Here is a 57,671-nt window from a genome sequence, read left to right on the forward strand (position 1 = left end):
ATGACCGGAATACCCATACTCTCTGCATCGATACCAAAACGCCGGTTCCCCACACCGGCTCCCGGCGCAATTCCCGTATTTGTAATCTGAATCGTTTTATTTAACCGTTTTACGCTTCGGGCCGCCAGAGCATCAATTACAATGAGTACCTCCGGCTTTGTCTCCCGAATCGTACCCAGCAAAATCTCCCTGGTTTCTATCCCTGTCTGAGCCATTACCCCCGGCGCCAGAGCACTGACACACCCCATTCCCTTTGTAATCTCCGAATGCTTCCCATATTCCTGAATCAGATGCCTCGTGATAAACAGATGGTCCACCACCATAGGCCCGAGGGCATCCGGAGCCATCTCCCGGTTCCCCACACCAGCCACCAGGACCCTTTTATGTTTTATATCCGGAAGTAACCTGCGTATTTGTTCTGCTACTTCATTGGTAATCTCCCGGTGATAACTAACGTCTGTTGCATCCAGCATCGGAACTTCCAGAGTAACATAATCTCCAATGGCCTTTCCAAGTTTTTTTGCCCCCTGCTCATTTTCCACTGTAACCCAGGTCACCCGGATTCCTGATACCTGCCCTGTTTCTTCCTCAATCCGAATCCCCTGAAGTTCCTCCGTTTCCTGGAACATTTCCGCATTCTCAATCGCCAGATCCGTACGCACTGAACTATTCATAAATCTGCCCCTTTTCTCTGCTTTTTACTATGAATTTTTTCCAAAAGATTTCGGATTATGTATTGACAATTGCAAAAGATTCTCTTATTATATAAGGGTATGTTTACATTAGAACGTCCGTGTCCGGCTTTAATGAATATACACATGAAAAATATTCAGTAAAGGGAGGTGTCCAGATTGGCTAACATCAAATCTGCAAAAAAAAGAATCCTTGTAACTCAGACAAAGGCTTTAAGAAATAAGATGACAAAATCCGCTGTTAAGACTGCTGTCAAAAAAGTAGATGCAGCTATCGCAGCGAATGATAAAGAGCTGGCTAAAGCTGAATTATTAAAAGCTACCAGCGCTATAGATAAAGCAGCTTCCAAAGGCGTATACCATAAGAATACTGCTTCCAGAAAAATCAGCCGTTTGAACCTTGCTGTCAACAAAATGGCGTAAGCAATGAGCATTGCAAAAACAGAAGCTGACAAAATGGCTGTTTACAGACAATTTTGGCAGATTCAGTTTTTATAAGGCGAATGCCGTCAACGAAAAAAGCACAGCTTTTTGAGTGGGCGCAATGCGAATATTCAAACAAAGATTATAAAAACGAAAACGAAAGAACTGAGATATACACCCTCACATCTCAGTTCTTTTTTTATTTCAAAAACAGATAAGAAATCGAAAATATCCGCATATTTTCAAACAGCCTCATTGCATAGGAATGACAAATACATTATCCTTTTACAGCAGGAATTTTTGTTTCTATTGCGGCATGGGCGAGTTACCAGCGTTCCGAAGACGAAACGCCTTATTGGAGAACATTGAAAGCAAACGGAGAACTAAATGCTAAATATCCAAATGGTATTGAAGCACAGAAAGAGAAATCAGAAGCAGAGGGACACACTATTATTCAAAAAGGTCGTAAAAATATACGGTATTATGTAAAAGACTATGAAAATTCCCTCTTTGATTTGAAGCAGGTGAATACCAGTTTATAAATATGAAAAGATATGTTTCCTTGTAAGCCCCCTTTATTTAACAAGGGGGCTCAAAAAAACTGAAAACCTTATATCTCAATTCAAAGCAAAGCATCATCCTGCTATCTTCCTGTTCCGATAGTCCAGACCTGTCCATGTGGACGCTCAACGCTCCGCCCATCTCTTCCGCCAGAGATTTTGCCACCGTCAATCCCAGGCCTGTGCCTCCCTGATTTCGTGAATGATCCCCCATATAAAATCGGTCAAACAAATGAGAAATGTCTTCTTCGAACAATGACTTTGTATCATTCACAAAAAAAACGGATACATTTTCAGCATTTTCCTGAACACGGATATTTAAACAGGTGTCGGCATAGCGTCCGGCATTTTGCATCAGGTTAAGAAACACACGCTCCAAAGCCGCCGTTTCGCCCAAAATCCACACCGGATGTTCCGGTATATCTGCGCTCACATTTAAATCTGACTGCTGAAGGACCTGATAATTTCCTGCAAGGGACTCTCTTAAGATTCTGGAAATGTCCACCCTGTCCAGCTTCAATTTATAATCCCCCGCATTTAATCGTGAAAACTCATAAAACTGAGCGACAAGGTTCTTCATCGTCTCTGCTTTATACTCAATGACCTCTATTGTCTCTTTTAATTCCTTATCCTGTGTCATATGTGGTTTGTTCTTGATAAATTTTAAATATCCGAGAATCACCGTTAAAGGCGTCCGCAGATCATGGCTGATATTCTCTATCTGTTTCTGAAATTCTTTCTCTCTTTTTTCATATTTTTGCCGTTCTTTTTGTATACCTTCTAAAGTTATATTAAACGCGCGCACAACTTCTGCCAAATGCCGATCTGGCACTGGCATATGAAGCATCTGGTTTTGAGTGAGGTCTTTTTGTATGTCACACATTTCCTGTTTCATTTTACGAAAAGCATATAAAAGTGATATATAGCGAAATGCAAAATATATGCCCAAGATTGCCATAACAATCAAAATAAAATATATCATCTCGCACCTCCTCCAAAACCCGATTTCTAATTACAATTCTCTCTTTCTTAATAATAAAATGCCCGCGGCCAAAGAAACGATGGTTCCCAACGCTCCGGAAATGAGGCATTTTATCATTCCGCCAACAGTTTCCCATGCCGTGATACACTGGCTCATATTGACGGTCATCCCGCTCATTCCAAAGAAATTCGACGGCATCCACATCGCGATATCATAAAGCACATCGACACGAAGTCCCAGGTAAAAGAATATCTTTGGAAAAATAAACCAGATAACCGTCCAAATGATAATTCCCGTCGAACTTTTTCCGAAAGCCTCGATGCAGACAATCCCCGAAATCAGGCAGGCCACCGCAATTAAAAACACGGCCGGAACTTCTGTCAGCAAATCATTTAACTCCACCGGACCGGCCTGCTCCAAAAGCATCACCGCACTCCCGATGTAGACCGCCAGGATAATAACCATCGAAATCAAGGATATGATGGTCGTCACAATACATTCGGAAATAAAAATTTTTGTTCTTGAAATGCCGAAAGCTACCGTATTTTTGAGATTTCCGTTTCTTCGGTTTCCTTCATAAAGAATCATTCCGACAATAGCGCCCATCAGACCAAAGATCAATGGACTGGCGACTAAATTCGAATAAGAATGAGAGGTAATGCCATAGGGAAAATCATCCATTCTCCGAAACCATGCCAATACAGCATTAAATGAAAATGCCAAAAGAGCTAAAGTGATTATAAAACGATAAATTTCTCTGCCGTGAAAAATCCGGTAAAATTCACTTTTTATATAGTTCATCATTGTACGCCACCTCTTTTCTTTAATTCCATATAATAATCCTCTAAAGATGTCTGTATGGTTTTCATTCCTGTAATATAAATATCATTTTCAGAAGCAAGTTTACTATAAACCTCTGCCGGACGCTGAGGTTTATAAATGCGGATATTATTTTCCGGAAATATCTTATAAGTTTCTGCCGGAAAATTCTTTTCCATCAGGACCGCATATTTTTCCACATCAGAAAGTATGATCTCAATACAATCTGAACATTTTTCCTGCAAGGCACGGGCAGAAACTTCCTCAATCAGGATGCCCTTATTTAAAAATCCATACATTGTCGCAACCTGCTGCAATTCGTTCAATATGTGGCTTGAAAGCAAAATGGTAATATTCTTTTCCTCATTTAAACACTGAAGTAAATGGCGGAACTCCAGAATGCCGCTTGGATCCAGGCCGTTAATTGGCTCATCCAGCACCAGAACCTGGGGTTCCCCGATCATGGCAATGGCAAGACCAAGCCTCTGCTTCTGGCCCAACGAAAGCGTCTTGCATCTGCTCCTCCTCTTTTCATCAATGCCGGTCAGTTGCAGCATCTCATCCACTTTTCTTGAATCTGGAATTCCCTTTTGGATACAATAATAAGTTAACGTCTGTTCCACCGTCATATTCGGAAAAAATCCAGGCTGTTCAACCATAAAACCGATTTTCTTTCTGGAATTCTCCAACTCTTTCGCACCATATGTCCCAAAAAGCCGTATTTCACCCTCCGTCACATAACTGTGGCCGGCCAGCAATTTTAAGAGCGTACTCTTTCCTGCACCGTTATCACCGATCAGCCCATAAATTTCTCCCCGCTTCACATGAAGATTCACATGATTCAACGCAAGAAAAGAACCATAGGCTTTTACGACCTGTTTTGTCTCTATGACATATTCGTTCATCCATCTACCTCCATTTTAAAAATACGTCTGTCAATCTCTGGTTTTCCCCATTGACAAACGTATTCTAGCATTTCAGTCTTTAATAAGTCATAAAGAACTTTTAAAGAAGTTATAAAGTTTTTTACTGTAACTTAAATCCAATACCATAGACAGTCTGAATATACTCCTCTCCCGAATCTTTCTCTTTCAGTTTTTTTCTCAGATTACTGACATGCACATTCACCGTATTATTTTCCCCGTAATAACCCCCATGCCAGACCAGTTCATACAGAGCTTCTCTGGAATATACCTTCTCCGGGTTTTGCATGAGCAGATAAAGAATATCATATTCATGGGCTGTGAGTCCAATCTCACTTCCAGCCACCGTCACCTTCCGGGAATCCGTAAAGAGTTTTATATTTTTATAAACAAGATTCTTCCGGGCCGACGTATCCTTTCCGACACGTCTTAAAGCAGCCTGAATCCTTGCCAGAACCTCCTCCGGTTCAAAGGGCTTTGTCACATAGTCATCAGCGCCCTCTTTTAAAAGCGATACCTTGTCGCTCAGTGCGTCTTTTGCCGAAATAACCAAAACGGGAACATTGTTATGCTGATTTCCACGAATATCATGAAGTAATTCTTCCCCCGACATTCCCGGAAGCATCAAGTCGAGTAAAATCGCATCCGGAATCTCTCTTTCCATCAAAAGTTTCGCTTCGGTGCCTGAGAAAGCCTGTATCGTGTGATAATCAGCTTCTTTTAATATTTTAACCAATAACCCGTTAATATCCGGTTCATCTTCCACAACCAGGATTTTGTATGACATTCAATCATTCCCTTCAGAAAACTTTATACGTACGGACATCGCTGTCATCTTGACGCCCCGCTTTTTAAATGCTACACTTGTATCATATAGTTCAAGATTTTTACAAAGGAGAAATAGAAATGGATAAGCGAAAGGAAGCAAATCTTCATGTCAAAAACAGTATTGTCGGCGCACTTATTGATTTGATGCAGGAAAAAAATTTTGAGTCTATCACAGTCTCTGAGATTACAACCCGTGCCGGAGTTTCCCGTGTTTCCTACTACCGGAATTTTGACAGTAAAGAAGACATCCTGACCGGAAGTTTAAGAGATTTGATGGATTGTTTTTCTGAAAAAATCAGTGTTCTCCCCGGCCATACACCGACACGCCGTGTCATGACCGCTTTCTTCCATGTTGCCAGGGAAAATGCGGCCATTTTCAATCTTCTCCATCAGGCAGGTATGGACGATCAGATTCAGGAAAGCCTTGACCAGTTCATCCTCTCCTGCCCCCATTTTCCGTCTCTGGACCGCCGCCGGACCTATCCGGCCTATCTGTTTTCCGGCGCCCTCTTCCGTCTCCTGATTCGGTGGTATTCAAGGGGTATGACAGAAAATGACAGCGAACTTTCAAACATTTTCTGTCAATATATGGACGGCCTGCTTTGAATTTCAAACCCTTTCCGGCTCTACACCGAAAAACGTATGATCAGTAATTCCACGGCCATCCGGTCGTTCAAACGTCCTGTTTTCACATCTTCTTCCCGTTCCACACAGACTTCCACCGCCTGACGAAGCTCTGCCAGGGAAAAGTGCTGGCACAGGGCGTTATTTTTTCGCACGACAAAATCCCGGACCCCCATACGTTCAGCTATCACATGTTCCGGATATCCTTTGCTCTGCAGATCTTTCATCTGATAGAGCTGATTAAACTGACGTGTGATCCAGTAGAGAATCCGCATCGGCGCCTCCTTTTGTCCAATCAGCTCATAATAAAGCTGTAAGGCCTTTGCCTGCTGCTTTTCTGCTACTGCTTTTACCATATCAAACACCTGGCTCTCTGTGTAGACCGTGCAGACCGCGTCAATATCCTCCCGGACAATCTCTTCCCTGCCGTCCGTATAGACGACCAGCTTATCCAACTCCTGGCGTATGTTTTCCATATCCGTGTCAATCCGTTCCAGAAAATAACGCAGGGTACTCTCCGACATCTGACGGTGTTCGCCCTTTAAAAGTCCGGCGATCCACCGCATCAGTGTCCGCTCATCGGGCGGCGTCATATTGGCCGCATATCCAAGGGAAGAAACCGTTTTAAACAGTTTATTTCGTTTATCCACATCCTTCTCAACAAAAATAAAACAGGTTGTCTCCGGCAATTCCTTTAGATAAGCCGCCAGTTCATCCTGGGCTGATGAAAAAAATCCGCTGTTTTCCACCAGGATCAGGCGCCGTTCGCTGAAAAAAGGCAGGGTTTCCCCCAGATCGATCAGTTCTTTAACAGAGATTCCCTTCCCCTCAAAATAGCTGTAATTCATTGTATTATCGCCGACAATGGCCTGCCTCATTTTATCCCGATATTGTTTTCGCAGATAATCCTCGGTCCCGTAAATCAGATATACCGATTTGAATTTTCCTGATTTTATATGCTGACTAAGTATTTTCACATCCTGCTCTCCTTTTCACCGCTTTACAGAAAGGATCTTGCAAATTCTCTTGCATGCTTTTCTTTTTCTTCATTCATAAATGGCTCTTTTAAATTTCTCTGTCTTTCCGCCAGCATTCCGGTGTATGTAAGACCGCAGTGCTTACAGTAACGTTTCATCATTTCTTCATAAAGGTCAGCGCCCTTCTCCACCGGATAGCCGCAGGTCGTGAGCAATGCAAAACGTTTCCCCTTAAACAAAGCCGGACCATACGGATCGTCCCCATAATACTTACAGGATGCATAAATAGCTCGGTCAATCACCGCTTTTACAGGTGCCGGAGCAGACCAGGCATAAACAGGCGCCGCAATAATGATCAAATCCGACTCGGCCATAGAATTTAAGACCGGCTGCATATCATCCTGAATCACACAACAAACTTTTTCAGAATCTTTTTGACACCCAAGACAGGCTCTGCATCCGGCAATTTTCTTTTCATAGACATCAAAGTAATCAAGTATTACACCATTTTTTTGTAATTCATCCATAAAAGGTGCTAACAATGCTGCCGTATTTCCTCTTTTTCTTGGACTCCCATAAATAATCGTAGCTTTCATAAATATTCCCCTTCTTTCCCGTCATGGATTTCTATAGATTCAATCATCCTATAGGCAGTATACCATACCTTAAAGTCTCATGCTAATATTTTCTTTTTTTCTTCCAGGCCATCACCTGGTAATCTCCGGAAAAAATGCGAAGAATCAAAGCCCCTTGCCTGGCTGTTGTCAGATATTGGCACCCTGCTTTGTCCAGCCGTTCCAAAGTTTGGGCATGGGGATGACCATAACGATTATCTGTCCCACAGGATATAAAAGTCCATTCTGGCATGACCGCTTTCAGAAAATGCATGGAAGTCGCCCTGGATGAACCATGATGCCCAACCTTAAGTACATCACAGTCCGGTAGCCCTTTCTTTTCAAGGAGTAAAGCTTCTCCCTCACTCTCCAGATCTCCCATAAACAGCATCCTGAAATCCTTTTCACCCATTTTTCGTGACAACACCAAAACGAGAGAATTATTATTTTTATCCATCAGCCCCCATTCAACTTTTGGATAAAGACACGTCAGCCTGAAATTTCCGGACGTTAGTTGATCTTCCGGACGGATAATCCGAACCGGAATATTTTTTTCAATGGCAGACCTTCGGATTTCATCCAATGTCTCGTCTTCAGCAATATCCGGTAAAATCACCTGTCTGACAGGAATCTCACAACTGCTTAATGCTTCTTCAATACCGGACACATGATCAGAATCACCATGGGTCAAAAACCAGGCGTCTATTTTTCTTACTCCGTAATATTTAAGCAGGGGTTCAATCCGGTACTGATAAACTTTTTTCACATCCGAACTTCCTCCGTCCACTAATATGGCCTCTCCATCTTCCCCAAGGATACAAATGCCATCTCCCTGCCCCACATCCATACATAAAATCTGATCCGATCTTTCACGGACAAACATTAAAATAAAGCAGCCCACAACCAGTATCCCGGCAAAAAGCAAGCATTTGACAAACTTTTTACATCCTATTTGTTTTCGACTTAAAATCCATAGGGCGATGAACATAAAGATGCAGAACAGGAATATCTGCCGCCATTGAGGCTTTCCGCAGATCAAAACACAGGAAGGAAGCTTGTGAATCCACTTTAAAAGCCAATCAATTCCCCACATCACCTTCATAGCCGCTCCAGCCAGTATTGGTATATGACTGATTCCGATCAATCCAGCCGCAAAGACAGCCGGGACAATCACAGAAACCAGAGGAATCATAAAAAAGTTATAAAAGAATCCCATCAGCGGGACTTCATACATATGCCACAGCAGTACAGGCAGGGTAACAAGGAATATCCCTATCTGTACCCAAAGAATCTCCGAAATCTTTTTTAAATAGTACTCCTTAAAAATATCTGCATTTTCGTTCTTTTGTTTCTTCTCCCCATTCCGCCAGTATTTTATAATATATTTTCCCACTTCCATTCCGGCCACAGCGCCAAAGGACAATTGGAAACCAGCCAAAAAGAGACGCTCTGGCCGGAGAAGCAGTAAAACATCGGCCGTCAGTACAAGAGCGGTCGGAACATCCATTTTCCTTCCCAGCAGTCGGCCTACAAGCAGAAACACCATCATTCCCATAGCTCTTAACATCGAATCTCCAAAGTCCGTCATATATCCATAGGCCATCATCAGTAACAACGCCGTCACTGTTGACGGCAGGACAGGCACCGTTGACTTTCTCAGTCTCCGATAAAGGCCCATGGCAATAAAGGACAAATGAAGCCCTGACGTCGTGACCAGATGCATCCAGCCATTTTGCTGATAATACCGACGTAAATCCTCCTGAAATCCGGACCGGTCACCAAGTACGGCTGCCTGTACTACCCCGGCACCATCCTCACTCATCGTCAAACTATAAAAATTAAAGAGAGCACCTTTCAGTTTCTCCAGAAACCGAAGCTTGCGCCATATCCATGAGCCTTCACAAATTATGGAAATCTCATCTGCTCTTAGACGATACATGATTCCCTGAGATCCGTAATACTGCATTGCATCAAACTGGCCCGGATTTGACGGAGTATCCAAAGCCTCCGCTCTGCCCACGACCTGAATCACCTGACCCTTGTAATATTCCTGCTGTCTTTTTTCTTCATTTTCCCGACAGGCAACTGTGACTAATACAGAAAATTTTTCATCTGTCTTAACATAAATGTATGTGCTTTTAGTTTTTTGCTGCACCCGCCATATTTCTCCTCTGATATGTTCTTCCATGTGGAAATTTTCGTACACCTCCGTCGTGCTTGACATACCTCGACAAAATCCGACAAACAAAAAGACAGAGAGTCCTAAAATATAAATTAAAGAACACTCTGTCCATTTCATCAAACACACGACACCCACAGCCGCTATTATAGCCACCCATAAACCGGGAACGTCAAATAAGGCTGCTGCTGTTCCTGCCACCAAGGCGATACCTGCACCCATCAGTGGACGTTTCATGTATTATTCTCCTGTATTTTCTCCGTTTGCTTCCGGTATCGGCTCTGTCGGAGCTTCAGCTTCCACCGGCATTTCACTTGATTCTGCTTCGTCAGCCACTGTTTCAACCGAATTTGTGTTTTCAGAAGTCACCGTATTATCTTTCAACTGCTGTTCAATGTCTCTTTTGAGAGCATCTCCGTCTTCCGGCGGCTTTGGCGTCGGATCCGCATTTTGCCCTTCCTTTTCCGGACGATAGACAAGGGACATATTCTTTTCAAACATCCCATCAATATGTATGCCTTCTACTGAACCATTGAAAATCACTCCATCAATCAAAAACTGAACACGGCTCACACCTGTCATCTGTGTCAATGTATTTACCACAGAATAAATATTTAACTCGAATCTCTGCCCGTTCACCCGTTCAAGAAAGGTTTTATCCACATCTACATAGCATATTCCTTCCCGAATATTGACTTTATTAACTACCGTATCCGGGGATAATGAAGGTTTCAGCCCTTTCGTGATCGGCCCGGATACCAGACTGTTTACCAGCGCTGTCTCCAGATTAATTTTGCTCAAATATTTCAGCACAACATCTTCGGCCTGAAGTTTGGTTCCGTCCTCACTGACAAAATACATGGTGACATAGTCCTCCCGGACATATTCCATATTACCGCTGATATTATCAACAAAATCTTTTCCCCGCATCATCATTACGGAACCATCAGCCGTCGTCATCGGCTGATTACCAATAACAAAGGAAACATACTGGATCTCATCGCTGAACTGGGTGAGCGTTTTTACAATTCCGGCCCGGGTCAGTATCTCTCTGGATGCCGTCAGCTTACTATATGCCGAATCAAAATACAATGTGACCAGCCGGCTATTACTGTCATAGGTATAATCCGTCACCTGAACATCTCCGTAAATGAGGCATTTATAAGCATTATCTGACGGCGTCTGCTTCATACCCTCGATACACGCCTTAATCAATTCCTCCGTCGAATCTGTTGTTATCCCATAAGCAGTTTTGATCAGCCGGGTTTCGCCCAGATTCATCTGATAAATCCCATGGGATGCCTCCGTCGTTGTCACCTCTGCATTTTCTTTATGTCCCAATTTATTCCAAATATTTCTGACTGAACTGCATCCGGCCGTTGACAACATCAGACATAAGCTCAGAAACAGAACGGCAAAAAATTTATTTTTTCTCATTTTTCACCCCTCCATTCAATCCTTCCTGAATATGCCTCAAAGGAATACGAACAACAAAAGTAGAACCTTCATCTTCCTTACTTAACACCTTAATGGCTCCATTGTGCATCAATATAATATTTTTCGTAATCGCCAGTCCCAGTCCCGTACCACCGGTTTCCCTGGAACGCGCCTTGTCCACCCGGTAAAAACGTTCAAAAATCTGATCCTGATATTCCTTCGGAATACCAATGCCCGAATCCGTGACTTTCACATAAAAATATTTATGATCTGCATCCAGCGATACCTTCACCCATCCTCCAGCCACGTTATATTTAATACCGTTTTCCACCAGATTCGTAAATGCCAGATTTAATTTTACTTCATCACACTCTGCCGTCACCTGTCGAAAGCTCTCGAAAACAAGCTCTATATTCCGTTTCGCCGCGATCGGACGCAGCCGTTTTAAAATCATTTCCAGCATATCATTGACATTGACCGCAGATATATTCAGTTCAGCCACCGATTTATCCATTTTAACAAGTGCAAGCAAATCATTGATAATCTGATTTTCTCGATCGATCTCCACAACAATATCCTGCATAAACTCCTTATAGACTTCATTCGGAACATTTTCCTGCATATTCAGAGAATCTGCCAATACCTTAATGGATGTGATCGGTGTCTTCAGCTCATGGGATACATTGGAAACGAACTCCTGTCGGGAATTCTCCACCTTCTGCATTTTTCCGAGCATTGTATTAAAGGAATCGGAAATCAGCCTTATCTCTGAAAATCCTCTCAGATGAATCTCTTCATCAAAATGTCCTTCAGCCATCCGGTCGATGGAATTCGCCACCCGTTTCAACGGTTTTGTAAATAAATTGGCAATAATCAGAGAAAGTAAAATGCAGAGTCCGACCAGAGCCGTCGTAATACCATTAAAGGAGCGTCCGATGGAATCACAGGTTTTTTGGATATCCAAAACCGATGAATAAAAGAGGATCACTCCGAGAACTTCCTTTTTATCTTCCGTTGTGATCGGCACGGCCAGTTCCAACATTCCGTCCTCTTTGTTATATTTTTTGATACTCTCACCATTCATAGCCTGTACCGTTTCCTGGGAAATTGATGTCAGACCGTCCAGTGTAGAATAGGTATCTTTTACAATATTGTATTGTTTGTCGATAATCAATATACGGCCATTATACATGGAGGCGCTTTGATTCATATCCGCATGGACGATCTCCTTATTTTCGCCTTTCAAATAATTGCTCCGAACAATCTGATTTGAAAGGATCAACGCATAGTTGGAAAGTTCATTCCCCCGCCGAGTACGGAGCTGAACTTCGATATTATTCAGAGCAACCAGCCGCATAATAAATAAAGGGCTGATAGTTACCGCTATCAGGGCAACTACCAACCATAAACGCATGCTGTATAAAAAACTGTTTTTCTTTTTTTTAGTCTTTTTAATTCTGGAAGAAATAACCAACACCCCATTTTGTATGTATATACCGTGGCTCACTCGGATTTGCTTCCACTTTTTCTCTGAGACGACGCACATGGACATCTACTGTCCGCACATCCCCCGGATAATCATAACCCCAAACAAGATTCAGCAGATTCTCCCGATTATAAACCTTATTCGGGTTTGTGATCAACAATTCAAGCAGATCGAACTCTTTTGCTGTCAGATTCACTTCCTTATCCGAGATAAATACCCGCCGGCTATCCAGATCAATCCGCATATCTCCGGATGTGATCATCCGCGGATTCACTACTTCCGGCTCCTTAACACGGGTCCGGCGCATAATTGCCTTAATCCGCGCCTTTACCTCTAAAATATTAAACGGCTTGGTAATATAATCGTCAGCACCATATTCCAGTCCGAGAATCTTATCCATATCATCGCCCTTGGCTGTCAACATAATAATCGGAACATCTGAAAAATCCCGAATCATCTGACATACTTCAAATCCATTCAGCTCCGGAAGCATCACATCCAGAAGAATCACATCATAGGCATTATTCTGTGCCAACTCCAGTGCCTGACGCCCATCATAGGCCACTTCAACAGTCATGCCATCCTGCTCCAGACTATAGCGGATTCCCTTAACAATCAACTTTTCATCATCAACCACAAGTACCTTTTTAGCCATCTTCCTCACCTCAATCTATCGAAATCCGGTCTTTAATCTTTGAAAAAACGCCTTCTTTGATACCCGGGACCTGCATCAGATCTTCCGTATTCTTAAAGGCGCCCACAGTCTGCCTGTAGGCCAGAATCGCATCAGCTTTTGCCTCTCCGATTCCCGGAAGCGTCATCAAAGCCTCTTTTGAAGCCTGGTTGATATTTACTCGCCCATCAGAAATACCATAGGCCGTATCCTCTGATGTATCCGGAGTTTTTTCCATTTCCAGCATCGTCTCTGCCTCTTCCTGGGATGGAATATAAATCTTTTGACCATCTTCCAAGGGCGCAGCCAGATTAATTCTGGTCATGTCTCCCTCCGGAAGAATTCCCCCGGCCATATCCACCGCCTGATAAAGCCGGCTTCCCTCCGACAACAGATACACTCCCGGCGCCCTTACATGGCCACAGACATATACGTAGATTAAATCCTCTAATTTCTCTTCAACCGTCTGAATTTCTATACTCCCGGTTGTTTCAACTGTCTCGCAGGAAGTGTCTATCCTGACCGTTCCGGGGCCTTCCCCCGTCTCAAACATCACTTCTGACTTATTGCAGCCGCTCATCAATCCTAAAAACAACCATAGAATTCCAGTCATTAATATTTTACTCATTGACATTCCCATTCTCCTTTTCGAACAGGACGCCAATAAAAACCGTACATATTCATTTTATCGAAAACCTAAAAGTATTACAATATCTTTTTGAAATATTTACGATCTTTTTAAGCGACAATTTTCCTGCTTTTACGACAATCAGGATTGCCACTTAAAAATAAAGATTCCAACGACTGCAACGATCATTCCTAAAAGCTTCGACCACTGAAAATCCACCTTTTCCATACCGAAAAGCCCAAAAAGTTCAATCAGATAAGCCACTGCCAACTGGGAAACAACAATGATCAGCGCAGCCTTCGCCGGTCCAAGCTGGTCCATACTCAGAATCACCGTCAACGTAATAAACGCCCCTATCACACCGCCAAGAAGCATGTATTTTGAATCCACCTGAAACAATGTGCCAAAGGACTGGCGCTCCTTAATAAGCCATGCACCCAGACAGACCACCAGTGCTGTTCCCTGTACCCAACTGTTGGCCACCCAAAGACTTGTCTGCTTCGTCAAACCCGTATTAAATACTCCTTGTACACTCATTAATGCACCTGAAATCAGAGCAATCATCCATCCCCACATTAATCCATCTCTCCCATTCTTTTTTTAATTAGTATATACAAGAAACCCTGTTTTATACCTGAATATAACTTGATAAGAAAAAAGCAGCTCTTTTTTGAATATCGGTTCAACACGATTTCAAAAAAGTACTGCTTTTACGCTTTAGCTGTTCAATTCATCATAAATCTGTTTATCATCCATTGTCGGATAATTTTGAATCAGATTCATAATACGTTCAATCATCTCAGGGCTTTCCTCCAGCATATCCGCCGCCACTTCCGAAGATATCCCTTTCTCTGATTTTTTTCTTACTTGAGAAATCAGCCTTCGCATATCTCCTTCTGCACGACCTTCTGCGAGTCCTTCCTCTCGACCTTCTGCGAGTCCTTCTACACGACCTTCTGCGAGTCCTTCCTCTCGACCTTCCTCCATCATTTCCTGGAATTTAATATACAGCGTCATATATTCCCGCCTCCATTCCAAATTTGCCTTTGCTTTCTTTACTTCCCTGTCCAGCATCGTAATGAAGTCATTTTCTGATTCTTTTTTATGATTCATATACTCTAAAAAGGCTTTAAGATTTGAATTCAGATGTGTACTGTCTCCCCGGGAATTCAAAAACACCTTCACTGTTTCATCACCCAGAGATATCTCGCTGTCTTCAATACAACGATTTTCAAAAGTATACACACACCTGTTCTTTCCGAACAAATCAAAACTGCATATAAAGATAACATAGCTTCGATTTAGTTTTGAATAGTGCTCTCCCTTCTCAATAAGCGCCAGATCAATCATCCCCTGATAATATCGGCTTCGTTTCGGAAGATTATCTCTTTTCACCGGCTGCATTTCAATATTGTAGACCGTATTAGCCCCATCCTTTACATACACATCCAATCGAATGCTTTTTGCATCCAGAGACATATCGATTGTCTTTTGCTCTTCCAGATAGTCGATACGATCTATTTCAATGCCTAAAATGACCTCTATCGTCCGCTTGCACAGTTCAGGATTTCTCATTACCTTTCCAAAGAGAAAATCATCTGTGATTTCCAGTTCCTCCCATGTTTTTGTACCCATGTATTTCTCTCCTTTTTATACGTTCGTATTTTCCATCATTTGTATATTGGGAGTATCTCTTTGGTTATTTATCCGATTTATCTTTTGAATAATTTTATTATATTCGATACTCTGTACAAAGTAAATAAAAAACAGCTCTGAATCAAAAGCCTTTTTGCTTTTGATTCAGAGCCGCTGTCTGTTTATTCAACTTCCTGAAGAGACGCCTCCAGAATCTGAATCATTTCATCTACATTTTCTTTTGTAATAACCAGAGGCGGTACAAACCGGATAATATGGGTTCCGGCTGAAATGATGAGCAGGCCCCTTTCCAACGCTTTGTTGATATATGGTCCCACCGGAACATTAAATTCCAGACCGCGCATCAAACCAAGTCCCCGGGTTTCTTTTAAAACGTCGTATTTTCCCACCAGTTCCCGGAGTTTTCCATCCAGATAAGCCCCAACGTTATTCACATTGTCCAATATATTCCGGCTTTCAAACATGTCAAATACCTTGCTCACAGCCGCTGTCACAAATGGATTGCCGCCGTAGGTAGAGCCATGATCACCCGGTTCCAGAGCATTTTCCGCTTTTTCACCAACGACAAAGGCTCCTACCGGCACGCCGCAGCCCAGAGCTTTGGCCGAAGTGATAACATCCGGCAGAATGCCGTAATGCTGATAGGCAAACATTTTACCTGTCCGTCCCATCCCGCACTGAACCTCATCTAAAATGAGAAGAATATCTTTTTCATCGCAGATTTTGCGAATTCCCTGAATAAATTCTTTTTCCGCCGGATAAATACCGCCCTCGCCCTGAACAGCCTCAAAAATAATGGCACAGGTCTTATCCGTGATCTTTGATTTAACGTCCTCCAGGTCATTAAAATCAGCAAAGACCACATTACCGATACCTGGCTGGAAGGCTTCACGATAATGGGCGTTTCCCGTCACCGAAAGGGCGCCCATGCTTCGTCCATGAAAAGAATGTTCCATGGCAATAATTTCGTGATCTGTCGTTCCATCCTTTTTAAAGGCATACTTACGAGCCACCTTGATAGCCCCTTCAATGGCTTCCGTACCACTGTTGGTAAAAAAAACCCGTTTAAGGCCGCTGGCTTTTGCCAGCTTATGCGCCGCATCCGCCATTGGCTCCGTATAATAAAGATTGGAAATATGCATTAACTTATCTATCTGATTTTTTAAAGTTTCTTTATATTCTTCCACATTATAACCAAAGGCATTGACCGCAATACCCGCGGCAAAATCCAGATATTTTTTACCGTTGGTATCATAAAGATACACGCCATCGCCATGGTCAAATACCACCGGGAACCGATTATATGTATGGATGATCGCACTTTCCGCATATTCTTTAAATTCATTCGTTATCATCGTAATACCGTCCTTCCCCTTCACTCAGAATTGCCGTACCGATACCGCGATTCGTAAAGATTTCCAACAGCAGACAATGCGGAATCCGGCCATCCATAATATGGACGCGGGAAACGCCATTATCAATAGCATCAATACAGTTATTTAACTTCGGAAGCATACCGCCACCAATGAAACCTTCATCGATCAAGGCATGGGCATCATCGATGGTCAATTCGGAAATAAGTGTGGATTTATCTTCCGGGTCTTTATAAACACCTTCGATATCGGTCAGGAAAGCCAGTTTCTCCGCATTGACCGCTTTGGCAATAGCACAGGCCGCATCATCCGCATTAATATTATAAGTATTAAACTCTTTATCCAGACCAATCGGGCAGACAATAGGAAGGAAATCTTTTTCCAATAAGTCATAAAGAACTTTTGGATTTACATCTGTGATTTCACCAACGAAGCCGATATCCTGACCATCCGAATATTTTTTCTCTACGGTTAAGAGTCCGCCATCTTTACCACTGATACCAACGGCTTTGACCCCCAGTTCCTGAACCATCTGAACAAGACTCTTATTCACCTTATTCAAAACCATTTCGGCAATTTCCATTGTATCTTCATCTGTTACACGCAGGCCATTGATAAAGTGAGGCTCCATGCCGACTTTTCCGACCCAACGGCTGATCTCCTTACCTCCGCCATGGACAATGATCGGTTTAAAACCAACCAGCTTTAACAGGGTCACGTCCTGAATGACCCGTTTTTTCAACGTTTCATCTACCATAGCACTACCGCCGTATTTGACAACAATAATTCGCCGGTTAAACCGCTGTATGTATGGAAGGGCTTCAATCAGCACCTCCGCTTTTTCAAGATATTTATCCATATCCGTACCCATTTTTTCACTCCTTACTGTGCTCAAAGACATCCATTTCTTTAACTGCGGTAATCCGCATTAATTTTTACATAATCATAGGTCAAATCACATCCCCAGGCCGTTGCCGCTGCATTGCCCATCTTCACATCGGCAATGGCTGTCACTTCCGGCTCTGAGAGAATTTTAGTTGCCTCTTCTTCACTGTATCCCGTAGATACACCGTTTTCCATAATCTTAATCTTACCGGCAGCACTTTCAAAGTACAGATCCACCACTTCCGGGTCAAACTGAACACCTGAATAACCCATGGCGCATAAAATCCGTCCCCAGTTGGCATCATGGCCATAAATAGCCGCCTTTGTCAGACTGGAAGTTACCACGGATTTACTCAAAGTCACCGCATCTGCCTTTGTTTTAGCCCCGATGATCTTCACCTCAAAAAGCGCTGTTGCCCCTTCGCCGTCTCCTGCAATCTTTCGACAGAGATAGGTATTGACCGTATTCAAAGCCTTTTTAAAGGTTTCAAAGTCTTCACCCTTTTCTGTAATTTTCGGATTTTCCGCCATACCATTAGCCAGTAAAAGTACTGTATCATTAGTGGATGTATCGCCATCCACAGAAACCATATTGTATGTATCTTTAATATCTTCACTTAAGGCTTCCTGAAGCAACTCTTTGGAAATGGCTGCATCGGTCGTGATAAAACCGAGCATGGTACACATATTCGGATGAATCATACCTGAGCCTTTACACATACCACCCATAGTAACCGTCTTTCCGCCCAATGTAAATTCCACGGCGATTTCCTTAGGCACTGTATCTGTCGTCATGATGGCTCTGGCAGCCTCATGCCCTGCTTCAATCGTGTCCTTTTTAATTTCTGCCAGTTTTGCAGAACCAGCTTTAATCCGGTCAATTGGCAGCTGCATGCCGATGACGCCGGTAGATGCCACTAAAACGCTTGTCTCCGGAAGATTTAAAACCACTGCAGCACCGCTGGCTGTCTCTTTACAATAACCGTAACCTTCCGCACCGGTGCAGGCGTTTGCAATACCCGAGTTGATAACTACTGCCTGGGCAAAAGGAGAATTCTTTACAATCTCCTGGTCCCATTTCACAGGAGCTGCTTTGACCACATTGGTCGTAAACGTTCCTGCTGCCATACATGGCTTCTGACTGTAAACAAGCGCCATATCTGTCCGGCCTTTATATTTAATTTCCGCTGCTGTCGCAGCCGCTTCAAATCCCTTTGCTGCGGTTACACCGCCCTCGATTGTTTTCATATTTAACCTCCTTATGGGAACATCGGCACCAGATTCAGGCCCTCGGCTTCATCCAGTCCGAAAATAAGATTCATGTTCTGAACCGCCTGTCCGGCTGCACCTTTTACCAGATTATCCAGAGCTCCCATCATGATCACACGATGGGTTCTCGGATCCACCTTAAAGTTAATATCCGTATAGTTACTGCCTTCTACCCAACGAGTCTCCGGACATATTCCCGGTTCCAGTACACGAACAAATTTTTCATCTTTATAGTATTTATCATAAGCAGCACGGATGTCCGCCTCCGTTACCCCTTCTTTTAAATTTGCATAGGCCGTTACAAGAATCCCCCGGTTCATCGGCACCAAATGGGGCGTAAAGTTCAGAAGCAGCGGCTCACCGGCTGCATAACCGAGCTGTTCTTCAATCTCCGGTGTATGGCGGTGTGTTGTCACACCATAGGCCTTGATGTTCTCATTCACTTCACAGAAGAGATTATCCACTTTTGCGCCACGACCCGCACCGGAAGTTCCGGATTTTGCGTCAATGATGATCGACCGGGCGTCGATCAGCCCTTCTTTCACTAAAGGATAGGCTGTCAAAATCGAACACGTCGTATAACATCCCGGATTGGCGATCAGCCGCGCGCCCTTGATATCTTCCCGGTTGATCTCACAAAGTCCATAAACAGCCTCCGGGATAAATTCCGGCGACGCATGTTTAATGCCATACCATTTTTCATAAACAGTCACATCCTTAATTCGAAAATCTGCACTCAGATCAATAATCTTTACTTTATTAAGAATTTCTTCACTGACAAGAGATGCACAGAGTCCCTGGGGTGTTGCCGTAAAGATCACATCAACAGCCTCCGCCAGTTCATCCAGATGATCGTCCTTACAAACGTCTTCCACAATCTGAAACATATTTCGGAACACATCATAGTATTTCTTATCTATATAACTTCTGGAACCATACCAGACAATTTCCACATCCTTATGGCCATGAAGCAATCGCACAAGTTCCTGTCCGGCGTATCCTGTCGAACCAATAATCCCCGCTTTAATCATAGGTATTTCCCCTTCTTTCTGAAATGTCTTTTCCTATAATAATACAATTTGGGAAAGCTGTAAAGACATAATCTTAATAAATATTTATGTTTTATCAAAAATATACATTATTAGTGCATATTTCTGCTTATAAACTTATAAAAATACAAAATTTTGAAAAAAGATATTGATTTTTATAAAGAAGTGTTGTATATTATGTGAGGACTACAAAAAACATGAAGATAAAATAGAATTTCAGGAGGTTGTTATTATGAAAGAAAAAGTCATTTTGGCCTATTCCGGTGGTTTAGATACCACAGCGATCATTCCATGGCTGAAAGAGAATTTTGATTACGAAGTCATCTGCTGCTGCATCGACTGCGGTCAGGGCGAGGAATTGGATGGTCTTGAAGAACGTGCCAAACTGTCCGGCGCTTCCAAATTATATATTGAAAACATTATCGATGAATTTTGTGACGAATATATCGTTCCATGCGTACAGGCCGGCGCTGTTTACGAGAATAAATATCTTCTCGGTACATCGATGGCCCGCCCGGTCATTGCAAAACGACTTGTAGAAATTGCGCGAAAGGAAAACGCTTCTGCTATCTGTCACGGTGCTACAGGAAAGGGCAACGACCAGATTCGTTTCGAACTGGGTATCAAAGCTCTGGCTCCTGATCTGAAGATTATCGCTCCATGGCGTATGACCGACGTATGGACCATGCAGTCCCGTGAAGACGAAATTGAATACTGCAAGCAGCACGGTATCGATCTTCCTTTTGATGCAAGTCACAGCTACAGCCGCGATCGTAACTTATGGCATATCAGCCATGAAGGTCTGGAACTGGAAGACCCGGCCAACGAACCAAACTATGACGATCTTTTAGTTCTCGGCGTAACACCTGAAAAAGCTCCGGATGAGGCCGAATATGTAACAATGACTTTTGAGGCCGGCGTTCCTAAAACATTAAACGGAAAGGCTATGAAGGTTTCTGAAATCATTACCGAATTAAATAAACTCGGTGGCAAACACGGTATTGGTATTGTTGACATCGTAGAAAACCGTGTTGTAGGTATGAAATCCAGAGGTGTATACGAAACACCAGGCGGAACCATCCTTATGGAAGCTCATGATCAGCTGGAAGAACTGGTTCTCGACCGGGCTACTATGGAAGTAAAAAAGGATATGGGCAATAAAATGGCTCAGATCGTTTATGAAGGAAAATGGTTCACTCCCCTGCGTGAAGCTGTTCAGGCCTTTGTGGAATCTACACAGAAATATGTGACCGGTGAAGTAAAATTCAAACTTTACAAAGGTAATATCATCAAAGCAGGAACCACTTCCCCATATTCTCTGTACAGTGAATCTTTGGCTTCCTTCACCACCGGTGAATTATACGACCACCATGACGCTTCCGGCTTTATCACCCTCTTCGGACTTCCATTAAAAGTTCGTGCCATGATGCTGGCTGAAAACGAAAAAAACAACTAATCTTTTGATAAAATCTTGACAACAAAAAACGCTCTGCCTTACAATACAAGGTAGAGCATTTTTTGTTGTTACAGTATCGAAAGGAAATCATATGCGTTTTACAACTAACATCCCATTTACAAAAGAAATACATAAAGACCCCAAGCCATTACCTCGAAACACCCAATATCTTCTGGTCGCACTGGCCCCTGCCTATTTTTTGTTTTTAGGCCTTATCCTCCAGCCTATTCCGGAAGTCATTCAGGGTCTGATCTCTATCGTTCTCGAACCAGACTTTTTGATCACGGACTATGTTGTGGTCGGCGGCGTGGGGGCTGCTCTCGTCAATGCCAGCCTGACCACACTCATGTGCCTTGGTCTCATGTATATTCTCAAGATGAACATTGACGGGACATCCATTGCCGCCCTTTCACTGATGATGGGCTTTGCTTTGTTCGGAAAAAACATCGTCAATGTCTGGAGTATTATTTTTGGTGTTTTTATTTACGCCAAATATCATAAAACCCATTTATCCAATTATCTTTACATTGGATTTTATGGAACAAGCTTATCTCCGATCATTACCCAGACAGCCCAACTGGGAAATTTTCCTCTGCCAATCCGTCTCCTGCTCAGTCTTCTTGTAGGCACTCTGATTGGTTTTGCCATGCCGCCGCTGTGTGCCCATCTTTACAATACCCATAAAGGTTTTTCTCTTTACAACGGTGGATTTGCCGCAGGTATCATTGCTACGATCATCATTTCTGTATTCAAGTCCTTCGGTGTTGAATTGGAAAGCCGTAAGCTTTGGGCCACTGGTTATAATACTCTTTTCGCAGAAGTTTTAATATCTTTCTTTGTTATACTCATCATAGCAGGCGCATTGTCCAGTCGAAATACTTTTCGAAAATATATGAATATCCAAAAATATCCCGGTATCGGCGGAACGGATTTCACTTTCAGCGAAGGCTTCGGACCGACACTGGTGAATATGGGCGTCAACGGTATTTTTACAACCCTTTATCTGCTTGTCATCGGCGCAGATTTAAACGGTGCCAGTATCGGCGGCATTTTTACGATCGTCGGCTTCTCTGCCACCGGTAAGACCCTCCGGAACATCACGCCGGTCATGCTTGGCATTACACTGTGCAGTCTGCCAAGTTCCTGGTCTATTACCGATCCATCAGCAGTCCTGGCCCTTCTCTTCGGCACAACAGTTGCACCAATTGCCGGTCAATTTGGCTTTTTTGCCGGGATTCTCGCCGGATTTATCCATGCAGCCGTTGCTACCAATATCGGTATCGTCTACGGTGGCATGAATCTGTATAACAACGGTTTTGCCGGAGGTGTCGTTGCCTCCTTCCTCGTACCGATTTTTAAATCTATTCAAAACCGTCAAGCCAAAGTTAAAGGTATTCTATAAACTTACGAGGAATACCAACGGATGTCTTTAAAAAATTAACCGCTCGTAAACCTCCACCGCATCGAGGATATTATACTGTTCTGTCTGGTGAGAACCGCCGGCCCCGGCTGTTACCAGAATGTATTCCTGCCCATGAATATAGGCCAGGCTTGCAAGGCACAGCCCGGCTTCATCCGTATAGCCTGTCTTTCCTCCAAGAATAATCTCCTCTCCAAACGTTCTGTCTTTCAGAGCAATTTGTTCCAATCCCTTCGACAATGTACTCTGAAAAAAGAATCCCTCCGGATGAATGTTTGTTGGTTTCACTTCATAAGTCCAACTTGTAAAGGCCTCTCTGAAAATCCGATTCGACAAAGCATATTTTAACAAAATTGCCATGTCTTCCGCCGTTGTATAATGATTTTCCGAATGAAGTCCGGTAACATTTGAAAAATGGGTATGTTCCATACCAAGCTCTTCCGCTTTTCGATTCATCAAATGTACAAAATCTGATTCCGTTCCTGACACATATCGGGCATAGGCCAGACAACACTCCGCTCCCGAAGGCAGCAAAATGCCATATAACAAATCCTTAAGACTTACTTTCTCTCCAGGCTGAAATCCGGCCATGGACGCATCCATTCCATATAAATCCTCAAATATAATTTTATCCAATACAACCTGTTCATCCAGATCTTTCGTATGCTCCACAGCTACGATTGCTGTCATTATTTTTGTCAATGAGGCCGGATATATCTGCTCTCCGCCGTCTGTATCCATCAATATTTCCCCGGTGTCCGCATTGATCAGCACTGCATAGGGACTGTAAATCTGACCTGAACGGCCGTTGACAACCTGAACATTATGATCCGGCAGCTTCACCGAAGCTGTCCGAATCCACTGCCCTGATACCATACATATCGAAAAAACGGCGAAGATTCCTGCCATCATAACCAACTTTTGTTTTATATGCATCCTTTATTCCTCCTATTGCTCTTATTTTTCATTTTTCCCAAAATATTTATTTATAGAACAAAAAAATCTCTGTTCCGTAGTTATTCTACCGAACAGAGACCTTCTGTTTTTCACTTCATTATTTAATTTTGAGAAAAATTACTAAGCCGGAAGGGTTACACGGAATGTGGTCACTTCGCGGTCGCTCTCCGCCGTAATCGTCCCGCCATGAAGATCCACAATCTCCTTTGCTATGGCAAGTCCAAGCCCGGCGCCGCCCGTATTTGACCGCCGAGCCTCGTCAAGACGGAAGAATTTTTCAAAAATGGTTTCCAGCTTATGGGCCGGAATGGTTTTTCCATGATTTCTGACAGCAACAACCACCTGTTCATGGACCTCCTGGGCCGTTACATCAATTTCTGTCCCCGGATAACTGTAAGCGATCGCATTTTTGAGAATATTATTAAATACCCGGGCCAGCTTTTCCGAATCCCCATAAACAGATAACGGTTCATCCACATGAAGCTCTATACGGTTATCATTGGCAGCCAACAGCGGATAAAACTCGTCCGTCATCTGGACAAGCATATAAGACAGGTCAATTGTCTCTTTTTCGAGAACCATCTGCTGTAAATTATACCGGGTAATCTCAAAAAATTCGTTAATCAGCTTTTCCAGACGCAGCGCTTTTTCCAACGTAATATGAACATATTTTGCTTTCTGCTCCGCCGGCATGTCCGGCGCTTCATCTAAAAGACTCAGGTATCCAATGACCGATGTCAGCGGCGTCTTTAAGTCATGGGCCAGATAGGTGATCAGATCATTCTTCCTTTGGGCTTCATCTTTAAGGGCCTGCTCATTTCGCTGCATCCGGTTCTTGATCGCCGCTATCTGAACCGAGACTTCCGAATATTTCTCCAGAAAAACATCAGAAACATCTATATCCTTTGACATATACTTCTGAACTCCATTACCTATTTCCGTCATCGCCGCCTTCAACTGTTTACCGGCTTTATAACGCGATACCAAATAGAGCATGACGAGCCATATACATGCCACAAACACCATGACCCAAAACAAAAATATCTTAAATCCTCCGATATCCAGGTCCCGGACATAAACGCTCTCCTTTGTATAGGGTTCAACCATCAATCTTGTTGTCAGTAAATGCCCTTCAAACCAATCCATGAAAAAGCCATTAAGCGCCACATCAAAAAGCATATACAGCAGCTGACAGCCGAGATATGCTGCCATAATGAGCAAAATAAGTTTTATAACCGAGAAAATTCTATCTTTCAATTTTATAACCACACCCCCAGACCGTTTTAATATACTTCGGATTCTCGAAGGAATCCCCCATCTTTTCCCTTAAATGACGGATATGGACGGTGATCGTATTATTTTTTTTGCTGAAATATTCATCTCCCCAGATTTCGTGAAACAGCTCCTCCGAACTGACCACATTTCCCTTTTTTTCCACCAGAATCCGAAGAATTGAAAACTCTGTCGGCGTCAAAGACAGGGGCTTTTCATTCAATGTACATTCATGATTTTTTACATTGATGACCAGACCGGAATGTATCAAAACATCCGACGTTTCCTCTTTGCCTGTATTATACCGTTTATACCGCCGCAGCTGGGCCTTGACCCGGGCTACCAGTTCCAGAGGCAGAAAGGGTTTGGTAATATAGTCATCTGCCCCAAGTGTCAGGCCGGTAACCTTATCCACTTCCTCGCCCTTGGCTGTAAGCATAATCACCGGATAATTATATTTTTCCCGTATTTTCCGACAAATGTCAAAACCATTCATATCCGGAAGCATAACATCTAAAATGGCCATATCCAGTGTTTCATTATCGATACAACGGAGCGCATCCTTTGCCGAATAAAATTTAAATACCTGAAAATTCTCATTTTCCAGATACAGGGCAACCAAATCCGCTATCTCCTGTTCGTCATCCACAATTAAAATTTTTTCACTCATGGTCTATCCCCCTCGTCTCAAGACCATTATACAGGAAACTGTTTCAAAAATCTTTAATATTTTCCTAAGTTTTTAGCAGCCCCTCCAAAACCTTTTGCCAGCGAAATCCTACTCGCCGTCTTCTGCCATTTTTCTTGCCTGTTCTTTCTGAACCTCCGGCAAACCGGAAAGCATTGGTGTCAGATTTGGATCCGTTTTTGAGATTTTCCGCCCAATATAATTCTTCGTAATGGCAAATACCGTACCGGAAAGGGTCAGTACGCCGATTAAGTTCGGAATAGCCATCAGACCATTTAATGTATCGGCAATATCCCATGCCAGATCAAAACTCATCGTTGCTCCAAAAACGATACAGATGACAAAAATCACTTTATAAGCAATCGTAGCCTTCGTCCCAAAAAGGAATTCACAGGCCTTTGTTCCATAAAATGACCAGCCAAGAACTGTGGAGAACGCAAATAAGGCTACGGCAACCGCCACAAAAATTCCTGCGGCTGAACCAAATCTTAAGGCCATCGCTTCACTGACAAGGGAAGCGCCTGTTGATTCACTTAAAACTTCACCGGTCTGAAGATCAATAAGGCCTGAATTTAACACGGTAAATGCAGTCAGTGTACATACGATGATCGTATCAAAGAATACTTCAAAGATTCCCCACATTCCCTGAACGACCGGTTCTTTAACGTTGGATGCGGAATGAACCATAACAGACGAACCAAGACCGGCCTCATTAGAGAACACACCCCGTTTAAATCCCATGGTTATCGCATTTTTAATCAAAGTTCCCACAGCCGCTCCGGCCACAGCCTGAAGTCCGAAAGCGCCCCTGAAAATAGCGCCGAAAACCGCCGGAACCGAACCGATATTCATAATCAGTGTTGTCACCGTACCGATAATATAAATGAGTGCCATGAAAGGTACGATTTTTTCTGTCACACTACCGATGGCTTTGATACCGCCCAGAATGACCAGGGCCGCTAAAAGAGCTAACAAAACACCGATAATAATCTGAGGTGTAATGCTTCCGATGACCGTTTCAGGCAGACGGAAGGCATCCACGATGGAACTGGTAATCTCATGTACCTGGGTCATATTGCCGATACCAAAACTGGCAAACATACAAAACAGTGAAAAAAGTACAGCAAGAAACTTGCCAAGGCTTTTACAGCCCTTTTTAGAACCAAGGCCGTCCAACAGATAATACATGGCTCCGCCGGACCATTCACCCTTGCTGTTTTTTCTACGGTAATAGATACCAAGAACATTCTCCGAATAATTGGTCATCATACCAAAAAAGGCAGAAACCCACATCCAGAATACCGCGCCGGCGCCGCCGACTACAATAGCACTGCTGACCCCGGCAATATTACCCACACCAATGGTAGCCGCCAAAGCTGTCGATAAGGCCTGAAACTGGGAAATAGACTTCTCATGCTTGGCCGTGTGAGCACGGACATCTTTCTTCTTGAAAATGGCAAGGAAAGTGGTATCCATCCACTCCTTAAAATGAACTAACTGGAAAAATTTCATTCCTACCGTCATAATAATGCCTGTTGAGATAATAAGGACAAGCATCGGGATTCCCCATACGACGCCATTGATCGCACTGTTGATTTTTGTAATTTGTTCAATCATAACATTTTCCTCCTGAGTTTTTGGCTTTAAGGATTTCGGTATCAAAAGCCTTTACGCATAAAAAATGGAGTATTCCCGTTTTTTAGGAATACTCCGTCGTATTAAGTTGATTATAATCAAAAATCAGATAGGCGTCAATCCCTTTTTTGTCAAGATCAGGAAACCCGATTATAGTTGATGAGACAGCCTTTAAGAATGATTTCCCTCTCTTCATCGGTCAGCTCGCCCAAAGTCATGATAAATGGTGTCAGCTCATCTCCAACTTTGTAAGCTGTGATTTCATCTGCTTTTTCCTCTACGGCCTTGCGGATATCCGGCAGGAAGAGATAATCACCATTCGTAAATGGCAGTTCGCCTTCCGGAATGATAAACGGCAGCATGCCCCAGTTGATCAGATTGGATCGATACCGTTTTGTCGCATATTCGTTGGCGATATTGGCCCATCCGCCGAGAACCTTCTGGCAGGAAGCAGCCTGTTCGCGGGCCGAACCGTCACCCGGTTTTACCGCAAAAATCGTGCTTCCAACCCCCAGATTGCCTTCGCCGGCTTCCGGGAATCTGGTATGGACTTTTTCCATGACCGGTTTCATCTCCGGCAGAACTTCCAATGGGCAGGTATTGGCTTCGATAGCCTTCTGAGCTTTCTGAACCTCTTTCGCACGTCCTACATAAGCCGGGTCTTTTCTGGACAGGGTAAATTCTGCCAGTCCCAGTGGATTGGAACGGAAGGAAGAAGTCTCACCGGATGGGATCAACTCATCCGTTGTTGTCACCGGATCATGTATCTCAGATACAACCTTTAACAGCATATTCTGAGGAAGAGCCGACATGGCCGGCCAGTCCTTAATGTTCGGTCCCAGTTTGATCTCCACATCCGGGTCTGCCACACCATGACTGTCGAATACACGGTTCTTATAAATTGTTTCATCAAAGAAATATTTTGGTTTTGTATAATTGGCATCAATATCCGTAGCTGCCGTCAGATAACCCTTATTTGCTGCAGTAGCGGCGATGGAACGGGCATCCATCAGAGCAACGGAAGAAATCTGTCCATTCTGAATCTTAGAACCTTCACGATTCGGGAAGTTTCTTGTAGAGTGACGGATACTTAATGCGTTGTTCGCCGGTGTATCGCCAGCTCCGAAACAAGGTCCGCAGAAAGCCGTCTTAACAATAGCGCCGGTAGCCATCAACGCTGCAACCGCTCCATTCTTCACCAGTTCCATGTAGATCGGCGTACTGGCCGGATAAACGCTCAATGTAAATTCGTCTGGTCCGATACTGGCTCCTTTCAGAATATCGGCCGCATCACAGATATTTTCAAAGCCGCCGCCGGCACAGCCAGCGATAATTCCCTGTTCCACATAGAGACGTCCGTTACGGACTTTATCTTTCAACTTAAAGTTCACTTGTCCGTCAAGACTCACAAGGGCACGCTTTTCACAATCATCAAGAATATCCATCAGATTGGCGTTTAACTCGTCAATCGTATAGGTATTGCTTGGATGGAACGGCATAGCGATCATCGGTCGGATTTCACTTAAATCAATTTCAATCATACCGTCATAATAAGCCACTGCTCCCGGATTTAATTCTTTATAATCTTCCGGACGTTTGTGAATCTCATAGAAATCCTTGATTTCATTGTCGGTCCGCCAGATGGAAGACAGACAGGTTGTCTCTGTCGTCATAACGTCCACACCGATACGGAAGTCGGCGCTTAAGTTGGATACGCCAGGTCCGACAAATTCCATCACCTTATTTTTTACATAGCCATTGTCAAATACAGCACCGATAATGGCCAGAGCCACGTCCTGCGGACCAACGCCCGGAATCGGTTTACCCTTTAAGTATACGCCGATAACTCCCGGCATGTTGATATCATAAGTCTGATTCAAAAGCTGTTTTACGAGTTCCGGTCCGCCTTCGCCCATGGCCATCGTACCAAGAGCGCCATAACGGGTATGGCTGTCCGAACCGAGAATCATACGACCGCCGCCGGCCAGCATTTCTCTGGCAAACTGGTGAATCACGGCCTGATGCGGCGGTACATAGACTCCGCCGTATTTTTTCGCACAGGACAGACCAAACATATGATCATCTTCATTTATGGTACCGCCCACCGCACACAGGCTGTTATGGCAATTGGTAAGTACATAAGGCACCGGAAACTTCTCAAGGCCTGACGCTCTGGCTGTCTGAATAATACCAACAAAGGTAATATCATGAGATGTCAGTTTGTCAAATTTAATTTTCAGTTTTTCCATATTTCCGGAAGTATTGTGGGCTTCCAGAATCTCATAAGCAATCGTATTCTTTGCCGCTTCTTTTTTGGAAACATCTTTCCCGGTCTTTGCCAAAAGAATCTGTTTCACATCTCCGGCATCCTCCACGATATCCACACCGTTTAAGAGATATGCGCCGTTTTCGTATAATTTCATACGCTTTGTCCTCCTATTCTACAGCCACATGGCTCATAAATACCTCATATAATTCCAGATATTCCCGTTTCATACGAACCGGTTTATAATCACCATTCAAAAAACAATGGGTCGTTTCTCCGGTGCATCGAAGCTCTCCAGTCTCTGAATCCAGCACCCGATATCCAATCGTCATCCTGACACCACTGAATCTGGTAATCTTTGTGTAAATATCCACAATGTCATCATAGCGAACCATGGATTTATACTGGCAGTCCACGGAGAGTACCGGAATGATGATTCCCATCGCCTCAACCTTTGTAAATGGCCACCCCATCTCTTCCATATAGTGAAGTCTGGCTTCTTCAAACCATCGAATATAGTTGGAATGATGGATAATGCCCATCTTATCCGTTTCATAGTAATTGGCCCGACGCACATAAAGGCTCTCCAGGCCTTCTTTATCATCCTGCTCTTCAATGATGATCTCTCTCATGATTCTCACTCCTGACATTTACTTATATTAGCATACTTTTTTACTCTGTCAAAGTAAAATTGAATAATTATCCGATAAAAATGTATTGCACAAGCACCATGTAGAGTAAAGTACCTCCGGCAATACTCAAAAGTACATTTTTCTTCCATGTGTGTACAATGACGATAAAGACCACTGCAATCAGCTCGGGTATTCCATGACTGCCGCCAAGGAAATTTACATCTTTCAAACAATAGACGATCAAAAGCCCAATGACCGCATAGGGCAGTACTCTGCCAAGCTCCCGGATATATTTGGGTGTCTCTCTATTCTCAGGAAATAGAATAAATGGGAGAAACCGGGTCAGCATCGTTCCAAACACGCAAAGCCCGATCGTCATCAACGCCTGCAAAGCTGTCACCCTACTTCCCTCCTCTGTTTCTCTGCCAGGGAAAGGCAGATCAAAATACCGATCATCGCCGGAATTAAAAAAGAACCGGTGCCGAAAAATATCCGGCAAAGCAATGTTACGACCACACCAATGGCAGCCGGTATATGATTGTCCGTTTCCTGCCATTGTCCGACAAAAATAACGACAAAAAGGGCTGTCAGCACAAAATCCAACCCCTTTGTATTAAAAGATAACACCGAGCCAAGCAGGGAACCAACAGCGCTCCCTGCCACCCAGTAAAACTGGTCTAACAGGGTTACCCAGAACATATACCAGGGTCTGGATACATCTGCCGCCGGTTCGGTCCCGCAGAGAATGGAAAAGGTCTCGTCTGTCAGTCCAAAAATCAAATAAGGCTTTAATTTCCCGGTGTTTTTAAATTTATCCAGCATGGATAAACCATAAAATAAATGTCTTGCATTGACCATTAATGTTATCATAAAAGCCGCGATGGGGTTAAAGGCCGAGGCCAGAAGCGATATGACCACGTACTGCATGGAGCCGGCATATATAAAAAGGCTCATGAGCAACGCCCAGAAGATACCATAGCCCTTCGCATTCAATAAAATTCCGAAAGCCATTCCCAGAAAAATATATCCGGTCATGACCGGAATTGTTCCCGGAAAAGCTGCTTTCAAAGCCTTTATCTTTTCGTCACTCGTGTTACTCATCCTGTCCATCCTTTTCCGCCGCCGCATTTGCTTTTTGTTTTTCCCTTTTTTTATCCCGTTCAATGCTGACATTTTTATAGCTGCCGTACCGTTCACGACGCTCTTTCCGTGTCTCGGCTGCATTATCACTATAGATCAGTTCTTCCGTTTCTATGTCGTAGCCGTCGGCCCGGATATATTTCTGAGTTTCCAGCGGCATCCGCTTTTTATACAGTGCATACTCAACAAAGGTTTTGATCAGATAATAAATGACAGCAAATACCGGCACCCCGAGAAGCATGCCTGGGAAACCAAAGACGCCGCCGCCGACCAGAATGGCGAAAACAACCCAGAAAGGTGAAAGTCCTGTAGAATTTCCCAAAATCTTCGGTCCGAGAATATTACCATCAATCTGTTGGAGAATAATAATAAACACAAGAAAAATGATTCCCTGCCTGAAATTGGTCAGACCGATCAGAATCACACTCGGTATTGCGCCGATATAAGGTCCGAAAAATGGAATGACATTGGTCACGCCGACGATCACACTGACCAGCATGGCATACGGCATATGGATCAGATTCAACACAATGAAACATACCACACCGATAATGGCCGAATCAATCAGCTTACCCGTTATAAAACCGCCGAAAATCTGATTACAGTGCCGAACCACTTCAATCAATGAATTGGCTATATCCGGCTTTAATACGGCATAGGCAATCTTTTTGGCCTGACCGGTAAAGGTATTCGTACTCATCATCACGTAAATCGATATGATCGCACCAATAACAATGTTATATAAAAACTGGAGAACATTCATAATGCTCAGGGTGAATGTATTGATTCCCGCCCGAAGCTGAGGATAGAAATCATCTTTCATCCATGTCTGCAAATAATTCATTGTCTGATTGATTATATCCTGAAGGTCTTGAGAAAACTGGCCGTCATACTGCAAACTTTCAAACCAATCCGTCACCTGCCGCGTATAAGACGGAAAACGCATGATAATCTGTGCAATACTGGCTGCTAATTGGGGCAGGACCATGTAACCTAAGATAAAGATGATCCCAAGGGCAAAAGCCATGGCACAGGCCACAGAAATTCCCCGAACTATTTTTTTCATCCGATTCGGAGTTTTCCCATGCATGGCCCATTCGATTTTTAACAGCCGCCGTTCCACAAAATCAACGACCGGAAGAAGAATATAGGCGATGACCAATCCGGCAATGACCGGTGCTAAAATCTTTATTAATCCCCCGAAAGCCTTATGGATTTCCGACCATTTAAAAAGAATAAATATAAAAATAATACTTACAGCAAGAACAAACAGATAAACTGTCGCCTGTCGAATCATGCCCCGAATTGACAGCTTTTCAACATTTTCTTTTTTTTCTTCTGTGTTTTTTTCAGCCATTTTCACCATCTTCTTTCACGCTGCTATTCTCAATTCCTACAGGATGTCTGTCCGATATCTTTTTGATAATCTGCCAGACTGTCCAGCCGCTGAATATACCGATCATCACCCCACACAGAACATCCGTTGGAAAATGTACCCCCACATAGAGTCTTGACCAGGCAATCAACACGGCCAGTATTAGGGACAATACCCCGACCAGCCGTTTTTTTTGTTCCGATGTCCAGTAAAGAGCACAGGCCGCCGCAAAAGAACTGCAGGCATGCCCTGAAGGAAAGGAAAAATCTTTCTGCCGCTCTAATAACAGAATAATGTCAGGAAACTGCTCATAGGGACGTATCCTGGCAATCATATTTTTCAATGCCACATTGGTGATCAGCGCTCCGATCAGCAGGGCCAGAAGACCGCAAATTCCCATCTTCCGGGTCTGTTTAAAAACGAGAAGAATCAGACACAGCAAAATCCAGAACAACCCGGAATTTCCAAGATGACTGATAAACACTGTCGGCCCGGTCAGCCAGTCAAACCGCAGATGTTCCTGTATAAACATTAAAATCAAATAATCGATTTGCGTAATATATTCTGCCATACAGCCTCCTTTTTCTAAACACCTTCACCATCAAAGTCCGGGATAAAACTCTCCTTCGCCGTATCGCCTTCCTGTATGAAAGCGTTTTCTACGCCTTTTCGGATCGTATATTGAATCAGCCGTTCATAAACCTGACGTTTTACTCGTTTTTTCAGTTCAGGATACTTTTCAAGAGATCCCGACGGCGTGTACTGATTCATCAGACTGAGATAAATTTCATCCCCGTAATTTTCATAAAGATAATCAATGATCTGCCTGGAATCCATCGACTGTCCTGGAAGTACCATATGCCGGACAATGATTCCCTTCGTCATCATTCCATTCTCGTCAAAAGCCGACGGCCCGGTCTGTCGATACATTTCTTCCAGGGCCTTTGCAGCATAAAAGGAATACCCCTCCTCATGGGCATATCGCTTTGACAAGTGCACATCCATAAATTTAAAATCTGTCAGATAAACGTCCACCCATCCGTCCAGCAATTCCAGTGTATCCACTTTTTCAAAACCACCTGTATTGTAGACGACAGGAAGCACAAGCCCCATTTTTTTACTGATGCGAAGCGCTTCGATAATCTGCGGTACAAAATGAGTGGGTGTCACCAGATTAATATTGTGAGCACCTTTTTCCTGCAATTCCATAAAAATATGGGCCAGTCGTATGATCGATATTTCTTTTCCGGCACCGCCTCTGGAAATCTGTCCATTCTGGCAAAAAACACAGCCCAGATGACAGCCCGTAAAAAAGACAGTTCCCGAACCTCTCGTTCCGGAAATGCAAGGCTCTTCCCACATATGAAGAGCTGCTCTGGCAACTTTCAGTCCCGCCGTCTGTCCGCAAAAGCCCCTCCGGCCTTCCAGACGATTCACACCACACTCTCTGGGACACAATGCACATTCCCGATACCATTTTTTCCAATTCATTTGCCTTCCGCCATCCTCTTTTCCCCAATTTTCAGGGATATTTTTAAAAGTCTAAGGATTTCAAAACTTTGCGCAAAAAAACGCTGCTTAGTGAAATCGCCATAATTTCTGCCAGCGGAAATGCCAGCCATACCAGATTTAAATTGCCCGTTTTTGAAAGCAGATAAGCCACCGGAATCAAAACGATCAGCTGACGGCCAACCGAAATAAGCATACTATAAATACCATGGCCCAAAGCCTGGAGCATAGAAATACTAATAATACTGAACGCAGCAAAAAGAAAGCTAATACTGATGATCCGCAGTGCCGGGACCCCGATAGAAAGCATAGCATCTGAAGCATTAAACATCTCCAGAAGCATGGATGAACAAAGCTGGAATATAACCAGACCGATCAGCATCATTCCAAAAGCATACATCATAGCCAGCTTCATCGTTTTCATAATACGCTGCTTCTGCTTTGCACCATAATTAAATGCAATAATTGGCACCATTCCGTTATTTAATCCAAATACAGGCATAAATACAAAACTCTGTAATTTAAAGTAAACACCAAATACGGCTGTCGCTGTCGACGAAAAGGACATGAGTATCTTATTCATACAGAAAGTCATGACCGATGCAATACTGCTCATGACAATCGATGGCAGACCCACAGAATAAATTCGTCCGAAAACCTCTTTATCCGGCCGCATCGTTTTAAATTTCAACTGAATATCCGCATTCTTAGTCACATTCATGACCGCACTGATTATCATGGCAATAATCTGGCCGATGACCGTTGCCAGAGCCGCACCGGTCACTTCCATCCTCGGAAAGCCAAACCAGCCAAAAATCAGAATCGGATCCAGAATAATATTGATGATCGCCCCGGACCCCTGGGTAAACATGGTATAAAATGTCCGTCCTGTCGCCTGAAGCAGCCGATCAAAGGCCACCTGCAAAAACAGACCAAAAGACAAAACACAGACAAAGAATACATACTCTCTTCCATAGTTGATGATCTCCGGAATGTCCGTCTGAAGCCTGTAAAAAAGTTCCGAACTGGTCAAACCTAAAATAAGGAAAATAACATAACTGGCACAGGCCAGAAACACACTGTTATTGGCGGCCTTATTGGCCATGTCCTGATTTTTCTCACCGAGACTCCGGGACAGGAGTGCGTTCGTACCGACTCCCGTACCGACTGCCACGGCTATCATTAAATTTTGGATAGGAAAGGCCATTGAAACGGCCGTTAAAGCATTTTCATTAATCTGAGATACAAATACGCTGTCCACCACATTGTATAATGCCTGCACGAGCATAGATATGATCATTGGTATCGACATGGTGATCAACAATCGGTTGACCGGCATGGTCCCCATTTTATTTTCCTGTATCGTTTCCTCTCCTTGCTGCATCTTCCGCTCCTCCAAAAACTCCTCTGATCGTGTTCTCTAAAATATCTGTTGTTAAGTCCAGACCGACACTTGTATTCATACAGGCGTCAAAGTTATGGTAATCACCAAAACGATTCATCGTAAAGTGATTGTAGTAGTCACTCCTCTGTTTATCCCGCTTCTTCACGTAGTTCGGCATATTATCCGGATTCTCCCCGTAAACTGTACGCACCCGTTCCATACGTTCTTCAAGCGGTGCATATATAAAAAAGCTCAGCACATCATCCCTGTCCCTCAAAATGTAATCACCGCAGTTACCCACAATGACACAGGAACTTTTATCCGCCAATTGGTTAACCACCTTGGTCTTTGCCAGATAAATCTGGTCGGAAAGGGGCCGCTCCTGTGTGGACATATAGAGATTGTAGAGAAAACTGGATGTTTTCTTCTCCTGCCATTCCTCCACCGTTTCCCGGGTAAATCCACTCTCTTCCATTAACATATTGATAATTTCCTTATCATAAAAATCAATCCCCAGACGTTCTGCCAGTGCCTGACCGATCAAACGTCCTCCTGAACCATATTCCCTGCTGATCGTAATTACAAAATGTTTCATAACAATTGCCTCCTCTTTAAATCACAGGAGCCATGATTTTTTAACCACGGCCCCAAATTTTCTGTTTTTAAATATTATATGCCTAGATAATATCCCTGAGCCAGTATGGATTCGGTACGTGACAGTACCTCTTTGGCTTCATCATAATTTTGTTTTGCCAGCGCTGCGATCAAATAATTGGTCAGACACAGTGGTGCTGCAAAGGAATTCTTATAAGTCACACTAGAGATGGCACAAGGCAGAATCACATCACCATAACTGCTCACCGCGCCATAATTCATACTGGTAATGAGTACAACCCTGGCACCATGTTCCCGCAGCCACGAAATCATGGTTGCCGCAACCTTAGAATACCTTGGAAATAAATAGGCAATACACACATCGTCTTCTCCGGCCCCGACAATCTCCTCCGGATAGATCATTCCTATAGACTGAATCAGATTGACATGCTTTTTAATCTCTCCAAGCTGAGACGCCATATAATGGGCCACTGCAAAGGAACTGCGCATGCCGAGAACATAAATATTATTTGCACTGGAAATAATCTCGATTGCTTTCTTTAAATCGGCATCATTCTGGACTTCCAGCGTCTTACGGATATTTTTCATATCATTTTCAAAGGATTCACTCAATAAATGATTATCTGAAATCGACGGCATGTCGGCCAGCCGTCCCGGCAGGGATTCTTTTTGTTTTAATTCCGCCTGAATATCTCTCTGCATTTCAGAAAAGCCTTTATATCCCAATACTCTGGAGAAACGGATAATCGTCGTCGTACTGACATTTATTTTTTCCGAAAGCCCTTCCAGCGTGCTAAAAGCAAACTCTGTCATATGATCCGTTAAATAATTGGCCGTCAGTTTTTGGGAATGGGTAAAAGAATCGAAATGCTGATTGAGATTTGTTAAAAAACCCGACATTCCAAATGTCCCCCTCTCAGATATACGATTAAATTGTATCATTTAATACATAGGGTGTCAATTTGGCGTTTATGAATTTACTTTGAAAACACTACAGAAAAAGGGATGGCCGACGACTCTGCCGAGGTCATCGAACATCCCTGCTCTGTAACTCAATTTTCTTTGACGTTTTTATGGTAAATATACCACAGGCCCTTTAAAAGCAAATCCGGATCGTAAATAATCTTCTTCCGGCAATGGGGCACGATCACTCCGGCAATGCCGCCGGTTGCCAGCACCGTGATCTCGCAGCCAAGCTCATCCTCAATCCGCTCGATCAAGCCATCTACCATCGCTGCATTTCCATAGATTAATCCGCTCTGCATACTTTCTATCGTATTCTTTCCGATCATATGCTTTGGTTTTTCAAAACGGATATAAGGCAATTGGGACGTCCGCTCTGTCAGAGCATCCTGAGAAATCTTGACTCCCGGCATAATGAGGGTCCCCAGATAAGACCGCCGTCCATCCACCACCGAACAGGTCGTCGCTGTTCCCATATCAAATATAGCGATGGTCCCCGGATACTCCTCAGTGGCCGCTACCGCGTCCACTACCAGATCGGACCCCAGACTAGCCGGATGATCCGTCGCAATCCGAATACCGGTGCGTATACCGTGTCCGACAACCAATGGCGTTAATCCGGTCATAAGGCTCAGACCTTCCCGGACCACATCGGTCAGACCAGGAACGACCGAAGATATGATGATCCCCTGAACTCCCTCCAGGGTCACATGATAGATTTCCAGGAGGGTCTTTAACTCGATCATAAATTCCTCTTTCGTCTTTTGGCGGTCGCTTCGTATCCTTCCGGAAAAGCAGACCTGTCTTGCTTCATCCATCAGGCCGATCACAATATTGGAATTTCCGATATCTACTGCTGCGATCACTGGTCGTCTCCTCCTTTCCCGGTCTTTCTATCTTCCAGCAAAATTTTCAATGCATCCAGAAGCCTGTCCGCCGCTGCCTCTTTCGACAACATCGGCAGATCCTCAATCCCATTTCTACTGATAAGACTGAGATGATTTGTATCTGTTCCAAATCCGGCGCCGTTTTCTTTCAAACAGTTTGCCGCGATCATATCTGCATTTTTCTTTTCCAGTTTTGCAGCGGAATTCTCCAGCACATCCCGGGTCTCCATTGAAAAGCCGCAAAGCACCTGATGTTCTTTTTTATGTTGTCCAAGCCATGCAAGAATATCCCGGGTTCTTTCCAAGGTCAGCGTCATATCACTGTCTTTTTTCTTAATCTTATCCTCCGCCGTCTGCACCGGCGTATAATCTGCCACCGCTGCCGCCTTGATAATTATATCCTGACTCTCCCACCGTTCCTTTACGGCCTCAAACATATCTGCCGCGCGAATGACCGGGACCACCCTGACAAAAGGCGGCGGTGTAAGCTCTGTCGGACCGCTGACCAACGTCACCTCGGCGCCCCGCAGCATGGCCTGTCGGGCAATGGCATATCCCATCTTTCCTGTAGAATGATTGGTAAGAAAACGCACCGGGTCCAACGGTTCCCGGGTCGGTCCCGCAGTGACCAGAATCTTTCGTCCTGCCAAATCCTTTTCGCAGGCAATCTGACGGACAATATATTCAAAAAGTACATCTTCCGAAGGCATTTTCCCGTCTCCTGTCGTACCACAGGCCAAATACCCATTTTCCGGCGGGATGATGATTTTTCCATAACGAGACAGACGGATCAGATTATCCTGAACGACCGGATTGTGGAACATATTGACATTCATAGCCGGCGAAACGATCACCGGACAGGTCATGGCCAATGCTGTCGTACTCAGCATATCATCGGCAATACCGAAAGCCATCTTTGCGATAATATTGGCAGAAGCCGGAGCCACGAGCATGACATCCGCCCGGCTTGCCAGAGACACATGGGCAATATTAAACTGAAAATTCCGGTCAAAAGTATCCACCATACATTTGTTGCCTGTTAAAGACTCAAATGTGGTCGGATGGATAAAATTTGTCGCATTTTTGCTCATGATCACATGTACGTCCGCATGCTGCTTTACGAGACGGCTGGCCAGTCCCGCAATCTTATAGGCTGCAATACTTCCGGTCACACCGAGTACGACTGTCTTTCCCTCCAGCATTTATTTCACCTCATCCATTTCGGACAAAAGTCCGTGCTTTTCATAACAGGTAATTCGTTTTACCTTATTCTCATCGTCTACAAACACAACTTTCGGTGCATATCCGTTCATCTCTTCCGATGACATGCCCGCATAGCACATAATAATAATCTTATCGCCTACCTGAACCATACGGGCGGCCGCACCATTCAGACAAATCATTCCGCTGTTCCGCTCTCCGGCAATGACATAGGTCTCAAACCGCTGTCCGTTATTAATATCTACAATCTGTACCTGTTCATACTCACAAATGCCCGAAGCTTCCATCAGCGATTCATCGATCGTAATACTTCCCACATAATCCAGTTCTGCCTGAACCACCGTTGCCCGGTGAATCTTTCCTTTTAACATTGTCATTATCATATCTGTCTACTCCTGTATAAAATTATCGATCAACCGTGTCTTTCCAATAAATACGGCAATGGCTACCAGTATCGGGCCGTCTACCCTGTGATGAATTTCGATGGTATCCCATTTGACCATTTCCACATAATCAATCCGGGCCAGCGGCTCCTGGGAAATGATGCGTTTCATTTCATCAAGCACCTTCTCACCGTCTTTTTCACCGGATTGAACCATGGCTTTTCCTACTTTGATGGCCCGACTCAGAACCAAGGCTGCCTGCCGCTCTTCCGGAGACAGATAAGTATTTCTGGAACTCTTTGCCAGTCCGTCGGTCTCACGTATGATCGGACAGCCGACAATCTCCACATTCATATTTAAATCCCGGACCATCCGTCGGATGACCGCCAGCTGCTGTGCATCCTTCTCGCCAAAATAGGCTCTGTCCGGTGTGGCAATATTAAAAAGTTTATTAACGACCGTACACACGCCTCGAAAATGAATCGGACGGCTTTTTCCACAAAGCTCCGCCGTCACACCGCTTGTGTTCACATAGGTCGTAAAATTCTCCGCATACATTTCCGAAGCTTCCGGTGCAAAAATAAGCGCTGCCCCCGCCTCTTCACAGAGAATACGATCGGCATTTAAGTCTCTCGGATAGCTCTCCAGATCCTCTGTCGGTCCAAACTGGGTTGGATTAACAAAAACGCTGACAACCACCTTATCATTTTCCTTTACCGCACGTTCGATCAGACTTTTATGACCTTCGTGAAGATATCCCATCGTCGGTACCAGGCCGACGCTCAAGCCTTCTTTTTTCCATGCTCTGACCTGCGCTTTCACGCCGACCACTGTTTTTTCTATCTGCATCACAGCTGCCTCCTAGTATAACTTCTGAATGACTTCATTTGAAATGCCATATCCATGTTCCGCCGTTGGGAAAGCGCCTTCGCCGACTTCATCGATATAGCCTTTAAAGGCGGCTTTCATAGCTTCGCCGATATTGGCATAACGTTTAACAAATTTCGGTGTAAAATCAGAGAACATACCAAGCATATCCTGATATACGAGAATCTGTCCGTCGCAGTCTGCCCCTGCACCGATACCAATGGTCGGCACCGGAACAGCTTCTGTCACTTTTTTCGCCAGGGCAGACGGTACACATTCCAGAACAATGGCAAATACACCGGCTTCGGCAATCGCTTTTGCATCATCCAAAAGTTTCTGGGCCGCCGCTTCATCTTTTCCCTGAACTTTATATCCGCCAAAGGCATTGATTGACTGAGGTGTCAGTCCCAGATGGCCCATCACCGGAATTCCCGCCTGAACGATGGCTTCAATCTGAGGCACGACCTCAACGCCGCCTTCCAGTTTCACTGCATTGGCACGCCCCTCTTTCATCAGACGTCCTGCATTTTTCAACGCATCGTAGACGGAGCCCTGATAAGACATAAAAGGCATATCCACAACAACGAGGGCATTCTTTGCGCCTCTGGCGACTGCCGCGCCATGATGAATCATATCCTCCATAGTCACAGAAATCGTATCCTCGTAACCAAGAATCACATTTCCCAATGAGTCGCCAACAAGAATGCCGTTAATTCCGGCCGCATCCAACAGACTTGCCGTTGAATAATCATAGGCTGTCAGCATGGACAGCTTCTTTCCATCTTCCTTTGCCTTTCTAAAAGTTGCAACTGTGTTTTTCATCTTACTTCTCCATTCCTTTCAAATATTTGGGATAAACTGCTGTAATCCCGTTCCGGATGTTTCCGTTTTGCGATATCTGTCAACACTTCCGACAATCGTATATAAATTTCTTTTTCTTCCGGAGGCAGTACATTTAAATGCTTTCGGATGGTCTTTTCATCCGCCCGCTCCACCGGTCCTGTCAGAGCGGCCGCCGTCCCTACGCGGGCTACCGACTGACAATTGTGGAGAAATAACGGCTTGAGCGCCGCTTCCCCGCTCTCTCTGTCAAATCCACAGTCCATCAATAAATTGACCCCTGTTTCAAACAGACCTGTGACCAGATTACTCGCAAAGACAGCGGCTCCGTGATAAAGTGCCTTCTGCTCTGCCTGAATGATGCGCACAGGATTCCCCAGATTTTCAAAAAAATCTTTCCAGAAACCGATATGTGCTTCCGGTCCTTCAATTGTAAAATAAGCTTGAGAAATTTCCTGATACGATTGCGATCTGCTGTGAATCGCAAACAAAGGATGGATAGAATAACCAAATGCTCCCATCTGGTTAATCTCAGAAAATACGGCGCTCGTCATCACGCCGCTACAGTGACAAATAAACTTGCCTGTCAAAGAATATCGTTTTATAGAATTCCATACATCTTCAATGGCCCCGTCAGGAACCGTCAAAAAGAGAGCATCACTCGACCCAATCAAATCTTCAAGTGTCTCGTAATACTTTGTATGTGTAAAAACAGATGCCTGTCTGGCTGACTCTTCACTTCTGCTATAGTATCCGGATACACACACGTTGCGTTCCGACATGTATTTTCCCAGAGTAAAGCCAACTTTTCCTGCACCAACAAATCCTATTCTCATCCTGACCACCTTCTTTCCAAGGTGATGCTCCCACGGAATCCCATTCGCTCACGATATAAGTTCCATTACGGATTCAAAGACTTAAATCCAGGATTTGCAAACAAGCTTTCAATCACGTTATACCCACAGGGCCCCCCTCATGTCATATGCTTCGCATGGGGCACGCTCCGTCAGGCTCCGCGTGTCACGGTATAGTTTCCTGAGGAATACTATCCGCAACCATTATACCATATTTTAACTCTGTGTAAAGTTAAAAAAACCACTACAAATATCAATTATTTTCTACGCTGTCAATGGTCTGCTGAATAATGCTCCGCACCATATCTTCGCTGAGACCGCCCGGCGCATATCCATAAACATTTCCATTTTTATCAATCATAAATGTGGTTGGAAAAGCCTGAATGCCATAGGCAGCAAAAACGCTTCCGTCCAAATCCATGGCTACCGGATAGGTATAGCCGTTCTCGGTCAAAAAGCTTTCTATTTCTTCCTGAGTTCCATCGCTGTTGTTCGGATGGGCCTCTGTTTTCGGATTGGCTACGCCAAGGATGATTATATCCCCTCTGTTGCCTCCGTAATCTTCATAAACTTTCTGGATATATGGCATTTCCATCCGACATGGTCCGCACCATGTGGCCCAGAAATTCAGGAATATAGTCTTCCCTTTATATTCGGACAGGGTATGGACATTTCCAAACTGGTCCGTCAGTGTAAAATCCGGTGCCGCCACCGTCTCTTTTCCGGCAGCTTTCGTTTCATGGACTGTATCCGCCGGTGCCTCTGTCTCCTCTGCCGCTTCGCCCGTTTCCGCAGCCGCTGCTCTCTTCGGACGGTCCGTTCCAAAGCCGGACAAATATCCCGTGAGACCATTCATCCACCCGGTCATCGTCATCACCCCCATAAGGATGAGAAGAATGCCGCCGATTTTAACCGTATATTGAATTGCCTGACGTTTCCGGTTAAAGAAATCCAGCGCCGTTCCCGCAAAGATGCCCACAGCAAGAAAAGGCAGAACGAAGCCTGCCATATAGACGCCAATCAATGCAAATCCGGACACCGCTGTTCCCGCGGAAGAAGCCATGAGCAGCACACTGGCCAGCACCGGACCGACACAAGGCGTCCATGCGAAACTGAAGGTAAAACCGAGAAGCAGCGCCATAAGCGGTCCAAAAGTCTTTCCTTCCATAGTAAAAGGCAGACGACGGGTCTGTTCCATCGACCGGGACTTTCCAAAAACCCCCAACTGATACAAACCAAGGCCAATCATGATGAGACCGCCGATTCGAGTGAACCAGACCTTATTGCCGCTGAAAAATCTTCCGATGGCTGTGAAGCCAAGGCCCAACAGAATAAAAGCAAAACCGATGCCCAAAATGAAAAACAAGGTATGAATCAGTACCTTTTTTCTTGGATAGTAAACTTTCCCATGCTCATCGGTCCGGTACATACCGCCGGCCAGATAACTGATATATAACGGCACCAACGGTAAGATGCACGGTGAAAAAAAGCTGAGTAAGCCCTGTATAAATACTGTGATAAAAGGTATTCCTGTTTCAATATTCATAAACAATTTTCCCGTCACAAATCGTAAATTTAACCTTACCCTGGAGCCTTTCCCCGATAAATGGCGAATTGGACGCTTTCGATGCAAAATGCTCACCGACGGTCCAGGTTTCATTTTCATCAAAAATGACCAGATCGGCTTTGCCTCCCACAGCCACGTAGCCCGCATCCAGGTGATAAAGATTCGCCGGGTTTGTGGTCAGCTTCTCAAGGAAATGAGAAAGACTTAAATACCCCGGTTTCACCAAATGGGTAATACCAAGAGCCAGCGCTGTTTCCAGACCGATCATTCCACTTGGCGCATTCTTCATATCCCGTGCCTTCTCCTCCCCACTGTGAGGCGCATGATCCGTCGCAATAAAATCAATGGTATCGTCCATCAATCCATGAATAATCTCCTGACGGTCTTCCTCGGTACGAATCGGAGGATTGACTTTGGCAAGGGTCCCCTTAGCCAAAACTGCCTCTTCCGTCAACGAAAAATGTTGAGGTGTCGCTTCGGCATGAATATTTTTTCCAAGAGCTTTCATGGCACGGACAATAGCCACAGACGTACCGCTGCTGATATGTTGAATATCAATAGAAGCACCCGTACTTAAAGCCAATGCACAATCTCTGGCAACGAGTACATCCTCAGCGACTGCCGGCGCACCTTCCACGCCGACTGCTGTCGATACCGGTCCCTGATTGACGCCAAAGCTTCCGATGAGCGCCGGGTCCTCCTCATGAAAACTCAGAGGTACATCCAGCGCCTTCGCCATCTTCATTGCCTCCATAACGATCGACGTATCTTTGATCGGTACCCCATCATCAGTAAATCCAACAGCCCCCAACGCTTTTAAACTGATCATATCGGTCAGCTCCGTACCGCCAAAGCCTTTCGTGATGGCCGCCGTATTTAATACATGGATTGGCATTCCGGCCGCCCGCTCCCGAAGATAAGTCAGGGTTTCTTCATTGTCCACCACTGGTTTTGTGTTGGCCATACAGATGACCGTCGTATAGCCGCCGGCAGCCGCAGCCGCCGCTCCTGTTGCCACATCCTCTTTATAGGTAAATCCCGGTTCTCTGAAATGTACATGCACATCGATCAAACCCGGAGCTACGATCAGGCCCGCCGCATCGATGATTTCATCCGCTTCCCGATGCTTTTGCTCGGCACTGCCCGGCGGTATAATTCCCGCGATCCGGTCCCTTTCGATACAAATATCACATATTTTATCTGTCTGGCTTTTTGGATCTACCAAACGCCCGTTTTTAATCCATAACATCCCTGCTCCTCCTGCATTTCTTTTAATATTCTTCCCATTTATCAAGACAATCTTTCATATCTTTAAATTTCCTGTTTCGAATTTTTACAGCTTCTTCGCCCTTTCCATTACTATAATCATAGAAACCCCGTCCATTTTTTACGCCATAAAAGCCCTGCTCATATAGATTGCGAATGATCCCTTGGGGCTCTTTAACATCACACAAATCCGCATTTAAATATTCGGATATATGATAAAAGGTATCCAGACCGCCAAAATCTGCCACCTCAAAAGGCCCATAAGCTGCATATCGAAAACCAAGACCATATTTCATCACTGCATCCACATCCTCCGCCGTCGCTATTCCCTTTTCGACAATATCCATACATTCTCTTAAAACAGCGAACTGAACCCGGTTGGCAATGAATCCGGGAACATCCTGACGGCAAATAACCGGCTTCTTATCAATGGCTTTGGCCAGTGCATAAACCTCATCCACATATTTCTGCTCTGTTTTATCGTTACAGATAATCTCTATCAAAGGGATCAGGTTCGATGGGTTAAACCAGTGCATTCCGAGAAACCGCTCCTTCCCATGAACCCGCTCACCGATTCGATTTATAGACAGACCAGACGTATTCGTTGCCAGAATCGTTTCCGCCCCGACAATTTTCGATAAGCGCTCAAAAAATTCCTGCTTCACCGCCAGATTTTCCACAATAGATTCGATAATGATATCACATTTTCCCAAATCTTCCAACCGGGTCGTATAATACAGCGGCACTCCCTCGTCCAAAGTGATTATCTTTTTCCCCCGTTCCAGAGATGCTTCTGTCCGCCCGTAAATTCGTGTTTCATACCCTTTTTCTGCAAATATCTGAGCCATGGTGGCCCCCATCAGACCCGTGCCGCAGATTCCAATTCTCTTCATTGCATATCCTCCCATTCATGTTTCTCTCCCGTACTGATTCAGTATCTCACATAAAAATTCCTGATACTCTTCAGCCACATTTTCCGGTGATAAAATTTTCGCCCCGGCACCAAGTCCGGAAAGCCAGCCAAAAAAGGGATGGCTTACAACAATCCGGACTCGAATATCAAAATGACTTTCTCCAACCGGACGAATAGTAACATCCTTTCCGAAACGGTCGATGACTACTCCAATCAATCGATTCTCAAACCGTATCTTTACATCCTGCTCTTCGCCGCCAAACATCCCGAAAATTTTTTTGGAAAATACAGCCGTATCAAAATCATCAAAATGCTCCCGGCCAAGTCTGGACTCCTTTGTCATCTCGATACCCAACATCTTATCTACCCGGTAATGTTTGACCATTCCTGCTTCCTCGTCAAAACCCAACAGGTAATAATTTTCATCATCCCAGGTCAGTACCCAGGGACTAATACAATAAAAAGCCCCGTCCCTCCGCAGCTTCATCCCCTTCGGCACGGTCCACTCATAATATTGAAACCGAATCTTTACATTCTCCGAAATGGCATTATGAATTTTATCTACATTATAATAGATACTTTCATTCATCGTCTTAATCCGATTTGCCACATAGACCTGACGCTGGAGTTGACGGGCTTCATAGTGGCTTGCCAGCCCTTCAAGTTTTTGAATCAGCTCACCGGATTTCTTTGCCGTAATAAATTTTGATGCCTGCACCGTATCGACCAATAACTTTAGTTCCGGCAGTTCAAAATCCCTTTTTCCCAGATAGTATCCGGCCGGAGCATCCTTCCGGAGAATAATATCCATCCCGAAAGTTCTCAGCGTCTCAATATCGGCATAGATACTTTTTCTTTCCGCCTGAATACCATTACGCCCCAATTCTGCCATCAAATCTGCCATGGTCAACGGATGTTTTTCATCACTGCGCTCAAGAAAAAACCGCATCAGATATAAAATCTTTATCTTCTGATTCTGTAACTTTGCCATATCGTCTCTAACCTCTCCATTCCAGACAATTATATCAATGTCCTATAAAAAGGACAATGCTTTTATAAATCATTTAAAAGCCAAAAGGTCTTAAAAGAACATCTCATTCTTTTAAGACCTTTAATTATCACGTCATAATACCATGAAGCACCCGTTCCGCTTCCTCTACACGTGCTTCGAACAATTCATAAAAATCCCCGTTCGCCGGAAAGGCTTTCATATAAAAATTCTGTAAGATATAGAGACTTACCTGGCGGCGCAAGCTATCATCATTTTTTGCATCCAGTCGTTGCTCAATATCTTTCAGGAAATAATGCCAACGGCTGATATAAGCTTCCTGCCGTTTGAGTTCCGGTTCCTCCAGCCATTTTTTAATCTTCACTTTCGTTGGATGAGAATTTTTACATTCATGAACCTGAAGAAAATATGTAAAGCTATCCTGTTCATAGTATCGTCCCAGTGGAAACAGCCGACAGATTCCCGGCCGGATATCATGGATCTCACAGCGATTTTGTTCGTCCAAAAACGCGCAGCAGTCGGATGTTTCCGTCATTTTCAGATTCGGCAGAATAATACCATCCGCCACATTCAGTTCAATCTTATCCTTCAACAGTTCTTCAAAGGTAGAGCCAAGCCGGGTCACCAGCCGAACTATATCCAGAGGGTCAAGGAGAATACTCCTGCCCATTCCCCGGCAACAGCTTCCGCAACCGATGCACCCGGCTTTTATCATATCCCCGGAACTGTAATATCTTCCATCGGAAATATCCGCCATATTCACATATCTTTTCATATCTCGTCCCTCGTTTAACCAACATTTTCGGAAATATCACAATACCTTATAGAATCCGATACCTCTGGCCTCCGGTCCGGTATGAGAAGCAATACTACATCCCAGATTACCATACACCACGTCAAATCCCGGAAAAGCATCAGCCACTTCCTGACGCCAGGCTTCTGCATCCTCTGCTCTCCGGAAGGACCCAGCAGTTCCCACCCGAACCTTCGACATATCGGCTCCATCCAGACGTTCTTTAAAATCATTTTTCAGAGCTTCGATCAGCTTAGCCCGACAGCGTTTTATCCCGCGAGCCTTTGCGTAAGCATCCAATCGATCACCCTGAATCGAAAGAATCGGTTTTATATTGAGGACACTGCCGATGGCCGCCGCCGCCGGAGTGATTCGTCCGCCCTTTCTTAAAAATTCCAGTGTATCCACTGCTATATAAATACTTGCATCATAAGCCGCTTCCTCTAAAGCTTTTTTTATCTCAAGCGCATTTTTCCCCTCATTGGCCAGCTTTATGGCATCTAACACAGACGCATACTGAGTAACAGAAATGCGATGATTATCAACGACCTGAACCTTACCATCATAATCCTCAGCTAATATCATGGCACTGGCACAGGAATTACTCAGACCACTCGACATCGGAATATAGACAAGCTCATCATAGCCATCCGCCAGGACCTGCCCCCACAGATCCATCACATCTCCCGGTGACGGCTGAGATGTGGTAATATCACCGCCGCTCATCTGACTTTGAAAAAATGCTTCCTGGGTCAGATTCACACCTTCATAATATGTTTTTCCATCAATCATCACTGGCATAGGCACAACAAATGCGCCAATTTTTTTACCCATTCCTGCCGTGATACCGCTGTTGCTGTCTGTCACAACCGCTGTTTTCATTCCCCATCCCTCCTAATTATACTGCTGCCGGCTGAACTCGTTTTCCAATCCGCCTTCTGGCCCATATAAAGCATATGACATGGGCAACAAATGTGACGATCCATGTGACCGGATAAGAATAATACACCATCTGTATATTATGAAACTCCGGCATTTGAAAAATGGTTGCCAACCAAAGAATACGAAGACCGCAGGCTCCGATCGTCGACACGATCATCGGCATAATGGAATAGCCAATTCCCCGCAGACTTCCAACCATGACATCCATCATCCCACAAAGTGCATAGGTTGCAGCTATAACTCTCAGCCGGACAAGGCCGGCCTGAATGACTTCCGGACTGGATGAATATACACCAAGTAATGGATTTCCAAAAATAACACAGGCATTGCCTAAAACGAGCCCTGCCACAATGGCACAGATCTGTCCGCAAAAAAGAATACGATTGACTCGTTCGTACCTGCCTGCACCCATGTTCTGGCTCGTAAACGAAATCGTTGCCTGATGAAAAGCATTCATGGACACATAAACAAAACCTTCAATATTCGCTGCTGCCGAATTCCCGGCAACGATCGTTGCACCAAAAATATTGACAGATGATTGAATCAATACATTGGACAACGCAAACACAACCCCCTGAAACCCGGCCGGCAAACCGATTCTTAAAATTTTCTGCAGCTTATCTTTATAAATATGAAGTTTTGAAGGAACGAGATGAATACCACCCTTTTCCTTCATAAGACATCGAAACACAAGACCTCCGGACACTGTCTCAGAGATTACCGTAGCCAGAGCAACTCCCGCCACATCCAGACGACAGACAACAACAAAAAACAGATTTAGAATTACATTAATAATTCCTGCTCCGGTCAGATAAAACAACGGCCGACGCGTATCTCCCACTGCTCTCAAAATCGCACTGCCAAAGTTATAGACCATAACTGCCGGCATTCCGACAAAATAAATTCGAAGATAGAGCGTTGCCAGACCGATGACCTCCTGAGGCGCCTGCATCCAATTTAAAAGTACATGAGCGCTGATAATTCCGCCCACCATCAGAAACAGACCACTGAACAAGCTCAAAAGCATGGCCGTATGTACCGTTTCTGTCAGATCCTTTTCCTGTTTTGCTCCATAACAGAGGCCGGTCAAAACATTGACGCCAACCGATAAACCGATAAATAAATTTGTCAGCAAATTGATCAAAGCCGTATTCGAACCTACCGCTGCCAGTGAATTATCTCCTGCAAAACGGCCTACGACAACTATATCTGCCGCATTAAATAACAGCTGAAGAACACTGGAACAGACCAGCGGTATGGCAAACATCAGCATCTTTTTCATGATCGGACCGCTGCACATATCCATCTCAAATCTTTTTTCCTGTTTTTCTTCCACAATAGATCATCTTCCTACTTTCATTTAATGCCCGATTAAAGGCTACAGTCTCTATGATAGCACTTTTAATTCAACCTGTCATCCGCTTATTTTAAAAAATGAGAACCGGTTCTCAGTGACATTCCGGTTCTCATTCTGCTTTTTATTTCTTTTTAATCTCTTACTTTAATATGGGCTTCCCGGAGCTGCTTTTCCGTCACCTCATTCGGTGCACTGCACATTAAATCCTGGGCATTGCTGTTCATCGGGAAGGCAATGACCTCGCGAATATTTTCTTCGTTACGGAGCAGCATGATCATTCGGTCAACCCCCGGAGCCATTCCTGCATGCGGCGGAGCACCGAACTGGAAGGCATTGTAAAGAGCACCAAATTTTTCTTTCAGGGTTTCTTCATCATAACCCGCAATTTCAAAAGCTTTTACCATAATTTCAATGTCGTGATTCCGCACAGCGCCAGAGGACAATTCCACGCCATTGCAGACAATATCATATTGGTAAGCCAGAATATCCAGAGGATCTTTTGTCTTCAAAGCTTCCAGCCCTCCCTGAGGCATAGAAAATGGATTATGCGTAAAACCGATTTCCTTCGTCTCCTCATTGACTTCATACATTGGAAAATCATTAATGTAACAGAAACGATAGGCATTTTCCTCCAACAGATTCATCCGCCTGCCAAGCTCATCCCGAATCTGTCCCGCATATTTGCAGGCCAGCTTTTCCGCTGCCGCAATAAAGAAAATCGTATCACCGGCAGACAGACCGGCAATTTCAGCCAGTTCTTTTTTCATTTTCTCCGGAATAAACTTATCAATCGGTCCTTTATAACTCAAATCTTCAAGAACTTCCAGATATCCGAGACCGCTCATACCCATTTCCTGAGCAAACTTCAAAAGCTTTTCATGGAAGCCTTTCGACAAATCCCCATGAACCCGAATAGCCCGAACTGTTTTTTTATGAAACGGCTTGAAAGTACATCTCTGGAAAAATTCTGTTACATCGATAATCCGCAGCGGATTGCGAAGGTCCGGTTTATCCGTACCAAATTCCAGCATGGCCTGCTTATAACTAATGACCGGAAACGGCGCTTCTGTCACCGCACACCCTTCCGGTGCAAAGGTTTTGAAAGTCTCAGCAAGAACTTCTTCGCCAACCTTAAATACATCCTCCTGCGTAGCAAAACTCATCTCAAAATCTAATTGGTAAAATTCTCCCGGAGAACGGTCAGCCCGGGCATCCTCGTCACGAAAACAGGGCGCAATCTGATAATATTTATCAAATCCGGCCGTCATCAAAAGCTGTTTATACTGCTGTGGTGCCTGAGGCAGAGCGTAAAATTTCCCTTTATGGACACGGGACGGAACAATATAGTCTCTGGCACCTTCCGGAGAAGATGCACAGAGAATCGGCGTCTGAATTTCTGTAAAGCCCATATCCTCCATCTTGTTCCTAAGGAAACGGATGACTTTGGATCGGAATAAAATATTCTCCTTCACTTTCTGATTTCTTAAATCAAGATAACGATATTTCAAGCGGACATCTTCCCGAATATCCTTCGATGTCGTAATTTCAAAGGGTAAATCCCGGTAAACCTTACCCAGAATATCCACCTTGTGAACTTCCAGTTCGATTGTTCCCGTTGCGATCTTTGGATTATAGGTTTCCTCATCCCGCTCTGTGATCACGCCTTCTACGGAAAGGCACTGCTCTTTACGGATACCTTTAAATAAATCCGTATTTCTGAAAACCACCTGAACAACTCCATACATATCCCTTAAATCTACAAAAGATACGCCGCCATGATCACGGATATTTTCAACCCACCCGGCCAATTTCACTTCTGTACCGATGTCACTTTCACTTACCTGATCCATTGTTTTGCTGCGATATACGTTTGACATTTTCCTTCTTCCTTTCTGCTCTGTTCGTTGTTGGAATGTGTTCAAAAAAGGACTGTGTGGAGCCGATTCTCACAAAGACCAAAGCGGACAAGTCCGCCTCGAAATGCCTATCTCCCTTAATCCTTGAGGGACTTGCTCCGTTTTGCGCGCCGATGCGCGGCTGCTAAAGAGGCCTTCTTCTGCACATCGTGCGCATCTCGCGGAGCGTTTTGTTGTACAGGTAACAAAGTTTCCTATAGAACAAAAAAACTGCTCATCCTGAAATTCCTTTCAGGACGAACAGTGTATATCCGCGGTACCACCTGACTTACTGTCATAATAACAGTCACCTTCATGACCTGCTGTTTTAACGTCCAGCTCACGGCGCCCCTACTAATCCAAAGGATTTTCAGTTTGCAGCTGATAGAGTGTTATTCCTGCAAATTCACTTTACGGGCATCTCACCATCACCCGCTCTCTGGAAACGATAATCCACAGTACTTCTCTCCGTCATCGCTTTTCTCAGAATTTTATACCCATACTTTATATTTGTCAAGTGGTAAATCAGATTTTTATAAAATATCAATGTATTCCCCGGCAAGGGCTTTGTTCATGCTCCGGACAGCGCAGAACTTACCGCACATACTGCATGTATCGTTGTGATCATCTTCCGGAAGACGGTCATCCCGAATGGCTTTGGCTGTTTCTGGATCCAACGCACAGGCAAACTGGGCATCCCAGTCCAGATTCCGGCGCGCATCCGCCATACGGTCATCCATATCCCTTGCCCCCGGAATACCTTTTGCAATATCGGCAGCATGGGCCGCTATTTTAGAAGCAATGATTCCCTGTTTCACATCATCCACATTTGGCAGAGCCAGGTGTTCCGCCGGCGTCACATAACATAAAAATGCAGCGCCGTTCATGGCAGCCACCGCACCGCCGATAGCGCTTGTTATATGGTCATAACCGGGGGCAATATCTGTCACTATCGGTCCCAATACATAGAAAGGCGCGCCCATGCAAAGAGTCTGCTGAACTTTCATATTGGCAGCCACCTGATCCAGCGGCACATGTCCCGGTCCTTCTACCATAACCTGGACATTATGGTCCCAGGCCCGCTTTGTCAATTCACCCAGACGAACCAGTTCTTCAATCTGACATACATCCGTGGCATCGGCCAGACATCCCGGACGACAGGCATCGCCGAGAGATATCGTCACGTCGTATTCTTCACATATATCCAGAATCTCATCAAAATATTCATAGAAAGGATTCTCTTCTCCCGTCATACTCATCCATGCAAATACCAGACTGCCGCCTCTGCTGACAATGTTCATCTTTCTCTTGTGTTTCTTTATCTGCTCAATTGTTTTACGTGTAATTCCGCAGTGCAGCGTCATAAAATCCACACCGTCCTCTGCATGCAGCCGAATCACATCAATAAAATCCTTAGCCGTCAATGTTGCCAGATCTCTCTGATAATGAATCACACTGTCATAGATAGGAACTGTTCCGATCATAGCCGGACAATCGCTGGTCAGTTTCCGCCGGAAAGGCTGAGTATCCCCATGGCTCGATAAATCCATGATGGCTTCCGCTCCCAAATTGACCGCACTCATCACCTTCTGCATCTCCATATCATAATCCTTACAGTCTCTGGATACTCCCAGATTGACATTAATCTTTGTGCGAAGCATACTGCCTACCCCTTCCGGATTCAGGGATTTGTGATTTTTATTGGCACAAATCGCCACCTTTCCTTCAGCCACCAGCTTCATCAGCCGGTCCACCGGCATATGCTCCTTTTTAGCCACGACTTCCATTTCGGGAGTCACAATTCCTTTACGTGCCGCATCCATCTGTGTTGTGTAATTTCGCATTTTTATACCTCCATTTATCTGATCGAATAAGACAAAATGGCCGGGGCAACACAAAAACGGATATACCTCGCATGGCATATCCGTCTCATCACATCGCTATGTCCCTACGTTGGCATTATCCAAATCAGGTTCAGGGTCAAGACCGTATCGTCTACTCTCAGCCTGCCTGCGCAAGCTCCCCTTTGTCATATATTACAGACTTATACTAACACACTTCGTCAAAATTTACCAGCAGAAAATCAATGATCTACCCGGTAAATTCTCTGTCCACACAATACCTCATGACCGAATCCATCTGGGGCGATACCCATTTATCCCGGTGATACAAGAGCTGCTTCCAGACCTCTACATCAAAATCATCCACCTTCAAATGGACCAACCGTCCATCCTTCACGATTCCGGCTGTCACATAATCGGGCAAAAAAGAGATACCCGCTCCCTGCTCTACAAGAGAACAGATTAAATCTGCACTGCCAATCTCCAGAACCGGCTGAATTTCCAAAGACATTTCCGCCAGCTTTTCATCCATCAATCGCCGGTAACTCATTCCCTTTTCCGTCAAAATAAAAGGCTGATGAACCAATTCCTGCACTGAAATATTTTTTCGCAGGGCCAGGGGACTATCCGCCGCCGCAACAAAATTTATTTTGACCCGCTCTTCCCTGACAATGACATATTCCGTGTTATAGACATGATTATCCAGTGTCAGAATGGCGTCGGCTTCGTTATGATTGAGCAGTCGAAACATTTCCTCCGTTCCTGCCGCAATAATTTTTAATGTGATTTCCGGATACTGGGTCCTGAAGTCTGAAAATCCTTCGTACAAAAGAGAATCACAGAGAGAATCCGCCATAGCCAAACGCACATGGCCTTTGACATTTTTGACCTCCCGCATATTCGTTTCCAACTCCTGGGTCAGCTTGTGAATCTGGTGCGCATATTTCAAAACTTCTCTCCCTTTTTCTGTCAAAGCCACCGTATGATTAATTCGCTCAAATAGCTGGGAATTTAATTCCCGTTCCAGCTGCTTGATCTGAAAAGAGATCGTTGACTGAGAATAACCTGATTTTTTCGCCGCTTTTGTAAAACTGTTCAATTCGGACACAAGAATAAACGTATTTAAATTTTTAATATCCAAGTTGCTCACTCCATCTATTTTTTCAATTCTTATCATCGTTATAATTAATTTTACAGATATTTATTTCTACTATATACTAGATATCATGAAAATACAAATACTATCGATAAAGAAGGTACAATGATAATGAATATATTGAAACTTATTTTTACATCTGTCTATCAGTTTTTATGGGGAGATCTTATCACGTTACCCCTTCCCGGCGGAAGTTCTGTAGGGCTTTCCCTGCTTGTTCTCATTCTCATTCCTACGGGAATTTATTTTACCCTTCGAACTAAATTTCTTCCCTTCCGTCTCTTTACGGAAATGCTGAAAATTACCACAGAAAAAAAATCAACTTCGGAAAAAAACTCTATTTCCGGTGTTCAGGCATTGATCATTTCCACCGCTACCCGGGTCGGTATGGGTAATCTGGTCGGTGTAGTCGCTGCGATTTCTGCTGGAGGCGCCGGCGCTGTATTCTGGATGTGGGTCACTGCCCTGCTCGGTTCTTCCACAGCTTTTATTGAAGCTACACTGGCACAGATCTATAAAGAAAAAGACCCCCTTTATGGAGGTTACCGCGGTGGTCCGGCCTACTATATACATCACTTTTTTGTAAAGAAAGACAGCAAGCGTAAACACTCTGTTATCGCCTGTCTCTTTGCCGTCTCCGGTTTAATCTGCTGGTGCGGTATCAGTCAGGTCATCGGCAATTCAGTTTCATCCGCCTTTACAAATGCTTTTCAGGTTCCACCGATCTACACGACCGTACTTCTTGTATTCGTCGCTGCCATCATCGTACTTCGTAAAAATGCCACTGTAAAAGTATTGGATGTGATTGTTCCGATCATGGCCGGTTTTTACTTTTTGATGACATTATTTATCATTTTTACAAATATCACACAGCTTCCGGCTATTTTCCAACAGATTTTTACCGAGGCTTTCGGGCTGCGCCAGGTGGTCGCTGGTGGTTTCGGTACCGTTCTCATGAACGGTGCCAAACGTGGTCTCTTTTCCAATGAAGCCGGTTCCGGTTCGGCTCCATGTGCCGCCGCTGCCGCCGATATCAGCCATCCGGCCAAGGAAGGGCTGTTGCAGGCTTTTGGGGTATTTATTGATACGATTATCATTTGCAGCTGTTCTGCCATGATCATGCTTCTGACTCCGTCTGAACTGACCCAGGGACTTGCCGGAATGGATTTACTACAGGCTGCCATGAACTATCATCTTGGGACCTTTGGCGTTATATTTATTGCTGTCATTTTGTGGTTATTCAGCTTCTCCACATTTATCGGCATTTTATTTTATGCCCGTCCTAATATCGCTTATCTTTTCGGAGATAACTGGCTTTCCCAGAATTTATACAAAATTCTGGCATTGATCATGCTTTTTATCGGTGGTCTGGCCGCCTACACCTTCGTCTGGGATTTGGGTGATATCGGCATCGGTCTGATGACTATTTTTAACATGATCGCACTTATACCATTATCCCATCAGGCGATTGAATCTCTGAAAGATTACGAAAATCAGAAAAATCAGTAAATATGTTTTCATCCTGGATGCGTCCGGTCACAGGCCGGCGCATCCTTTTCATTTCTTTAATCATTATTTAATTTCTGAAATGCTCTTTTTGAATACAATGAAATCAAAAAAGCGCCGACAGCTCCCCCCGACATAACCACCCATGGAATTACTGAAAAAATATCAAATAGAACACCGTAAAGTGCCTGTCCACCCGGCTGGGCACAATTTGCTATCGCCATAATAGCTGCCATGATTTTTCCCAAAAGATGCGGCGGCGTCTGTTGCTGTAAGAGGGTCAGTATCTGAACAGTAAAAATTGTCGACGCAGCCATAATCACAAAGCTCATCACCGTAATCACCCGGAAACCAAACAGTTTTGGCATTCCTGGTATCAATGTCATTCCCATAAACAAGGCGGCAACGGCACAGGCTGTAAGCAGCATCCAACTGTCCTTTATCTGGATTTTTTCATGTACCACACTGGCCAGCATACCTCCGATCAGGCCGCCGACCCCCATAGCTCCCTGAGCCACGCCAAGCTGCATATCCGACATGCCAAGAATCTGAATAATCATAATGGGAATCCCAACGATCAACGCTGCTGATAATACCAGATTAAAAAGAGCCAGTATGCAGACAACAGATATAAAAGCAGGTTTTTCATCTTTTACAAAACACCAGCTTTCTTTTAAATCCTCTTTAACAATTGCAGCAGCCCCCTTTGTATAGCTGGTCTTTTTATAAGGGATATGTATAAAAATTTCCATTACCGCAGATGCCAGGAAGCAAATAATACTCAGCGCAAGTATGGGTTTTATTCCAAAAGAGCCGAACAGTATGCCTCCGATCACCGGTCCAAAAAGGCCTGAGAGGGTACCCACCATATTAATAACCGCATTCGCCTGCATCAAATTCTCCGATTCGGCCAATAAAGGAATACTCGCCTGTACGGCTGGCTGGTAAGCTCCTGAAATTCCATACAGAACCATTAGCACAACGA

At 44.3% G+C, this 57,671-nt stretch carries 54 protein-coding genes, 1 pseudogene, 1 riboswitch and 1 other annotated feature (2 of these 57 only partly in view); of the genes and pseudogenes, 6 read left to right on the forward strand and 49 right to left on the reverse strand.

The features are described from left to right. A protein-coding gene (gpr, locus tag EV212_RS02955) for a GPR endopeptidase (protein WP_132088656.1) crosses the window boundary here: on the reverse strand, nucleotides 1-674 show its 5' portion. Its footprint begins 283 nt before the window's first position; the window shows 674 of its 957 coding nt (coding positions 1-674); the start codon lies at nucleotides 672-674; its stop codon lies off the left edge, out of view. A 177-nt stretch (nucleotides 675-851) separates the two neighbouring features. Here gpr and rpsT point away from each other — a divergent pair, with 177 nt between their 5' ends. Further along, complete coding sequence (gene rpsT, locus EV212_RS02960) at nucleotides 852-1,115, forward strand: 30S ribosomal protein S20 (protein WP_132088658.1); 264 nt, start codon at nucleotides 852-854, stop codon at nucleotides 1,113-1,115. A 281-nt stretch (nucleotides 1,116-1,396) separates the two neighbouring features. Beyond that, nucleotides 1,397-1,657: pseudogene (locus EV212_RS02965) on the forward strand (methylated DNA-protein cysteine methyltransferase); the annotation flags it as partial. 37 nt (nucleotides 1,658-1,694) lie between these two features. Here the strand turns inward: EV212_RS02965 and EV212_RS02970 are convergent. The 4 genes from EV212_RS02970 to EV212_RS02985 form a co-directional block, all read right to left on the reverse strand. Further along, complete coding sequence (locus EV212_RS02970; protein ID WP_132088662.1) at nucleotides 1,695-2,657, reverse strand: sensor histidine kinase; 963 nt, start codon at nucleotides 2,655-2,657, stop codon at nucleotides 1,695-1,697. 30 nt (nucleotides 2,658-2,687) lie between these two features. After that, on the reverse strand, nucleotides 2,688-3,461 hold the full coding sequence (locus tag EV212_RS02975; RefSeq protein ID WP_132088665.1) for an ABC transporter permease: 774 nt from the start codon (nucleotides 3,459-3,461) through the stop codon (nucleotides 2,688-2,690). Further along, a complete protein-coding gene (locus EV212_RS02980; protein ID WP_132088667.1) occupies nucleotides 3,458-4,381 on the reverse strand; it encodes an ABC transporter ATP-binding protein in 924 nt (307 codons plus the stop codon). The genes EV212_RS02975 and EV212_RS02980 overlap by 4 nt, the downstream gene beginning before the upstream one ends. Before the next feature lie 121 nt (nucleotides 4,382-4,502). Further along, nucleotides 4,503-5,186 carry a response regulator transcription factor gene (locus EV212_RS02985; protein ID WP_132088670.1) on the reverse strand — a complete coding sequence of 228 codons (684 nt, stop codon included), beginning with the start codon at nucleotides 5,184-5,186 and terminating at the stop codon, nucleotides 4,503-4,505. 119 nt (nucleotides 5,187-5,305) lie between these two features. Between EV212_RS02985 and EV212_RS02990 the strand changes: the two genes are divergently transcribed. Further along, nucleotides 5,306-5,833 (forward strand): TetR/AcrR family transcriptional regulator, encoded by a 528-nt coding sequence (locus tag EV212_RS02990; RefSeq protein WP_165873277.1) that lies wholly within the window; start codon nucleotides 5,306-5,308, stop codon nucleotides 5,831-5,833. Nucleotides 5,834-5,853: 20 nt separating this feature from the next. Here the strand turns inward: EV212_RS02990 and holA are convergent, their stop codons facing one another. The 13 genes from holA to argC all read right to left on the reverse strand — a co-directional run bounded on the left by holA (nucleotide 5,854) and on the right by argC (nucleotide 20,059). After that, nucleotides 5,854-6,828 (reverse strand): DNA polymerase III subunit delta, encoded by a 975-nt coding sequence (holA, locus tag EV212_RS02995; protein ID WP_132088675.1) that lies wholly within the window; start codon nucleotides 6,826-6,828, stop codon nucleotides 5,854-5,856. 23 nt (nucleotides 6,829-6,851) lie between these two features. After that, on the reverse strand, nucleotides 6,852-7,424 hold the full coding sequence (locus EV212_RS03000; RefSeq protein WP_132088679.1) for a flavodoxin family protein: 573 nt from the start codon (nucleotides 7,422-7,424) through the stop codon (nucleotides 6,852-6,854). Nucleotides 7,425-7,506: 82 nt separating this feature from the next. Then, nucleotides 7,507-9,858: a DNA internalization-related competence protein ComEC/Rec2 gene (locus tag EV212_RS03005; RefSeq protein ID WP_132088682.1), complete on the reverse strand. Its 2,352-nt coding sequence runs from the start codon at nucleotides 9,856-9,858 to the stop codon at nucleotides 7,507-7,509. A gap of 3 nt (nucleotides 9,859-9,861) precedes the next feature. Beyond that, nucleotides 9,862-11,058, reverse strand: a complete 1,197-nt coding sequence (locus EV212_RS03010) for a GerMN domain-containing protein (RefSeq protein ID WP_132088685.1) — start codon at nucleotides 11,056-11,058, stop codon at nucleotides 9,862-9,864. Next, nucleotides 11,045-12,472, reverse strand: coding sequence for a sensor histidine kinase (locus tag EV212_RS03015; RefSeq protein ID WP_243115439.1), 1,428 nt, complete (start codon nucleotides 12,470-12,472; stop codon nucleotides 11,045-11,047). Before EV212_RS03015 ends, EV212_RS03010 begins: the two co-directional genes overlap by 14 nt. A 37-nt stretch (nucleotides 12,473-12,509) precedes the next feature. Further along, entirely contained in the window at nucleotides 12,510-13,199 is a 690-nt protein-coding gene (locus tag EV212_RS03020; protein WP_132088691.1) for a response regulator transcription factor, read from the reverse strand. 10 nt (nucleotides 13,200-13,209) lie between these two features. After that, nucleotides 13,210-13,845: a ComEA family DNA-binding protein gene (locus EV212_RS03025; RefSeq protein WP_165873278.1), complete on the reverse strand. Its 636-nt coding sequence runs from the start codon at nucleotides 13,843-13,845 to the stop codon at nucleotides 13,210-13,212. A 141-nt stretch (nucleotides 13,846-13,986) separates the two neighbouring features. Further along, nucleotides 13,987-14,421, reverse strand: coding sequence for a DMT family transporter (locus EV212_RS03030; RefSeq protein ID WP_132088696.1), 435 nt, complete (start codon nucleotides 14,419-14,421; stop codon nucleotides 13,987-13,989). Nucleotides 14,422-14,562: 141 nt separating this feature from the next. Next, a complete protein-coding gene (locus EV212_RS03035) occupies nucleotides 14,563-15,480 on the reverse strand; it encodes an Rpn family recombination-promoting nuclease/putative transposase (protein WP_132088699.1) in 918 nt (305 codons plus the stop codon). A 182-nt stretch (nucleotides 15,481-15,662) separates the two neighbouring features. After that, nucleotides 15,663-16,856 carry an aspartate aminotransferase family protein gene (locus EV212_RS03040; protein WP_132088702.1) on the reverse strand — a complete coding sequence of 398 codons (1,194 nt, stop codon included), beginning with the start codon at nucleotides 16,854-16,856 and terminating at the stop codon, nucleotides 15,663-15,665. Continuing rightward, entirely contained in the window at nucleotides 16,843-17,745 is a 903-nt protein-coding gene (gene argB, locus EV212_RS03045; protein WP_132088705.1) for an acetylglutamate kinase, read from the reverse strand. The genes EV212_RS03040 and argB overlap by 14 nt, the downstream gene beginning before the upstream one ends. 38 nt (nucleotides 17,746-17,783) lie before the next feature. Then, nucleotides 17,784-19,007: a bifunctional glutamate N-acetyltransferase/amino-acid acetyltransferase ArgJ gene (gene argJ / locus EV212_RS03050; RefSeq protein ID WP_132088708.1), complete on the reverse strand. Its 1,224-nt coding sequence runs from the start codon at nucleotides 19,005-19,007 to the stop codon at nucleotides 17,784-17,786. Nucleotides 19,008-19,018: 11 nt separating this feature from the next. Continuing rightward, entirely contained in the window at nucleotides 19,019-20,059 is a 1,041-nt protein-coding gene (gene argC, locus EV212_RS03055) for an N-acetyl-gamma-glutamyl-phosphate reductase (protein WP_132088711.1), read from the reverse strand. Between the two features lie 250 nt (nucleotides 20,060-20,309). Here argC and EV212_RS03060 point away from each other — a divergent pair, with 250 nt between their 5' ends. Both EV212_RS03060 and EV212_RS03065 read left to right on the forward strand, forming a co-directional pair. Continuing rightward, nucleotides 20,310-21,533 (forward strand): argininosuccinate synthase, encoded by a 1,224-nt coding sequence (locus EV212_RS03060; RefSeq protein ID WP_306812163.1) that lies wholly within the window; start codon nucleotides 20,310-20,312, stop codon nucleotides 21,531-21,533. A 91-nt stretch (nucleotides 21,534-21,624) separates the two neighbouring features. Continuing rightward, nucleotides 21,625-22,935, forward strand: a complete 1,311-nt coding sequence (locus EV212_RS03065) for a DUF1576 domain-containing protein (protein ID WP_132088714.1) — start codon at nucleotides 21,625-21,627, stop codon at nucleotides 22,933-22,935. A gap of 27 nt (nucleotides 22,936-22,962) precedes the next feature. Here EV212_RS03065 and EV212_RS03070 read toward each other — a convergent pair whose 3' ends face one another. From EV212_RS03070 to EV212_RS03215, 30 genes are all read right to left on the reverse strand, one after another. After that, the gene (locus EV212_RS03070) at nucleotides 22,963-23,889 is read right to left on the reverse strand and encodes a D-alanyl-D-alanine carboxypeptidase family protein (RefSeq protein WP_132088717.1); all 927 of its coding nucleotides are present in this window, start codon (nucleotides 23,887-23,889) and stop codon (nucleotides 22,963-22,965) included. A gap of 141 nt (nucleotides 23,890-24,030) precedes the next feature. Then, nucleotides 24,031-25,122, reverse strand: coding sequence for a sensor histidine kinase (locus tag EV212_RS03075; protein ID WP_132088720.1), 1,092 nt, complete (start codon nucleotides 25,120-25,122; stop codon nucleotides 24,031-24,033). Between the two features lie 34 nt (nucleotides 25,123-25,156). Further along, nucleotides 25,157-25,852 (reverse strand): VanR-ABDEGLN family response regulator transcription factor, encoded by a 696-nt coding sequence (gene vanR / locus EV212_RS03080; protein ID WP_132088722.1) that lies wholly within the window; start codon nucleotides 25,850-25,852, stop codon nucleotides 25,157-25,159. Nucleotides 25,853-25,960: 108 nt separating this feature from the next. Then, complete coding sequence (locus tag EV212_RS03085; protein ID WP_132088725.1) at nucleotides 25,961-27,487, reverse strand: alanine/glycine:cation symporter family protein; 1,527 nt, start codon at nucleotides 27,485-27,487, stop codon at nucleotides 25,961-25,963. Nucleotides 27,488-27,642: 155 nt separating this feature from the next. Next, complete coding sequence (locus tag EV212_RS03090) at nucleotides 27,643-29,928, reverse strand: hydratase (RefSeq protein ID WP_132088728.1); 2,286 nt, start codon at nucleotides 29,926-29,928, stop codon at nucleotides 27,643-27,645. Nucleotides 29,929-29,941: 13 nt separating this feature from the next. Beyond that, nucleotides 29,942-30,403 (reverse strand): acyl-CoA thioesterase, encoded by a 462-nt coding sequence (locus tag EV212_RS03095; RefSeq protein ID WP_257591913.1) that lies wholly within the window; start codon nucleotides 30,401-30,403, stop codon nucleotides 29,942-29,944. 67 nt (nucleotides 30,404-30,470) lie between these two features. Next, a complete protein-coding gene (locus tag EV212_RS03100) occupies nucleotides 30,471-30,803 on the reverse strand; it encodes a branched-chain amino acid transporter permease (protein WP_279221977.1) in 333 nt (110 codons plus the stop codon). Continuing rightward, complete coding sequence (locus tag EV212_RS03105; RefSeq protein ID WP_132088734.1) at nucleotides 30,800-31,504, reverse strand: AzlC family ABC transporter permease; 705 nt, start codon at nucleotides 31,502-31,504, stop codon at nucleotides 30,800-30,802. Before EV212_RS03105 ends, EV212_RS03100 begins: the two co-directional genes overlap by 4 nt. Then, nucleotides 31,497-32,900 (reverse strand): AI-2E family transporter, encoded by a 1,404-nt coding sequence (locus EV212_RS03110; RefSeq protein WP_165873279.1) that lies wholly within the window; start codon nucleotides 32,898-32,900, stop codon nucleotides 31,497-31,499. Before EV212_RS03110 ends, EV212_RS03105 begins: the two co-directional genes overlap by 8 nt. Continuing rightward, nucleotides 32,893-33,489, reverse strand: coding sequence for a phosphatase PAP2 family protein (locus tag EV212_RS03115; RefSeq protein WP_132088739.1), 597 nt, complete (start codon nucleotides 33,487-33,489; stop codon nucleotides 32,893-32,895). Before EV212_RS03115 ends, EV212_RS03110 begins: the two co-directional genes overlap by 8 nt. A 14-nt stretch (nucleotides 33,490-33,503) precedes the next feature. Further along, nucleotides 33,504-34,409, reverse strand: a complete 906-nt coding sequence (locus EV212_RS03120) for a radical SAM protein (RefSeq protein ID WP_132088742.1) — start codon at nucleotides 34,407-34,409, stop codon at nucleotides 33,504-33,506. A 43-nt stretch (nucleotides 34,410-34,452) separates the two neighbouring features. Beyond that, complete coding sequence (locus EV212_RS03125; RefSeq protein WP_132088744.1) at nucleotides 34,453-35,811, reverse strand: MATE family efflux transporter; 1,359 nt, start codon at nucleotides 35,809-35,811, stop codon at nucleotides 34,453-34,455. Then, entirely contained in the window at nucleotides 35,777-36,406 is a 630-nt protein-coding gene (locus EV212_RS03130) for a cytidylate kinase-like family protein (RefSeq protein WP_132088747.1), read from the reverse strand. The genes EV212_RS03125 and EV212_RS03130 overlap by 35 nt, the downstream gene beginning before the upstream one ends. Nucleotides 36,407-36,480: 74 nt before the next feature. Beyond that, nucleotides 36,481-37,326: a MurR/RpiR family transcriptional regulator gene (locus tag EV212_RS03135; RefSeq protein WP_132088750.1), complete on the reverse strand. Its 846-nt coding sequence runs from the start codon at nucleotides 37,324-37,326 to the stop codon at nucleotides 36,481-36,483. 152 nt (nucleotides 37,327-37,478) lie between these two features. Continuing rightward, the gene (locus tag EV212_RS03140) at nucleotides 37,479-38,255 is read right to left on the reverse strand and encodes a type III pantothenate kinase (RefSeq protein ID WP_132088753.1); all 777 of its coding nucleotides are present in this window, start codon (nucleotides 38,253-38,255) and stop codon (nucleotides 37,479-37,481) included. Beyond that, nucleotides 38,252-39,478, reverse strand: a complete 1,227-nt coding sequence (coaBC, locus tag EV212_RS03145; RefSeq protein WP_132088756.1) for a bifunctional phosphopantothenoylcysteine decarboxylase/phosphopantothenate--cysteine ligase CoaBC — start codon at nucleotides 39,476-39,478, stop codon at nucleotides 38,252-38,254. The genes EV212_RS03140 and coaBC overlap by 4 nt, the downstream gene beginning before the upstream one ends. After that, nucleotides 39,479-39,880: an aspartate 1-decarboxylase gene (gene panD, locus EV212_RS03150; protein WP_132088758.1), complete on the reverse strand. Its 402-nt coding sequence runs from the start codon at nucleotides 39,878-39,880 to the stop codon at nucleotides 39,479-39,481. A gap of 6 nt (nucleotides 39,881-39,886) precedes the next feature. Beyond that, the gene (gene panC / locus EV212_RS03155; protein ID WP_132088761.1) at nucleotides 39,887-40,729 is read right to left on the reverse strand and encodes a pantoate--beta-alanine ligase; all 843 of its coding nucleotides are present in this window, start codon (nucleotides 40,727-40,729) and stop codon (nucleotides 39,887-39,889) included. 12 nt (nucleotides 40,730-40,741) lie between these two features. Further along, complete coding sequence (gene panB / locus EV212_RS03160; RefSeq protein ID WP_132088764.1) at nucleotides 40,742-41,569, reverse strand: 3-methyl-2-oxobutanoate hydroxymethyltransferase; 828 nt, start codon at nucleotides 41,567-41,569, stop codon at nucleotides 40,742-40,744. Then, nucleotides 41,566-42,423 (reverse strand): Rossmann-like and DUF2520 domain-containing protein, encoded by an 858-nt coding sequence (locus EV212_RS03165; protein ID WP_132088767.1) that lies wholly within the window; start codon nucleotides 42,421-42,423, stop codon nucleotides 41,566-41,568. The genes panB and EV212_RS03165 overlap by 4 nt, the downstream gene beginning before the upstream one ends. Nucleotides 42,424-42,694: 271 nt before the next feature. Continuing rightward, nucleotides 42,695-43,993 (reverse strand): redoxin family protein, encoded by a 1,299-nt coding sequence (locus tag EV212_RS03170; protein WP_132089263.1) that lies wholly within the window; start codon nucleotides 43,991-43,993, stop codon nucleotides 42,695-42,697. Then, nucleotides 43,977-45,257, reverse strand: a complete 1,281-nt coding sequence (locus EV212_RS03175) for a dihydroorotase (protein WP_132088770.1) — start codon at nucleotides 45,255-45,257, stop codon at nucleotides 43,977-43,979. Before EV212_RS03175 ends, EV212_RS03170 begins: the two co-directional genes overlap by 17 nt. Nucleotides 45,258-45,279: 22 nt before the next feature. Continuing rightward, complete coding sequence (locus tag EV212_RS03180; RefSeq protein ID WP_132088774.1) at nucleotides 45,280-46,167, reverse strand: 3-hydroxyacyl-CoA dehydrogenase family protein; 888 nt, start codon at nucleotides 46,165-46,167, stop codon at nucleotides 45,280-45,282. A 15-nt stretch (nucleotides 46,168-46,182) separates the two neighbouring features. Beyond that, nucleotides 46,183-47,178: a helix-turn-helix transcriptional regulator gene (locus EV212_RS03185; RefSeq protein ID WP_132088777.1), complete on the reverse strand. Its 996-nt coding sequence runs from the start codon at nucleotides 47,176-47,178 to the stop codon at nucleotides 46,183-46,185. 127 nt (nucleotides 47,179-47,305) lie between these two features. Further along, on the reverse strand, nucleotides 47,306-47,971 hold the full coding sequence (locus EV212_RS03190) for a YkgJ family cysteine cluster protein (protein ID WP_132088780.1): 666 nt from the start codon (nucleotides 47,969-47,971) through the stop codon (nucleotides 47,306-47,308). A gap of 36 nt (nucleotides 47,972-48,007) precedes the next feature. Then, nucleotides 48,008-48,871 (reverse strand): DegV family protein, encoded by an 864-nt coding sequence (locus EV212_RS03195; protein ID WP_132088783.1) that lies wholly within the window; start codon nucleotides 48,869-48,871, stop codon nucleotides 48,008-48,010. Nucleotides 48,872-48,887: 16 nt separating this feature from the next. Beyond that, entirely contained in the window at nucleotides 48,888-50,237 is a 1,350-nt protein-coding gene (locus tag EV212_RS03200; protein ID WP_132089266.1) for an MATE family efflux transporter, read from the reverse strand. Nucleotides 50,238-50,419: 182 nt separating this feature from the next. After that, nucleotides 50,420-52,165 carry an aspartate--tRNA ligase gene (gene aspS / locus EV212_RS03205; protein WP_132088786.1) on the reverse strand — a complete coding sequence of 582 codons (1,746 nt, stop codon included), beginning with the start codon at nucleotides 52,163-52,165 and terminating at the stop codon, nucleotides 50,420-50,422. A 268-nt stretch (nucleotides 52,166-52,433) separates the two neighbouring features. Then, nucleotides 52,434-52,667, reverse strand: a binding site (T-box leader). A gap of 49 nt (nucleotides 52,668-52,716) precedes the next feature. Beyond that, on the reverse strand, nucleotides 52,717-54,027 hold the full coding sequence (gene thiC, locus EV212_RS03210) for a phosphomethylpyrimidine synthase ThiC (protein WP_132088789.1): 1,311 nt from the start codon (nucleotides 54,025-54,027) through the stop codon (nucleotides 52,717-52,719). Between the two features lie 83 nt (nucleotides 54,028-54,110). Continuing rightward, nucleotides 54,111-54,219, reverse strand: a riboswitch (TPP riboswitch). 55 nt (nucleotides 54,220-54,274) lie between these two features. Further along, a complete protein-coding gene (locus EV212_RS03215) occupies nucleotides 54,275-55,165 on the reverse strand; it encodes a LysR family transcriptional regulator (RefSeq protein ID WP_207669055.1) in 891 nt (296 codons plus the stop codon). A 126-nt stretch (nucleotides 55,166-55,291) separates the two neighbouring features. On the opposite strand from EV212_RS03215, the gene EV212_RS03220 reads away from it, so the two are divergent. Next, nucleotides 55,292-56,689 (forward strand): alanine/glycine:cation symporter family protein, encoded by a 1,398-nt coding sequence (locus EV212_RS03220; protein WP_330570435.1) that lies wholly within the window; start codon nucleotides 55,292-55,294, stop codon nucleotides 56,687-56,689. 56 nt (nucleotides 56,690-56,745) lie between these two features. Here EV212_RS03220 and EV212_RS03225 read toward each other — a convergent pair whose 3' ends face one another. Beyond that, nucleotides 56,746-57,671: the 3' portion of an MFS transporter gene (locus tag EV212_RS03225; RefSeq protein ID WP_132088796.1), read on the reverse strand. It continues 313 nt past the right edge of the window; 926 of the gene's 1,239 nt are visible here — the last part of the coding sequence; its start codon lies beyond the right edge, outside the window — the gene reads right to left on this strand; its stop codon occupies nucleotides 56,746-56,748.

The organism is Frisingicoccus caecimuris, from assembly GCF_004340975.1.
GTDB lineage: Bacteria > Bacillota > Clostridia > Lachnospirales > Lachnospiraceae > Frisingicoccus > Frisingicoccus caecimuris.

Coding starts and splice junctions, on each gene's coding strand:
- EV212_RS02970 (WP_132088662.1), bottom strand. CDS start 2,657: ATGATATATTTTATTTTGATTGTTATGGCAATCTTGGGCATATATTTT.
- EV212_RS02975 (WP_132088665.1), bottom strand. CDS start 3,461: ATGATGAACTATATAAAAAGTGAATTTTACCGGATTTTTCACGGCAGA.
- EV212_RS02980 (WP_132088667.1), bottom strand. CDS start 4,381: ATGAACGAATATGTCATAGAGACAAAACAGGTCGTAAAAGCCTATGGT.
- EV212_RS02985 (WP_132088670.1), bottom strand. CDS start 5,186: ATGTCATACAAAATCCTGGTTGTGGAAGATGAACCGGATATTAACGGG.
- EV212_RS02990 (WP_165873277.1), top strand. CDS start 5,306: ATGGATAAGCGAAAGGAAGCAAATCTTCATGTCAAAAACAGTATTGTC.
- EV212_RS03000 (WP_132088679.1), bottom strand. CDS start 7,424: ATGAAAGCTACGATTATTTATGGGAGTCCAAGAAAAAGAGGAAATACG.
- EV212_RS03005 (WP_132088682.1), bottom strand. CDS start 9,858: ATGAAACGTCCACTGATGGGTGCAGGTATCGCCTTGGTGGCAGGAACA.
- EV212_RS03010 (WP_132088685.1), bottom strand. CDS start 11,058: ATGAGAAAAAATAAATTTTTTGCCGTTCTGTTTCTGAGCTTATGTCTG.
- EV212_RS03015 (WP_243115439.1), bottom strand. CDS start 12,472: ATGCGTTTATGGTTGGTAGTTGCCCTGATAGCGGTAACTATCAGCCCT.
- EV212_RS03020 (WP_132088691.1), bottom strand. CDS start 13,199: ATGGCTAAAAAGGTACTTGTGGTTGATGATGAAAAGTTGATTGTTAAG.
- EV212_RS03025 (WP_165873278.1), bottom strand. CDS start 13,845: ATGAGTAAAATATTAATGACTGGAATTCTATGGTTGTTTTTAGGATTG.
- EV212_RS03030 (WP_132088696.1), bottom strand. CDS start 14,421: ATGTGGGGATGGATGATTGCTCTGATTTCAGGTGCATTAATGAGTGTA.
- EV212_RS03035 (WP_132088699.1), bottom strand. CDS start 15,480: ATGGGTACAAAAACATGGGAGGAACTGGAAATCACAGATGATTTTCTC.
- EV212_RS03040 (WP_132088702.1), bottom strand. CDS start 16,856: ATGATAACGAATGAATTTAAAGAATATGCGGAAAGTGCGATCATCCAT.
- argB (WP_132088705.1), bottom strand. CDS start 17,745: ATGGGTACGGATATGGATAAATATCTTGAAAAAGCGGAGGTGCTGATT.
- argJ (WP_132088708.1), bottom strand. CDS start 19,007: ATGAAAACAATCGAGGGCGGTGTAACCGCAGCAAAGGGATTTGAAGCG.
- argC (WP_132088711.1), bottom strand. CDS start 20,059: ATGATTAAAGCGGGGATTATTGGTTCGACAGGATACGCCGGACAGGAA.
- EV212_RS03060 (WP_306812163.1), top strand. CDS start 20,310: ATGAAAGAAAAAGTCATTTTGGCCTATTCCGGTGGTTTAGATACCACA.
- EV212_RS03065 (WP_132088714.1), top strand. CDS start 21,625: ATGCGTTTTACAACTAACATCCCATTTACAAAAGAAATACATAAAGAC.
- EV212_RS03070 (WP_132088717.1), bottom strand. CDS start 23,889: ATGCATATAAAACAAAAGTTGGTTATGATGGCAGGAATCTTCGCCGTT.
- EV212_RS03075 (WP_132088720.1), bottom strand. CDS start 25,122: ATGGCAGCATATCTCGGCTGTCAGCTGCTGTATATGCTTTTTGATGTG.
- vanR (WP_132088722.1), bottom strand. CDS start 25,852: ATGAGTGAAAAAATTTTAATTGTGGATGACGAACAGGAGATAGCGGAT.
- EV212_RS03085 (WP_132088725.1), bottom strand. CDS start 27,487: ATGATTGAACAAATTACAAAAATCAACAGTGCGATCAATGGCGTCGTA.
- EV212_RS03090 (WP_132088728.1), bottom strand. CDS start 29,928: ATGAAATTATACGAAAACGGCGCATATCTCTTAAACGGTGTGGATATC.
- EV212_RS03095 (WP_257591913.1), bottom strand. CDS start 30,403: ATGAGAGAGATCATCATTGAAGAGCAGGATGATAAAGAAGGCCTGGAG.
- EV212_RS03105 (WP_132088734.1), bottom strand. CDS start 31,504: ATGAGTAACACGAGTGACGAAAAGATAAAGGCTTTGAAAGCAGCTTTT.
- EV212_RS03110 (WP_165873279.1), bottom strand. CDS start 32,900: ATGGCTGAAAAAAACACAGAAGAAAAAAAAGAAAATGTTGAAAAGCTG.
- EV212_RS03115 (WP_132088739.1), bottom strand. CDS start 33,489: ATGGCAGAATATATTACGCAAATCGATTATTTGATTTTAATGTTTATA.
- EV212_RS03120 (WP_132088742.1), bottom strand. CDS start 34,409: ATGAATTGGAAAAAATGGTATCGGGAATGTGCATTGTGTCCCAGAGAG.
- EV212_RS03125 (WP_132088744.1), bottom strand. CDS start 35,811: ATGCAGCAAGGAGAGGAAACGATACAGGAAAATAAAATGGGGACCATG.
- EV212_RS03130 (WP_132088747.1), bottom strand. CDS start 36,406: ATGAAACATTTTGTAATTACGATCAGCAGGGAATATGGTTCAGGAGGA.
- EV212_RS03135 (WP_132088750.1), bottom strand. CDS start 37,326: ATGTCGGGTTTTTTAACAAATCTCAATCAGCATTTCGATTCTTTTACC.
- coaBC (WP_132088756.1), bottom strand. CDS start 39,478: ATGCTGGAGGGAAAGACAGTCGTACTCGGTGTGACCGGAAGTATTGCA.
- panD (WP_132088758.1), bottom strand. CDS start 39,880: ATGATAATGACAATGTTAAAAGGAAAGATTCACCGGGCAACGGTGGTT.
- panC (WP_132088761.1), bottom strand. CDS start 40,729: ATGCAGATAGAAAAAACAGTGGTCGGCGTGAAAGCGCAGGTCAGAGCA.
- panB (WP_132088764.1), bottom strand. CDS start 41,569: ATGAAAAACACAGTTGCAACTTTTAGAAAGGCAAAGGAAGATGGAAAG.
- EV212_RS03165 (WP_132088767.1), bottom strand. CDS start 42,423: ATGAGAATAGGATTTGTTGGTGCAGGAAAAGTTGGCTTTACTCTGGGA.
- EV212_RS03175 (WP_132088770.1), bottom strand. CDS start 45,257: ATGTTATGGATTAAAAACGGGCGTTTGGTAGATCCAAAAAGCCAGACA.
- EV212_RS03180 (WP_132088774.1), bottom strand. CDS start 46,167: ATGAAGAGAATTGGAATCTGCGGCACGGGTCTGATGGGGGCCACCATG.
- EV212_RS03185 (WP_132088777.1), bottom strand. CDS start 47,178: ATGGCAAAGTTACAGAATCAGAAGATAAAGATTTTATATCTGATGCGG.
- EV212_RS03190 (WP_132088780.1), bottom strand. CDS start 47,971: ATGAAAAGATATGTGAATATGGCGGATATTTCCGATGGAAGATATTAC.
- EV212_RS03195 (WP_132088783.1), bottom strand. CDS start 48,871: ATGAAAACAGCGGTTGTGACAGACAGCAACAGCGGTATCACGGCAGGA.
- EV212_RS03200 (WP_132089266.1), bottom strand. CDS start 50,237: ATGGATATGTGCAGCGGTCCGATCATGAAAAAGATGCTGATGTTTGCC.
- aspS (WP_132088786.1), bottom strand. CDS start 52,165: ATGTCAAACGTATATCGCAGCAAAACAATGGATCAGGTAAGTGAAAGT.
- thiC (WP_132088789.1), bottom strand. CDS start 54,027: ATGCGAAATTACACAACACAGATGGATGCGGCACGTAAAGGAATTGTG.
- EV212_RS03220 (WP_330570435.1), top strand. CDS start 55,292: ATGAATATATTGAAACTTATTTTTACATCTGTCTATCAGTTTTTATGG.